The sequence below is a fragment of the Corallococcus interemptor genome (assembly GCF_003668875.1).
GTDB lineage: Bacteria > Myxococcota > Myxococcia > Myxococcales > Myxococcaceae > Corallococcus > Corallococcus interemptor.
The window spans coordinates 1-57,671 of record NZ_RAWM01000047.1; the positions used below are offsets into that span (position 1 = coordinate 1).

42 protein-coding genes (1 of these 42 running past the window's edge) are annotated in these 57,671 nt (G+C 69.7%); 13 read left to right on the plus strand and 29 right to left on the minus strand.

Features of this window, described 5'->3' with window-relative positions:
• Positions 1–189: 189 nt before the first annotated feature.
• The 4 genes from D7X96_RS18705 to ettA all read right to left on the minus strand — a co-directional run bounded on the left by D7X96_RS18705 (position 190) and on the right by ettA (position 4,190).
• On the minus strand, positions 190–459 hold the full coding sequence (locus tag D7X96_RS18705; protein ID WP_158626601.1) for a DUF3349 domain-containing protein: 270 nt from the start codon (positions 457–459) through the stop codon (positions 190–192).
• Positions 460–523: 64 nt separating this feature from the next.
• Positions 524–1,222 carry a hypothetical protein gene (locus tag D7X96_RS18710; protein WP_244219641.1) on the minus strand — a complete coding sequence of 233 codons (699 nt, stop codon included), beginning with the start codon at positions 1,220–1,222 and terminating at the stop codon, positions 524–526.
• A gap of 58 nt (positions 1,223–1,280) precedes the next feature.
• The gene (locus D7X96_RS18715) at positions 1,281–2,438 is read right to left on the minus strand and encodes an AAA family ATPase (RefSeq protein ID WP_121770349.1); all 1,158 of its coding nucleotides are present in this window, start codon (positions 2,436–2,438) and stop codon (positions 1,281–1,283) included.
• A 72-nt stretch (positions 2,439–2,510) separates the two neighbouring features.
• Entirely contained in the window at positions 2,511–4,190 is a 1,680-nt protein-coding gene (gene ettA / locus D7X96_RS18720) for an energy-dependent translational throttle protein EttA (RefSeq protein ID WP_120550586.1), read from the minus strand.
• A gap of 192 nt (positions 4,191–4,382) precedes the next feature.
• Here ettA and D7X96_RS18725 point away from each other — a divergent pair, with 192 nt between their 5' ends.
• The 3 genes from D7X96_RS18725 to D7X96_RS18735 all read left to right on the plus strand — a co-directional run bounded on the left by D7X96_RS18725 (position 4,383) and on the right by D7X96_RS18735 (position 7,859).
• A complete protein-coding gene (locus D7X96_RS18725; protein ID WP_120550585.1) occupies positions 4,383–5,324 on the plus strand; it encodes an ABC transporter ATP-binding protein in 942 nt (313 codons plus the stop codon).
• A 26-nt stretch (positions 5,325–5,350) separates the two neighbouring features.
• Positions 5,351–6,112, plus strand: a complete 762-nt coding sequence (locus D7X96_RS18730) for an ABC transporter permease (protein ID WP_014393340.1) — start codon at positions 5,351–5,353, stop codon at positions 6,110–6,112.
• 130 nt (positions 6,113–6,242) lie between these two features.
• Positions 6,243–7,859, plus strand: a complete 1,617-nt coding sequence (locus D7X96_RS18735; protein WP_121770350.1) for a serine/threonine protein kinase — start codon at positions 6,243–6,245, stop codon at positions 7,857–7,859.
• A 7-nt stretch (positions 7,860–7,866) separates the two neighbouring features.
• Here D7X96_RS18735 and D7X96_RS18740 read toward each other — a convergent pair whose 3' ends face one another.
• The 4 genes from D7X96_RS18740 to treZ all read right to left on the minus strand — a co-directional run bounded on the left by D7X96_RS18740 (position 7,867) and on the right by treZ (position 13,155).
• Positions 7,867–8,286 carry a VOC family protein gene (locus tag D7X96_RS18740; RefSeq protein ID WP_121770351.1) on the minus strand — a complete coding sequence of 140 codons (420 nt, stop codon included), beginning with the start codon at positions 8,284–8,286 and terminating at the stop codon, positions 7,867–7,869.
• Positions 8,287–8,350: 64 nt separating this feature from the next.
• On the minus strand, positions 8,351–9,781 hold the full coding sequence (locus D7X96_RS18745; protein WP_120550582.1) for a M20 family metallopeptidase: 1,431 nt from the start codon (positions 9,779–9,781) through the stop codon (positions 8,351–8,353).
• 129 nt (positions 9,782–9,910) lie between these two features.
• Positions 9,911–11,158 carry a discoidin domain-containing protein gene (locus D7X96_RS18750; protein ID WP_120550581.1) on the minus strand — a complete coding sequence of 416 codons (1,248 nt, stop codon included), beginning with the start codon at positions 11,156–11,158 and terminating at the stop codon, positions 9,911–9,913.
• Between the two features lie 149 nt (positions 11,159–11,307).
• A complete protein-coding gene (gene treZ, locus D7X96_RS18755) occupies positions 11,308–13,155 on the minus strand; it encodes a malto-oligosyltrehalose trehalohydrolase (protein WP_121770352.1) in 1,848 nt (615 codons plus the stop codon).
• Between the two features lie 224 nt (positions 13,156–13,379).
• Here treZ and D7X96_RS18760 point away from each other — a divergent pair, with 224 nt between their 5' ends.
• Together D7X96_RS18760 and D7X96_RS18765 are read left to right on the plus strand one after the other, a co-directional pair.
• Complete coding sequence (locus D7X96_RS18760; protein ID WP_208647338.1) at positions 13,380–14,531, plus strand: AAA family ATPase; 1,152 nt, start codon at positions 13,380–13,382, stop codon at positions 14,529–14,531.
• Positions 14,532–14,652: 121 nt separating this feature from the next.
• Positions 14,653–15,030 (plus strand): DUF5335 family protein, encoded by a 378-nt coding sequence (locus D7X96_RS18765; protein WP_120550578.1) that lies wholly within the window; start codon positions 14,653–14,655, stop codon positions 15,028–15,030.
• A gap of 86 nt (positions 15,031–15,116) precedes the next feature.
• Here D7X96_RS18765 and D7X96_RS18770 read toward each other — a convergent pair whose 3' ends face one another.
• From D7X96_RS18770 to D7X96_RS18800, 7 genes are all read right to left on the minus strand, one after another.
• Positions 15,117–15,932 (minus strand): matrixin family metalloprotease, encoded by an 816-nt coding sequence (locus D7X96_RS18770; RefSeq protein WP_120550577.1) that lies wholly within the window; start codon positions 15,930–15,932, stop codon positions 15,117–15,119.
• Positions 15,933–16,221: 289 nt separating this feature from the next.
• Entirely contained in the window at positions 16,222–17,616 is a 1,395-nt protein-coding gene (locus D7X96_RS18775) for an MBL fold metallo-hydrolase (protein WP_121770353.1), read from the minus strand.
• Positions 17,617–17,833: 217 nt separating this feature from the next.
• Entirely contained in the window at positions 17,834–22,567 is a 4,734-nt protein-coding gene (locus tag D7X96_RS40990; protein WP_244219642.1) for a DNA topoisomerase 3, read from the minus strand.
• A 256-nt stretch (positions 22,568–22,823) separates the two neighbouring features.
• The gene (locus tag D7X96_RS18785) at positions 22,824–24,182 is read right to left on the minus strand and encodes an NAD(P)/FAD-dependent oxidoreductase (protein ID WP_244219643.1); all 1,359 of its coding nucleotides are present in this window, start codon (positions 24,180–24,182) and stop codon (positions 22,824–22,826) included.
• A gap of 113 nt (positions 24,183–24,295) precedes the next feature.
• Positions 24,296–25,459, minus strand: coding sequence for an NAD-dependent epimerase/dehydratase family protein (locus tag D7X96_RS18790; protein ID WP_121770355.1), 1,164 nt, complete (start codon positions 25,457–25,459; stop codon positions 24,296–24,298).
• Positions 25,456–26,748, minus strand: a complete 1,293-nt coding sequence (locus tag D7X96_RS18795) for an NTP/NDP exchange transporter (RefSeq protein WP_120550159.1) — start codon at positions 26,746–26,748, stop codon at positions 25,456–25,458. Before D7X96_RS18795 ends, D7X96_RS18790 begins: the two co-directional genes overlap by 4 nt.
• A gap of 68 nt (positions 26,749–26,816) precedes the next feature.
• Positions 26,817–28,112, minus strand: a complete 1,296-nt coding sequence (locus D7X96_RS18800; RefSeq protein WP_121770356.1) for a pyridoxal phosphate-dependent aminotransferase — start codon at positions 28,110–28,112, stop codon at positions 26,817–26,819.
• A 162-nt stretch (positions 28,113–28,274) separates the two neighbouring features.
• Here D7X96_RS18800 and D7X96_RS18805 point away from each other — a divergent pair, with 162 nt between their 5' ends.
• Entirely contained in the window at positions 28,275–28,928 is a 654-nt protein-coding gene (locus D7X96_RS18805; RefSeq protein ID WP_167510858.1) for an AMIN-like domain-containing (lipo)protein, read from the plus strand.
• Between the two features lie 16 nt (positions 28,929–28,944).
• On the opposite strand, the gene D7X96_RS18810 is transcribed toward D7X96_RS18805, so the two are convergent.
• Together D7X96_RS18810 and D7X96_RS18815 are read right to left on the minus strand one after the other, a co-directional pair.
• A complete protein-coding gene (locus D7X96_RS18810) occupies positions 28,945–29,355 on the minus strand; it encodes a hypothetical protein (RefSeq protein ID WP_120550156.1) in 411 nt (136 codons plus the stop codon).
• A 72-nt stretch (positions 29,356–29,427) separates the two neighbouring features.
• On the minus strand, positions 29,428–30,297 hold the full coding sequence (locus D7X96_RS18815) for a helix-turn-helix domain-containing protein (protein ID WP_158626308.1): 870 nt from the start codon (positions 30,295–30,297) through the stop codon (positions 29,428–29,430).
• 49 nt (positions 30,298–30,346) lie between these two features.
• Between D7X96_RS18815 and D7X96_RS18820 the strand changes: the two genes are divergently transcribed.
• Positions 30,347–31,462, plus strand: coding sequence for a putative glycolipid-binding domain-containing protein (locus D7X96_RS18820; protein WP_120550154.1), 1,116 nt, complete (start codon positions 30,347–30,349; stop codon positions 31,460–31,462).
• 69 nt (positions 31,463–31,531) lie between these two features.
• On the opposite strand, the gene D7X96_RS18825 is transcribed toward D7X96_RS18820, so the two are convergent.
• The 9 genes from D7X96_RS18825 to D7X96_RS18865 form a co-directional block, all read right to left on the minus strand.
• Complete coding sequence (locus D7X96_RS18825) at positions 31,532–33,487, minus strand: 4-alpha-glucanotransferase (protein WP_208647339.1); 1,956 nt, start codon at positions 33,485–33,487, stop codon at positions 31,532–31,534.
• A 72-nt stretch (positions 33,488–33,559) separates the two neighbouring features.
• The gene (locus D7X96_RS18830; protein ID WP_121770358.1) at positions 33,560–36,745 is read right to left on the minus strand and encodes an efflux RND transporter permease subunit; all 3,186 of its coding nucleotides are present in this window, start codon (positions 36,743–36,745) and stop codon (positions 33,560–33,562) included.
• A 46-nt stretch (positions 36,746–36,791) separates the two neighbouring features.
• The gene (locus D7X96_RS18835) at positions 36,792–38,051 is read right to left on the minus strand and encodes an efflux RND transporter periplasmic adaptor subunit (protein ID WP_199746845.1); all 1,260 of its coding nucleotides are present in this window, start codon (positions 38,049–38,051) and stop codon (positions 36,792–36,794) included.
• Positions 38,052–38,308: 257 nt separating this feature from the next.
• Positions 38,309–40,141 carry a hypothetical protein gene (locus D7X96_RS18840; protein WP_147468346.1) on the minus strand — a complete coding sequence of 611 codons (1,833 nt, stop codon included), beginning with the start codon at positions 40,139–40,141 and terminating at the stop codon, positions 38,309–38,311.
• A gap of 215 nt (positions 40,142–40,356) precedes the next feature.
• Positions 40,357–41,325 carry an ADYC domain-containing protein gene (locus D7X96_RS18845; RefSeq protein WP_121770360.1) on the minus strand — a complete coding sequence of 323 codons (969 nt, stop codon included), beginning with the start codon at positions 41,323–41,325 and terminating at the stop codon, positions 40,357–40,359.
• A 187-nt stretch (positions 41,326–41,512) separates the two neighbouring features.
• Positions 41,513–45,328: a bifunctional serine/threonine-protein kinase/formylglycine-generating enzyme family protein gene (locus D7X96_RS18850; RefSeq protein ID WP_121770361.1), complete on the minus strand. Its 3,816-nt coding sequence runs from the start codon at positions 45,326–45,328 to the stop codon at positions 41,513–41,515.
• A gap of 120 nt (positions 45,329–45,448) precedes the next feature.
• A complete protein-coding gene (locus tag D7X96_RS18855; protein WP_014393311.1) occupies positions 45,449–45,919 on the minus strand; it encodes a response regulator in 471 nt (156 codons plus the stop codon).
• 205 nt (positions 45,920–46,124) lie between these two features.
• Positions 46,125–47,939, minus strand: a complete 1,815-nt coding sequence (locus D7X96_RS18860) for an Ig-like domain-containing protein (RefSeq protein WP_120550149.1) — start codon at positions 47,937–47,939, stop codon at positions 46,125–46,127.
• 277 nt (positions 47,940–48,216) lie between these two features.
• Complete coding sequence (locus D7X96_RS18865) at positions 48,217–49,854, minus strand: carboxypeptidase-like regulatory domain-containing protein (RefSeq protein ID WP_121770363.1); 1,638 nt, start codon at positions 49,852–49,854, stop codon at positions 48,217–48,219.
• Positions 49,855–50,006: 152 nt separating this feature from the next.
• Here D7X96_RS18865 and D7X96_RS18870 point away from each other — a divergent pair, with 152 nt between their 5' ends.
• The 3 genes from D7X96_RS18870 (at position 50,007) to D7X96_RS18880 (ending at position 53,842) form a co-directional block, all read left to right on the plus strand.
• Complete coding sequence (locus tag D7X96_RS18870) at positions 50,007–50,450, plus strand: HIT family protein (RefSeq protein ID WP_121770364.1); 444 nt, start codon at positions 50,007–50,009, stop codon at positions 50,448–50,450.
• 72 nt (positions 50,451–50,522) lie between these two features.
• Complete coding sequence (locus D7X96_RS18875) at positions 50,523–53,390, plus strand: TonB-dependent receptor domain-containing protein (RefSeq protein WP_233609545.1); 2,868 nt, start codon at positions 50,523–50,525, stop codon at positions 53,388–53,390.
• 14 nt (positions 53,391–53,404) lie between these two features.
• The gene (locus D7X96_RS18880; RefSeq protein ID WP_121722205.1) at positions 53,405–53,842 is read left to right on the plus strand and encodes a GNAT family N-acetyltransferase; all 438 of its coding nucleotides are present in this window, start codon (positions 53,405–53,407) and stop codon (positions 53,840–53,842) included.
• Between the two features lie 3 nt (positions 53,843–53,845).
• On the opposite strand, the gene D7X96_RS18885 is transcribed toward D7X96_RS18880, so the two are convergent.
• A complete protein-coding gene (locus tag D7X96_RS18885) occupies positions 53,846–55,057 on the minus strand; it encodes an MFS transporter (protein WP_121770365.1) in 1,212 nt (403 codons plus the stop codon).
• Between the two features lie 87 nt (positions 55,058–55,144).
• Between D7X96_RS18885 and D7X96_RS18890 the strand changes: the two genes are divergently transcribed.
• Positions 55,145–55,606, plus strand: a complete 462-nt coding sequence (locus tag D7X96_RS18890; protein WP_120550162.1) for an FKBP-type peptidyl-prolyl cis-trans isomerase — start codon at positions 55,145–55,147, stop codon at positions 55,604–55,606.
• A gap of 31 nt (positions 55,607–55,637) precedes the next feature.
• Here the strand turns inward: D7X96_RS18890 and D7X96_RS18895 are convergent, their stop codons facing one another.
• Positions 55,638–55,862, minus strand: a complete 225-nt coding sequence (locus D7X96_RS18895; RefSeq protein WP_120550144.1) for a hypothetical protein — start codon at positions 55,860–55,862, stop codon at positions 55,638–55,640.
• 91 nt (positions 55,863–55,953) lie between these two features.
• Between D7X96_RS18895 and nudC the strand changes: the two genes are divergently transcribed.
• Both nudC and D7X96_RS18905 read left to right on the plus strand, forming a co-directional pair.
• Positions 55,954–56,784 carry an NAD(+) diphosphatase gene (gene nudC, locus D7X96_RS18900; protein WP_121770366.1) on the plus strand — a complete coding sequence of 277 codons (831 nt, stop codon included), beginning with the start codon at positions 55,954–55,956 and terminating at the stop codon, positions 56,782–56,784.
• 50 nt (positions 56,785–56,834) lie between these two features.
• A complete protein-coding gene (locus tag D7X96_RS18905; protein WP_120550142.1) occupies positions 56,835–57,527 on the plus strand; it encodes a radical SAM protein in 693 nt (230 codons plus the stop codon).
• Positions 57,528–57,635: 108 nt separating this feature from the next.
• On the opposite strand, the gene D7X96_RS18910 is transcribed toward D7X96_RS18905, so the two are convergent.
• On the minus strand, positions 57,636–57,671 hold the final stretch of the coding sequence (locus D7X96_RS18910; RefSeq protein ID WP_120550141.1) for a hypothetical protein. Its footprint extends 246 nt past the window's final position; only the last 36 of its 282 coding nucleotides appear in the window; its start codon lies off the right edge, out of view; it ends in the stop codon at positions 57,636–57,638.

The following is a 57,671-nucleotide window of genomic DNA, read 5'->3' on the forward strand; positions in this document are numbered from 1 at the left end:
CACCATCCGCTTCACCATCTGCGACTTGAATGCATCCGTGTACGCCACTGCGTCCTGCCTGCTCTCGCCCCCAGGCGTGGTCATCCCGGCCACTCAGCCGAGGCGACAACTTCCCTGACACAGGGGGCCACCCTCTTCAGGCTTCAAGAGTCTGACCACGGCACGAATGAGTAGACGCTCTTGCATGGCTCATTCTTCCTTGATCCACTCCTCAAGACCCGCAGTAACAAGCCGGGCTTGAACTGCGGCCACTGCATCCGGAGGCGCGGGTTTGGAGCCGCCCCCGACACCCCAGATGTCATTCATGACGAGCGGATAATCCTGCCCTATCAAGTGACCCACGACCTTCGCGAGCGCCCTATCTGACATATGTGGATACAGCACGGTCAGCAGGGCAAGGTAGTCCGCCTCTATTACGCCGTCAGGGAAGGCCCTTTTGATCAGAGCCACAGTGCTCATGAGGCTGGGGTGAAGATCCATGGCGTTCCGTTCAGCTGGACAGCAGTGGAGGAGACCTTGAAGTCTACTTCCCACCGCGCAGGGAACCGTCCATCACAGGGACCAGTCGGTCGCTGACTTCGGACAGGAACTGAGTCAGTCCGACGCGTTCACCGCGCTGCCTCAGTGTCTCCAACGGAGTGTCACGCAGGCACTCACGCTCGCGCTCACGCGTCGGATCCTCGCGTATGAGTTCTTTCAGAGCCCTCTTGGCATCGTTCTTCGCGCCGTGCTCACTTGCAGTCAGTCGGTGAGCGTCACGCACCGGATGGAAGGAGAGTCGCCGCTCAAGTTTCTCAAGAGCTTCTTCTTCCCCTTCGCGAGCATCGAACCCAACCAGCACCCAGCATTCACGCTTGGGCTCCGCCACGCCGATAATGACTTCGAATGGCCAAGCATTGTCGGCGCGAGCCTGCTCCAGTCCCTTGCGCCGAACAGAGTGCTTGTCGGTATCACGAACGAGAAGGACCGCGTCGGGTTGCCTATCCAGGGCAGCAAACAGCAGCAGGGCCTTGCGAGCGGAAAGTGCATCGGGCGCTCCCGGCTCACCAGCGAAGTGACCAAACACAGCATGTTTGAAGCCCGCACGGACAGCCTCGTCCCCCACATCATCCCAACGAAGGAACGAAGTCGTGGGTTCTAGCCCGCGCCATTGACGCTGCATGTCCAGCATCTCAGTTTCGAGCCAGTCGATTTCTTGGACAAGGACTCGGTCTGCGAGCAAGCAGGCTGCATCCTGGTCAGCCGGGGCCTCGCAGACGACGCCAAATTCGTAAGCAGGCTCACTCATGCGGCGCGGACGCAGGCACCTTGGCAATCCAGCTCTCGCCCACAGTGCTCCAGAACTCGCCGGGGCTCATCAGGCCCTTCCACTTCTCGAACTCAGGATGTGCGGTGAGCTTCTCGCAGCGGGCGAACCCGTTCTCCGCCAGGAAGGTCATCCGGATCTCTTCCGGCTTTAGGTAGTTCAGGATGAAGGGCGAGTGGCTGGTCGCCACGATCTGCAGCTCGGGATCGTTTTTCTGTATGGCGCGCAAGACTTCAATGAGCTTCCCCTGTGCCACAGGATGGAGCGACAACTCAATATCGTCAAGCAACACCAATCGAGGCTTCTTGGCTCCCAACAAAACAGTCAAAAGCCCAAGAACCATCAAGGTTCCTTCACCTGCGGAGTCTGCTGGCACTCCTTTGGCACCCTGCATATCCAAGACAACCCGATTTCCCCAAAGCAACCGCTCTTCGGAAATCTGAGTCTTATGCTCGTCGAGGGCAATCGTCCGTTGCGTAGAATGTTCCACCGCAGCACGTTCAATTCGAATTCTTCGAACCGACGGAACGATTTTTTTAAGCGACAACTCTATCTCTAGAAACAATTCCTCCTGGCTTAGCTTCAGGTATGCCAGAGCCGAAGCCAAACCTGACCCATCACTAGAAACTTCGGGTATTGCGCTTTCACTGTATGACGACTCCGCCAGCTTTGCCGTCTCAAAACGCAAGACAGCAGTCGCCCGCAGCTCCATCTTCAGCTTCTCATAAAAGCGCAATTCCTCTTGTCGGCGCGAAGCAGCTGAAAGCACGACTGGCTTTGAGAATGAGAAGGTCTTTCCTGCCCACTCTCCAGAAACAGGGTGCACTACCCCACGCTCATTCAATGCATTGCCCCGAAGGTGTATTCTTCCCGGTGCTCGTCCCCATTGGCCGTGGAAAATCAACTCAATGGGCTGATCAGAACCGAACGAGCGGAGATTCGACGCAATTACGGGAACTCGAGGTGAGTTTTTTGCAAGAGCTGGTGCTCCATTAGTGGAGAGCATGCGCAGCCCCTCCAGCAGCGTCGTCTTGCCCGAAGCATTCGGCCCCACCAGCACGGTGAACGGCTCCAGCTCCAAGTCCAGTGAACGGTACGCCTTGAAGTTGCGGAACTGCACCTTCTCGATCACGCGTGCACCCTCCTCCCGACGACACCTCCGCCCCGGAATCACTCACAGGGCGGAGTCCAGCACACCGCAATCTCAGCTCTTCGTCAGCGGGCGGTAGCGGATGCGGTGCGGCTCCAGCGCGTCCGGGCCCAGGCGCTTCTTCTTGTCCGCTTCGTAGTCTTCGAAGTTGCCCTCGAAGAAGAACGCCTTGCTGTCGCCTTCGAACGCCAGGATGTGCGTGGCGATGCGGTCCAGGAACCAGCGGTCGTGGCTGATGACCACCGCGCAGCCCGCGAAGCTCAAGAGCGCGTCCTCCAGGCTCCGCAGCGTCTCCACGTCCAGGTCGTTCGTGGGCTCGTCCAGGAGCAGCAGGTTGCCGCCCTCCTTCAGCATCTTCGCCAGGTGCACCCGGTTGCGCTCGCCGCCGGAGAGGTCCTTCACCCGCTTCTGCTGGTCCTGCCCCTTGAACGCGAAGCCCGCCAGGTACGCGCGGCTGGGCATCTGGCCCGCTCGGCCCAGGTCCAGGTGATCCAGGCCGCCACTCACCTCCTGGAACACCGTGTTGTCACCGTTCAGCGCGTCGCGGCTCTGGTCCACGTAGGCCATCTTCACGGTCTCGCCCACGCGCAGCTCGCCCGCGTCCGGCTTCTCCGCGCCCGTCAGCATCCGGAACAGCGTCGTCTTGCCCGCGCCGTTCGGACCAATCACGCCCACGATGCCACCCGGCGGCAGCTTGAAGTTCAGGTCGTCGATGAGCAGGCGGTCGCCGTACGCCTTTCGCAGCCCCTTCGCCTCCACCACCAGACCGCCCAGCTTCTCGCCCGGCGGAATCACCACCTCGCCCGTCGGCTCGCGCTTCTCCTGCGACTGGTTGAGCAGGTCCTCGTACGCCGCGATGCGCGCCTTGCTCTTCGCCTGACGCGCCTTCGGAGACGCACGCACCCACTCCAGCTCGCGCTTGAGCGTCTTCTGACGGTGGCTCTCCGACTTCTCCTCCAGCTCCAGCCGCTTCTGCTTCTGGTCCAGCCAGCTGGAGTAGTTCCCCTTCCAGGGCACCCCCTCGCCGCGGTCCAGCTCCAGAATCCACTCGGCCACGTTGTCCAGGAAGTACCGGTCGTGCGTGATGCACACGATGGTCCCCGTGTAGGCCTTCAGCGCCTGCTCCAGCCACGCCACGCTCTCCGCGTCCAGGTGGTTGGTGGGCTCGTCCAACAGCAGCAGGTCCGGCTTCTCCAGGAGGATGCGGCAGAGCGCCACGCGGCGCTTCTCACCGCCGGACAGCTTCGTCACGTCCGCGTCGCCCGGGGGCAGGCGCAGGGCGTCCATCGCCATCTCCAGCGTGCGGTCCAGCTCCCAGCCGTTGTTCGCGTCGATGAAGTCCTGCAGCTTCGCCTGCTCGGCGAGCAGCTTCTCCATGGCCGCGTCGTCCATGGGCTCCGCGAACTTCGCGCTCACTTCATTGAAGCGGTCCAGCGCCTGGCGGATCTCCTTCAGGCCCAGCTCCACGTTCCCCTTCACGTCCAGCTTCGTTTCGAGCTGCGGCTCCTGCGCCAGGTAGCCCACCTTCACCGTGGGGTCCGGCTTCGCGATGCCGAAGAACTCCGTGTCCACGCCCGCCATGATTCGCAGCAGCGTGGACTTGCCGGAGCCGTTGGGGCCAATCACGCCAATCTTCGCGCCCGGGAAGAAGGACAGGTAGATGCCCTTGAGGATGTCCTTGCCGTTCTTGACCTTGCGCAGGTCCTGCATCGTGAAGATGAAATTCTGGGCCATGGCGGAAGGCCTCCTGAGGATTCGCCAAAAAGTCGTGAGCGGGGCCAGCGGATAGCAGGGAGCCCCATCCGGCTCAAGGCACCTGCACAGGGCCCCGTGTCCGGTTGGACGGGGCGCGTCACACGTCCAGGAGCGAAAACGGCTGCTCGCTGACCTGCGAACCCGATTCGAAGGTGTTAGAGGAAGCGCCCCATGTCAGAGCCGACGCCCCCCGCCCTGGAGCTGAAGGGCCTCTCCAAGGCCTACGGAAAGTTCACCGCCCTCCACGCCGTGGACCTCACCATCCGCCCCGGTGAAATCTTCGCCCTCCTGGGCCCCAACGGCGCCGGCAAGACGACCCTCATCGGCAGTGTGTGCGGCCTGGTGAAGAAGTCCGCTGGCACCATGAAGGTCTTCGGCAAGGACCTGGACCAGGACCCCACCGGGCCCCGCTACCAGGTGGGCCTCGTGCCACAGGAGATCAACTTCGACCCGTTCTTCTCCGTCGCGGAGTCCCTGCGCATCCAGCAGGGCTACTACGGCCAGCCCCGCGACGACGCGCGCATTGATGAAGTGCTCACCGCGCTCAACCTCCAGGCCAAGAAGGACTCGCTCACGCGCGCCCTGTCCGGCGGCATGAAGCGCCGGCTGCTCATCGCCAAGGCGCTGGTGCACAAGCCGAAGCTGGTGTTCCTGGACGAGCCCACCGCGGGCGTGGACGTGGAGCTGCGCCGCGACCTGTGGACGTACGTGAAGAAGATCGCCAGCGAGGGCACCACCATCGTCCTCACCACGCACTATCTGGAAGAGGCCGAGGAGCTGGCGGACCGCGTGGGCATCATCAACGAAGGCCGCCTCCTCATGACCGAGGACAAGGCCGCGCTCCTGCGCCGCTTCGGGGAGAAGCGCCTGGTCGTCACGTTCTCCCAACCGCAGGCCGCCATGCCCGCCGCGGGAACGCGCTTCGCCGCGAGCCTGTCCGCCGACGGCCGCACCCTCACGTACGTGGAGCGCGACAACTGCGCGCCCTCCGGTGAACTGCTGCGCTCGCTCTACGCGGATGGGCTGCCCATCGCGGAGGTGGAGACGCGCCGGTCCCGCCTGGAAGACGTGCTCATCGAAATCCTCCGTGGCCGCCCCTCGCAGGCCGCCTGAAACCCAGCCCCTTCGAAAAACACCCCATGAACGTCCTCGGGATGCAGACGCTGTTCGCGAAGGAGGTCCGGCGCTTCATGCGCGTGCCGGGCCAGACCGTCCTTTCGCCCCTCATCAGCACCACGCTGTACTTCATCGTCTTCGGCTATTCGATTTCCGGCCGCATCCACGAGGTGGAGGGCCACCCGTACCTGCACTTCATCGTGCCGGGCCTCGTGTTCCTGGGCATCGCGAACAACGCGTTCCTCAACAGCTCCTCGTCGCTGTTCATCACCAAGATTCAGGGCACGGTGGTGGACCTGCTGGTGGCGCCGCTGGGGCCCGGTGAGCTGATGGTGGGCTTCATCGGCGGCGCCATGGTGCGCGGCCTGGTGGTGGGCCTGCTCACGTGGATTGTGGCGGCGGTGTTCTCCGGCTTCAGCCTGGAGCACCCGCTGGCGACGCTCTACTTCCTCTTGCTGTCCAGCTACGTGTTCAGCGTGCTGGGCATGCTCGCCGCCGTGTGGGCGGAGAAGTTCGAGCAGATCAACTTCTTCCCCACCTTCGTGATGCTGCCGCTCACGTTCCTGGGCGGCGTCTTCTACTCGGTGCGGGAGCTGCCCTCGCCGTGGAACCACATCAGCCTCTTCAACCCCATGGTCTACATGGTGGAGGGGCTGCGCTACGGCATGCTGGGCAGCAGCCTGTTTTCACCGCTGGTGGGTGGGGCCATCCTCGCCGTCACGGCGGCGGTCGCGACGGGCGTCACGTACGCGGTGCTTCGCTCCGGGTACAAGATGAAGGCCTAGACGCCAGAAGCCCGCCTGCCGCCTTCACGGGTAGGAAGGCGGGCCCCTCCCTGGTGGACAGGTGCTCTGTCTTTTTGGAAGTCGGCTGTTTCCCGCCCGCTGAGAAAGCGCGGTATCCTCTCGGACACCCATGGCGGTGGTCTTCGGGAAATACGAGCTGCTTCGAAAAATCGCGTCGGGCGGAATGGGACAGGTGTTCCTCGCTCGGGAGCACGGGACGGGCTTCGAGCGCCTGGTCGTCCTCAAGCTCATCTTGCCGCACCTCGCCGAGGACGAAGAGTTCCTGGAGATGTTCCTGGACGAGGCGCGGCTGGTGGCGCGGCTGTCGCACCCGAACCTCATCACCATCCTGGACCTCACGGAGATTGAGGGCCGGCACTGCCTGGCCATGGAGTACGTGCAGGGCGAGGACGTGCGCCGGTTGGACCGCTTCGCGCGCCAGCAGGAGCGCCCGCTGCCGGTGGGCCTGGTGGTCCGCATCATCGCGGACGCGGCGGCGGGCCTGTCCTACGCGCACGGTGCGAGGGACGGGCACGGCCAGCCGCTGAAGCTGGTGCACCGCGACGTGTCTCCGCAGAACGTGCTCGTCGGGTTCGACGGCGGCGTGAAGGTCATCGACTTCGGCGTGGCGAAGGCGGCCACCAGCGGTCAGCAGACGGCGACGGGCGTGCTCAAGGGCAAGTACCCGTACATGTCCCCGGAGCAGGCCAACGGCATGGCGGTGGACGGCCGGAGCGACCAGTTCGCGCTCGGCGTCGTGATGTGGGAGATGCTGACCGGCAAGCGCCTCTTCAAGGGCGACACGGACCTGATGACGCTGCGGCTGGTGCGCGACTGCCAGGTGCCTCCGCCGTCACAGTTGAACCCCAAGCTGCCTCCGGGTCTGGATGAGATTGTCCTCAAGGCCCTGGCCCCCACGCCGGAGGGCCGCTACGCGGACTGCGCGGCGTTCCGGCTGGCGCTGGAGGACTGGGCGCTCAACCTGCGGCTGCCGTCCAGCAGCGCGCACCTGGCCGCGTACCTGCGGGAGCTGTACGCGGACCGCATCGCCACGGAGGCGGATCCGGCGAAGCTGGATCAGCTGGCCGAGGACGTGGACCTGGACTCGCAGTCCAACTCCTCGCGCGACGGGATGCCCACGTCGGGTGCGCGGGGGCAGAGCTCGTCCCGCGCGTCGAAGCTGGTGGGCCCCCCGTCCCGTCCGCCCACGCGCGTGGAGCCTGAGAAGACGCGCAACACCGCGGCCCTGATGCCGGAGCCTCCGAAGCGGCGCGCGGCCTGGCTGCCCTTCGTGGTGGGCGGCGTGGCGCTGGTGGTGGGTGGCGCGGCGGTGGTGCTGGTGCGCGGCGGCCCGGAGACGGCGACGCCGCCCCCGGTCGTCGTGGCCACGCGGCCTCCGGAAGAGGTGCAGGGCCGCGCGCCGGAGACGCCCCCGCGTCCCGCGCCGCCGGAGGACACCGCGCCGCAGCCGGTGCGCCTGATGGTGACGAGCGAGCCGCCCGGCGCCACGGTGCAGGTGGCGGGCGAGGAGCGCGGCACCACGCCGGTGGCCCTGCCGCTGGTGCCCGGCGAGCCGTCGGTGGCGGTGACGCTCGCGCTCAACGGCTACGAGCCGGTGACGCGGCAGCTGTCCGCGGCGGACGCGCCCTCCGTGGCCGTGGCGCTCCAGAAGCGGGCGGCGCGTCCGGCGCCCCAGCCGAAGAAGCCGCCCGCCGGGTCGTCGCTGGGCATCAAGACGGGGCGCTGAAGGCGCGTCAGGTGCGCTTCGCGCGCGACTCGGCGGACACCACGACGACGTAGCCGTCCGGGTCCTTGGCCCAGAACTCCCAGCGGCGCGAGTTGGGGTTCACGTGCGGCTCCTCCACCCACTCCGCCTTCAGCGCGCGCGCCGCCTCCACGCACCCGTCGAAGTCCGTGGTCTCGAACCACAGCAGCACGCCGTGCCCCTTTGGCGCCGAGTCCGGCCCCATCAGGTTCGCGTGCTCGTCCAGGTCCCACGCGTGGAGCTGGAGCACGAGCTCGCCGTTGTTCAGCAGCATCTCGTACTCGGGACCGCCGTGCCCGCTCTCGCAGCCGAGCACCGCCTGGTACCACCGGCTGCTCGCTTCGACGTCGCGCACCGCGATGAGGGGCTGCGCGCGGACGTGGCCCGTGCGGCGGGGCTTGCTCGGCATGGCGTGCTCCAGAAGGTCATCGAAGGACGGGGCATTCGCGGCCCCGTCCTCCGGTGCTGCATGGCTACCGCTTGAAGTGCTCCGCGACGACGCTCGCCACGGCGGCGGTCAGCTTCTTGCCCGTGGGGATGTGCAGGAACTCATTGGGCCCGTGCGCGTTGCTGCCCGGCCCCAGCAGGCCCGTGATGAGGAACTGCGCCTCCGGGAAGCGCTCGCCCAGCATGCCCATGAACGGGATGGTGCCGCCCTCGCCCATCGCCATCGCCGGCTTGCCGAAGCAGGACTTGGACGCGGACTCCACCGCCTTGGACAGCCAGCCCGCCAGCGGCGGCGCGTCCCAGCCCACCGACGCCTTGTCCCCGTCGAACGACACCTTCGCGCCGTACGGCGGGTCCTTCTCCAGCGTCTCCTTCAGCGCCTTCGCGGCCGCCTTGGGGTCCACGCGCGGCGGGATGCGCATGGACAGCTTCCACGTCGTGAAGGGGCGCAGCACGTTGCCCGCGCTCGCCAGCCCCGGCACGCCGTCCACGCCCGTCAGCGCCAGCGCCGGACGCCAGGTGCGGTTGAGCACCAGCTCCGTGCCGTCCGTCGTCACCGGGCGCGCGCCCTCCACCCAGGGGAACTTCGTGTGCAGGTCCTCGCCCAGGGTCTGCGCGGCGGCCTTCGCCTGCTGACGGCGGCCCTCCGGAATCTCCGTGTGCAGCTCCTTCACCTTGATGTGGCCCGTGGACTCGTCCTCCACGCGCGACAAGAGCTGCCGCATGATGCGCATGGAAGACGCCACCACGCCCGTCGCGTCGCCGGAGTGCACGCCCTCCGTGAGGATGTCCACGCGCAGGTTGCCGGCCACCATGCCGCGCAGGCTGGTGGTCATCCACAGCTGCTCGTAGTTCGCGCAGCCCGAGTCCAGGCACACCACCAGCGACGGCTTGCCGATGCGCGGCGCCAGCGCCTCGATGTACGCGGGCAGGTCGTAGCTGCCGCTCTCCTCGCACGCCTCGATGACGATGGCGCAGCGGGCGTGCGGCACGTTCTGCTCCTTGAGCAGCCGCAGCGCGGACAGCGACGCGAACGCGGAGTAGCCGTCATCCGCGCCGCCGCGGCCGAAGAGCTTGTCGCCCTCGCGCTTGGGCGTCCACGGCGTCAGGTCCTCGCGCCAGCCGGTCATCTCCGGCTGCTTGTCCAGGTGGCCGTACAAGAGCACGGTGTCGTCACCGCGCGTGCCCGGCACCTCCATGTAGATGACCGGCGTGCGGTCCTTGCCGTCCGCCGTCTTCAGCCGCACCACCTCCACCGTCAGCCCGGGCAGGTGCTGGGCCTGCGCGCGGCACCAGTCCGCGATGAGCTGGACGGCCTGCTCCATGTGGCCGGACTTCACCCAGTCCGGGTCGAAGGCAGGCGACTTGTTGGGGATGCGGATGTAGCGCTCCAGCGCCGGGAGGATTTCCTGCTCCCAGATGCGCTCGGACGAGGCGAGGGCTTGGTCGACGTTCATGGCGGCGCCATGCTGCCCAGCCCGGCGCCCCCTGTCGATGGAAAGCCCCGTGCCGGGCCTCCCCGCCCGCCCGGCGCGCGGCCTGCCGTCCTGCGTCAGACCGCGCGCGAGCCCGTCTTCACGCGGGGTTCAGGGCTGGATTTCGCGGACACTCAGCCACTTGAAGTCCACGTCCGTCGCGTTGTCCCAGCGGAACACGGCGATGGGGCCGCCCCAGGTAATCGGCGCGGCCGGCACCGCGCCGCCGCAGTGCTGCGCATCGCCGCCCCACCTGCCCGCGTCGGTGGTGTCGTAGGCCTTCTTCCACGTCACCCGGTCCGCGTTCTCGTTGACGTAGAGCTCCAGCTTCACGGCCGTCTGGCCGCTGACGGTGACGTTGCGCATGACGGCCTTGAAGCCCACCCAGCGGCCCTTGAGCGCGGAGGTGGCGGTGACGTAGGGCGTCTGCTCGTAGGAGACGTGCCAGGTCTCCTTCTCCCAGCGGGCGCGGCCGTCGTAGTGCAGGCCGGCCTTGTAGCTGCTGCCCTCGCAGCCGGAGTGGTCGCCGTTGTGCTTCCCGCCGCGCGCGTACCACGCGAAGTTGTCCTTCACGTCCGCCACCGCGTTGACCTTCACGAAGCCGGTCATCTCGATGTTCTTCCAGTCGTTGGGCGCCTGCATGTAGCCGCGGCTGGCGAGCACGTCCCGGTCGTAGGTGGGAATCTTCCGGTCGTCGTAGCCCGTGGACGTGAAGACGCTCATCCGCACCTGCTTGTCCTTCATCTTCCAGGAGCCGTCGCTGTTGCGGGTAATCGTGTCCTGCGGGTCGAAGCGCGCGTCCGCGAGCGCGTTGTCCGCCAGCGTCCACGCCTCGCCCCCGGACTTCGAGGGGTAGAGCATGGTGACGCCGAAGCGGTCCTTGCCGGCCGTGGGCGTGGCGGCGGAGGTGATGGCGGCCCACTCCGCGATGCTGGCCCAGGTGTTGACGGAGTTGCCGTTGACGGTGACGCGCACGTAGCGGGCGTTGCGCGCGGTGAAGCCGTAGCGCTCGAGGTTCGCGGTGGTGCCGGACGACGTCGTGGACACGGCGGTGGACCAGGTGGTGCCGTCCGTGGACGTGGTCAGGACGAACGTGTTGGTCCGCTCGTCGCCCCGGTGCCAGGCGATGTCCACCGCGGACAGCGACCTCACGCTGCCCAGGTCGCCCCGGAGCCACTGCCCCACGCCGTCGCTGGACCAGCGCGTGGTGAGGTTGCCGTCGATGGTGGCGGACGGCGGGTTGCCGTCGTTCCCGCTGGCGGTGACGGCGGTGAAGCCCGACGCGGCGAGCGCCGGTGCGGCGGACCCGAGCAGCAGGAGCGCGCTCGCGAGGGTGAGCGATGGATGGGATTGGGACACAGGTGCTTCCTCCTGGCGGCCGAGTACCGGCCCACCCCCGAGGGCATTCCTTGTCCGGGCGTGTTTCACGGACTGAAACAGCGGCGGCCCGCTCCCCTGCTTCCAGGAGACGGGCCGCGCGTGAAACCGTGTCTGCCTTTGCGTGCGGGCTACTCGCGCAGCTTCACCACCGCCGCGGACGGGCCATCCAGGTGCAGGACGTTACCGGTGAGCGGAGACGCCGCCACGGTGCCGCCATAGCGCGGGTTCTCACTCCACATGACGATGCCCGCGCTCGCGCGCGGGTTCAGCGTGTGCATCAGCGAGCCCTTCAGGTTCACGACGATGAGCAGCGTGTCCCCTTCCGCCCGGCGCTCCAGCACGAACGCGTCCGGCCCCAGCGCTCGCGCGTCGTGCGTGCCCTGACGGCTGGTGAGCACGGGCTCCGTGGCGCGCAGGCGCAGCAGCTCCTTGTAGAGCGTGTGCACGCCCGCGGCCTCCGCGTTGTCCAGCTCGCCCCAGTCCAGCGTGGAGCGCGTGAAGGTGTCGCGGGCCTGCGGGTCCGGCACCTCCTCGCCCTTGAAGCGGGAGAAGCCGGCGAACTCCTTGCGGCGCCCTTCCGTGACGAGCTTGCCCAGCTCCGCGTTGTGGTCCGTGAAGTAGAGGAACGGCGTGCGCGCGTTCCACTCCTGGCCCATGAAGAGCAACGGCGTGAAGGGCGACATCAGCAGCAGCGTGCTCATGGCGCGGTAGGCGGCCGGAGACACGTCCTCCGACAGGCGGTTGCCGAAGGGCCGGTTGCCCACCTGGTCATGGTTCTGGATGCAGTGCACGAAGTGCCACGGCCCCAGCCCCTTCGGGTCCGTGCCTCGCGCGTGGCCCAGGTTCCTGGACTTCTGGCCCGTGTAGAACCAGCCCTGGCGCAGCGTCGCGGCCAGGTCCTCCGCGCTGCCCGTGTAGTCCTGGTAGTAGCCCTCGTGGTCCCCCGCGAAGGCGCGCCGCAGCTGGTGATGCAGGTCATCCGCCCAGACGCCGTCCAGGCCGTAGCCGCCTTCGGACGCGGGCGTGACGAGCTTGCGCTCGTTGCGCTCGTCCTCGGCGATGACGACGACGCGGCGGCCGGAAGCGGAGGCGGCGTGGGCGCGCTCGACGATTTCCGCGAGCAGGTGCGGCTGGCCGTCGTCCACGATGGCGTGCGCCGCGTCCAGGCGCAGGCCGTCCGCGTGGTAGTCGCGGATCCACATCTCCACGTTGGAGAGCACCAGCGAGCGCACGAAGCGGCTGCCCTCGCTGTCGTAGTTCACCGCGTCGCCCCAGGGCGTGTGGTGCTTGCCGGTGAAGTAGTGCGGCGAGTACGCGCGCAGGTAGTTCCCGTCCGGACCGAAGTGGTTGTAGACGGCGTCGATGAGCACCGCGATGCCGTGCGCGTGCGCCGCGTCGATGAGCCTGCGCAGGCCCCTGGGCCCACCGTACGTGGCCTGCGGCGCGAAGAGGTCCACGCCGTCGTAGCCCCAGTTGCGCGCGCCCGGGAAGCTGGCCACCGGCAACAGCTCCAGCGTGTTGACGCCCAATTCGCGCAGGTGGGCCAGCTTCGGGATGAAGGCCTCGAAGGTGCCCTCCGGCGTGGCGGTGCCCACGTGCACCTCGTAGATGACCAGCGCCTGCGGATCCGGCCCCTTCCAGTGCGAGTCCGTCCAGCCATGGTCGGAGCCCACCACTTCGGACGGGCCGTGCACGCCCTGGGGCTGCGAGCGGGACCACGGATCCGGGAACGGGTCGCCGCCGTCCACGCTGAGCTTGTAGCGCGTGCCCTCCGCCAGGTCCGGCAGCGCGCCGCCGAAGCAGCCATCCGCTTCCGGCGTGAGCGGCACCTTGCGCAGGACGCGGTCCTCCGCGTCGTAGAGGACGACGTCCACGCCCTTGTGGCCGGGCGCCCAGACGCGCCAGCGCACCGAGGAACCCTCTGCCCACGCACCCAGCCGGGGCGCTTGAGACCGTGCTTCAGTCGATTGAGCCATGTCGGGTCCCTGTTAATGCGCGCGCGCCGAGCCTGGGAGCACCCCTTGCCCCCAAGGCCCACCGCTGTTCACGGGCCGACCTCTCGGGGGCTATGAGTGCGGACCGGCGGACGGAGGGGCGCACGCCCTCCGCTCCAGGGGATGGCAGGGGGATGGCTTGTGGCGCCCGGGCCCGTCCCGGATGATGGGCAGCGCCGAGCCCGCCCCTCCTGGAGCCCACCGCGATGTCTCCCCGTTCCGGCGTCGAAATGCCCTCCGCCTTCCCCGAAGGCCCGCCCGTCCAGGAGCGCGTGGCCGCGCTGGAGGTGCTGTCGCCCCAGGAGATTGACGCGCGCCTGGGAGACCTGGGCTACCGGGGCCAGTCCGAGGCCCGCCGCGCGGCCTCCGTGCTGGCCTACCGGCACCTGCGCCGCATCCGCCGGCTGTATCTGGAAGGGCTGGAGCCCGAACCCGGCACCCGCGAGAACGCCCTCTTCCTGGGCCCCACCGGCTCCGGCAAGACGTTCCTCGTGGAGCTGATGTTCCGCGAAATCCTGGGCGTGCCCACCGTGCTCGCGGACGCCACCCAGTTCTCCGAAACGGGCTACGTGGGCGACGACGTCAGCACCCTGCTCTCCCGCCTGTACGAGGCCGCCGAGCGCGACGCGGCCTGGGCCGCCTGCGGCGTCATCTGCATGGACGAGTTCGACAAGCTCGCCACCAGCCGCTCCGACAGCCGCTTCTCCGGCCAGCAGACCACCAAGGACGTGAGCGGCTTCGGCGTGCAGCGAAGCCTGCTGCACCTGCTCTCCGCGGCGCAGGCCACGTTCCCGCCGGACTTCGGCTTCACCAGCCGCATCCGCGCCGAGTCCCTGGACATGGGCTGCATCACCTTCATCGCCTGCGGTGCGTTCAGCGGCTTCCGGGGCACGGCGGAGACCATGGCCCACGTGGAGCGCGTGGGCTTTGGCCGCGAGCCCGGCAAGGGCGGCCAGAAGGACCTGGAGTCCATCGCCACGCGCATCACGGAAGAGCACCTGGAGAACACCACCGCGTTCGCGCGCTACGGCTTCATCCCGGAGCTGATTGGCCGCTTCAACCGGCTGGTGTCCTTCAGCCCGCTGGACGCGGCCACGCTGGGGGACATCCTCCAGGACAACGTGCTGCGCACCTGGGAGCGCGAGTTCGCCCACGAAGGACTCCAGCTCACCGTGGAGCCCGCCGTGCGTGAGTGGATTGTCGCGCGCGCCCTCAAGCGCGAGACGGGCGCCCGCGGCCTGCGCACCGCCCTGGCCCCCGTGCTGGAACAGGCCGCGTACGAGCACTTCGGCCATGGGAAGGCCGCCACGGTACGCCTGGTGCTGAAGGACGACGCCGTGCATGCCGTGCGCGACTGAGAGCAGCCGACGTACCGGGGCCCGGTCCGCGGGGCCCCCGGAGCATCGTTCAGCCGGGCCCGTCCTTCACCCGCGAGTCAGACGCCTTACGGTTGAGGCACACAACGCGCGGAGGCGGCCCATGGCACACATCAACCAGCAGATTCCCCGGGAGGAGTGGGCAAGCTACCTCTCCGGCATCAGCAGGCAGGACGCCACCCGGTGGGTGCGCGTGGAGTCCATCGACGCGGAGACCGGCGACCAGCCCCTGGCGGACCGCCTGCCCCTGGTGGACATCACCCTGGAGACCAAGGGCAGCGACTCCGGCGCGGTGCAGATCATCGTGGGCCGCGAGAACGAGCGCATCACCCACCGCATCCTCGAACCGGACCACCTCTACGCGGAGCTGGACTCGCAGACGGGGGAGCTGGAGTGCCTGGAGATTGGCGAGCGCGGCGGCAAGACGCTCGTCTTCTTCGAGCGCCCCTCGGAGGCCGAGGAGATCTCCGCCCGCTTCTGAAAAACGGCGCGGGGCCGACGGGCGCGTCGAAGAAGACGCTCCCACCGGCCCCAGGCCCTTCAAGCAAGCCGTGACGGCTCAGCTCATCACGGGTACAGCGCGCGGGCGCCCTGCTTGTCCAGGGTGGTCAGCACGAGGTCGCCCGTCTGGGTGCCGTTGCACTGCGGGTAGTGCATGACCGAGGCGCGGTCGTAGGTGGAGGTCAGCGCACGCCACTGGCTGTCCTCGTAGCAGCCGCTCGCGGTGGAGCGGGTGTGCTCGTGACGGAAGCCCAGCGTGTGGCCCAGCTCGTGACGCAGGATGCCCGTCAGCGTCCAGGGCGACAGGTTGCCGAAGGCGCTGCTGTCCACCAGGACGTTGCGGCCGGAGCGGCTGGAGTTGGGGAAGAACGCGCGCGCCACGTAGGACTGGCCCGACACCGGACGGATGTCGAACAGCACGCCCGACTGGGACGCGGTGCAGGACGCGTCGTACTGGGACAGGTAGGTGAAGTTGACGTTCGCCGTGGCCTCCCAGGCCGCCGTCGCGCTCGCCATCGCGTTCACCATCTTCGTCTTGTTGGTGCCGAAGTTGTTGCTGATGCAGTACGTGAGGTTCAGCTTCTGGGTGCTGCTCCACTTGATGTCGCCGCCGATGTAGTACACGGCCAGGCCGTCCTGCTGCTGGCCCAGCTGCGCCTCGACGACGTTGCGGAAGTAGGCCTCCAGCTCCTCCTCGGACTCCAGCGCCTCGTCACCGTTGACGATGTACTTTCCGCCCTCCCACGGCTCACGGTAGGCGCTCGCCTTGAACTCCTCCCACGTGGGCTTGACCTCGCGCTCCTGCGCGGACTCGGGACCACCGCACGCGCCGAGCAGCATCGAGACACCGGCCAGCATCGCAACAGAGCGGAACTTGAGCATTGGGGGACTCTTCCTGGGTGCTTCGAGGGATGCGCTACCACCGCCTGGCCTTCCCGCCAGCCGCGGCCGCGCGCCGGGGCAGTGAGCAACTGCCGGGCCAACGCCCCCTCCCAGGAGAAAAACGGGAAACGCGAGGATAGCTGGAGCAGCTTCGCACCAGCCCCGCCCCCGTCAACCGTCACTTAACGTGACGTTTACAATCCCAACCCCCCTGAATGATTTATGTTTTCCCGGGGGCCTCCCGCTGTCCGAGGAATGGACAGCGGGGTGTCCTGACTTCAGTCAGTTTCTAGAGGATGGCGCGGCGCATCTTCCAGTAGGTCTCCTTGGCCATGCGGAAGGTGTTGGAGCCCGGGGGCAGGAGGGTGCGCAGCAGCTCCGCGGACTGAAGCTGGAGGGGGCGCACGCAGTGGGCATCCAGCTGGTGGCGCAGGTAGCCCACCATGTCGCGGCTCTTGTACTCGTTGAAGTAGTTGCGCAGCTCCGCCGCCGTGCGGGCCTTGCCGTTGTCCGCGTACTTGGCCACGTAGGGGCTGAAGTCCGGATAGAGGCTGCCCTTGCCGAAGCCGCCGTGCACGGTGGTCTTCATGAAGTTGCCGATGAGCAGGTCGTCGAACACCTGGTACTTCACGGCGGTCATCAGCGAGTTGCGGGGCGCCTCGAAGGTGATGCCCTTGTGGAAGCGGCGCTTGTTGAGCTCGATGACGTGCTCCTGGCCGCCCACGCGGAAGCGCAGGAAGTCCATCACCGTGCCCAGGTGCTCGACGGCGCGGAAGTACTGCTCCAGCTGCTTCACCTCGTCCGCCTCCAGGCGCTCGCTCCAGTCATCCCCGAAGTCCTTCGGGTCCACCGGCTTGATGGCGCGCTCCTTCGGGTTGATGGAGACAGAGGCGTCGTTGGTGAAGTCGCGGCGCAGGAAGGCCGGGAGCATCTCGCAGGTGGTGGAGGTGAAGCCCCGCGCGTAGTCCGGCAGCGTGGTGGTGTACTCGGAGCACCAGACGCTGTCCGCGCGCTGGTACTTGTGCATGGAGCTGAAGGGGACGAAGTAGCGCACGCCGTACGTCTCCGCCATGCGCGCGATGGTCTGTCCCACGGGCGTCTTCGCCGCGGCGTACGGGAGGATGCGGCGCCCGTCTTCCGTGAAGAAGTTCATCATGTCCGCGTCGCCGTAGCCGGACAGGGCCAGCAGGTACGTCTCGCTGTACTCCTTGATGACCCGGCGCACGAAGCGGCCCTGGCCGCGGTCGCCCGCGTCGTTGAGGTTGACGATGAGCCGGCCGCCCACCTCCACCAGCAGCACCGCGTCCTGGTTCACGTCCGGGATGCACAGCACGCGGATGCGCGGGGACAGGCGCGTCCACTCGCGGTCCTGGAGCACCTGGACCTTGAAGCCCGCCTCGCGCAGGTCGTCGCGGATCCGGCCGCCCACGTGGTTGGGGACCAGCAGCGTGCGTGAGCGCAGCTTCTCCAGCGACGCCATGCTCAGGTGATCCGGGTGGCCGTGGGACAGCCACACGTAGGGGCAATCCAGGATGGCCTGGCGCTGCTCGTCCGGAATCTCATGGGACAGCGTCCAGCTGCCGAAGTAGGCGTCCCCGTCCGTCCAGGGGTCGGTCACCAGCACCGGACCGTTGTCGTGACAGATGAGTGTGGCGTTGCCAATCGTCTCGAAGCCCAGCTCCATTGCGCGCCCCCTTGACCCCTCACGCCGCTCCCAATGCGCGTGTGGACGAGAAGGTGGCACCCGGACTTTTGCCTACAAGCTTGGGAAACAAGCTTCCATGCCTGGCCGGTCGCTGTCCGCGCCTGCGGCCCAGGAAAGGGCTTTCCCTTGTCAGGCGGTTCGAGGCGGACGGCAGGCAGCGGATCCGCGCGCCCCTGTCCACCGGGCGACACGCGGATCAGCGCCGGGACACGAGCGAGAGGATTTGCGGGCCGTAGCGCTCCGCGAGGGTGGGGCCCACGCCATGGATGGACATCAGCTCCGCGCCGCTGGACGGCCGGGCGCTGGCGATGGCGTCCAGCACACGGTCGGTGAGGATGCGGAAGGCTGGCACCTTGCGCTTGCGGGCCTCGGTGAGGCGCCACTCCTTGAGGGTGGCCACCAGGGCGGGAGACGCCGGGGCCGGCTCGAAGTCCGGCGGCGCGGGGCGGGACGCGTTCCAGGAGGCCTTGGCCCCACGGCCAGGTGACACCTCCGACGGGGCGCGCGCCTTCCAGCCGCCGCGGGCGGGCGCTTCCGAGGGGAAGGGCTCCTGGCTGAAGTCCGCGTCGCCGGAGGCACTGCCGCGGCGCCCCTGGGCGCGTCCCCGGGGCGAGGCGCTCTTGCGCGCGGTGCGCTTCGCGCCACCGGCGGCCGTGCGTCCCTTGCGCTTCTTGGTGGCCACCTCGCGCGCCTGGGGGAGCACCACCTGTCCGGGGGCGATGACGCGGGCACGGCGGCCGGTGTCCGTGAGGGACAGCCGCTGGAACTGGATGACCTGGCCGTCCTTGTCGAAGGAATCCGAGTCCAGGCGCACCAGCCCCGCGCGCACCAGGCCGCCCACGAGCCGTTCGAAGTCGCGGCGGTGGAGCTGTTCGCCAAAGAGCTCCCGGTGGAGCCGTCCGGTGGCCTGACCGTCGCGCGCGTGCAGGGCCTCCAGGATGCGGCCCAGGGAGTGGAACTCCATCGCGGAGGGCTCCTCGAAGCGGACGACCTCGCAGGACTCGGGGGCGCAGACGTCGCACAGGCCGCAGGCGGCGCCGGAGTCCTGCACGTCGCCGAAGTGCGCGACCAGGTGGCGCATGCGGCAGTCGTGCGCTTCCGCGTACCGGCCCATCTGCTCCAGGTGCAGCTGCTTGCGCTCGCGCTGCGCGATGTACGCCACGGCCCAGCCCGCGCGGCCGCGCCGCACGTCCTCGTCCGGGGTCATCTCCACGCCGCCGTGGATCCACAGCTGTTCGAGCGCCTTGTCGAAGATTTCGGGGTCGCCTCGCACGCGGGCCTGGATGGAGGCCTTGGGCTCCAGTTCGTTGGACGTGGCCTGGTAGATGCGCTCCAGGACGGAGGGGTCCGGGTAGTCGCGGCGGTGGAAGAACTCGTGGGTGCGCCGGTCCACGAAGGCGTGGAGCAGCACCGCGCGCGAGTCCTTGCCGTCACGGCCCGCGCGCCCCAGCTCCTGGTAGTAGCCCTCCAGGCTGGCCGGCAGCGCGGCGTGGATGACGGTGCGCACGTCCGGCTTGTCGATGCCCATGCCGAACGCCGTCGTGGCGACGATGACCTCCAGGTGGCCCTTGAGGAACGCGGCCTGGATGCGGTCGCGCTCCTGGGGCTGGAGGCCGGCGTGGTACGGCGCGGTGTGGAAGTCGTGCGCGAGCAGGTCCGCGTACTGCTCCGCGTGCTTGCGCGTGGACGCGTAGACGATGGCGGGCCGGTGCGCCGGGTTCTTGAGCAGGGACAGGATGGCGTCGCCGCGAGCGCCCGGGTTCAGCTCGCGCACCTCGATGGCGATGTTGGTGCGGCGGAAGCCGTGGATGAAGGTGTGCGCGGCGCCGCCCCGCGAGCCGCGCAGGCCCAGCTGCTGGACGATGTCCTTCTGCACGTCCGGCGTGGCGGTGGCGGTGAGCGCCACCACGGGAGCGGGGCGCAAGAGCGGCAGGCGCGAGCCCAGCAGCCGGTAGTCCGGACGGAAGTCATGGCCCCACTGCGAGATGCAGTGCGCCTCGTCGATGGCGATGAGCGAGGGCGTGCGGCGGGCCAGCAGCTCCACGAAGCCGGGGACGCCCAGGCGCTCCGGGGCGATGAAGAGGAAGTCCAGGCGGCCTTCGAGGTATTCGGCGCAGACCTGCCGGGAGGTGGCCCGGTCGCGGCCGGAGTGGATGCGGTCCGCGGCGAAGCCCAGCGACTGGAGCCGCAGCACCTGGTCCTCCATCAGCGCGATGAGCGGGCTGACGACGACGGTGGTGCCCGCGCGAGCCAGGCCCGGCAGCTGATAGCAGAGCGACTTGCCCGCGCCCGTGGGCATCACCAGCAGCAGGTCCTCGCCGGACGTGGCCGCGCGGCAGACCTCTTCCTGGTACGGACGGAAGTCGTTGAAGCCGAAGGCCTCCTTGAGCAGGCCGCGCAGCTTGTCCGGCGGCGTGGGAGCACGGTGCACGCGCTCCGGCCGGGCGCTGCCCATGTTCACGGACTGGGGCTGACGTTTGGCGCGGCCGAAGCCCTCGGAGGAGGCCTGCACGAAGGCGGTGCGCACCTCCGCGGAGGGGATGTTGGGAGGACGCTCCTGCACGCGCGGCGACAGGGCCTGTGCCGTGTTGCCGGAGGCCGCTCCCGTCCATCCGCCTGCGTCTCCGTGAGCGGGAGCGCCTGGCGCGAACCGTGCGGCACCGTGGACGGAAGGGCCCGCACCGTGGCCGAAGGCGCCACTCGCGCGGGAGCCATCTCCCGCCATGCTCGCGGTGTTGGCGCGGGCCGCGGACTGGACGGTGGCGGTCGCGGCCTCGCGGGTCCGGAACAGCGCCTCATTGGGCGCCTGCGAGGGATGCGGCCTCGCGGATTCGAAGCGGTTGGCCGCGGCTTCATTCCGGAGCGCGGGACTGCCCGCCACCGGCAGCGGCGGCAGCGACGTGGGCGCCTGGCCCACGACCTCCCGCACATACGCCTCGATACCGCTCATGAACGCATCCAGCGCGCCCTGCCCGCGCTCGATGCGCTGGAGCCACGCTTCCCACTGCCCCGTCATCACCGGGGACTTCACGTCCGGGTGCACCACCCCGATGAGGTGGATGCCCTTCTCCGTGGCCACCAGGCGCTTGCCCTCGCGGGTCAGGTACTCGCGCTCGAGCAGCAGCTCGATGGTCGCGGCGCGGGTGGCGGGCGTGCCCAGCCCCGTGTCGCGCATCGCGTCCACCAGCTCCTTCTCATCCAGCGTGCGCCCGGCGGACTCCATCGCCGTCAGCAGCGTGGCCTCCGTGAAGCGCGGAGGCGGACGCGTGCGCTTCTTCACCGCCTCCACGTCCTCCACCGTCTGCGCCTGTCCACGCGCGAGCCCCGCGGGCAGGTCCTGCGGCTCGTCGTCCGGCTCGTCCTCCTTGTCCTTGTCCGCGCCCTTCTTGCCCTCGGGCTTGAGGCGCGGCGCCTTCTGCCCGCCCCCCACGTCCAGGACCTTCCAGCCCACCTTCTCCACCTGCGTGCCCGCGCTGTGGAAGCGGTCCACCACGGGCCCTGTGTCCCCCTTGGATGTCACCGCGGTGATGACCGTGGTCACCTTCCAGACGTGGTCCTCGTGCCACGCCTGGAGCAGGCGCCGGCACACCAGGTCGTAGAGGCGCTGCTCGTCCGGAGACAGCCGCACGCCGGACGCCGGCATGGGCGTGGGGATGATGGCGTGGTGGTCCGTCACCTTCGAGTCATCCACGTAGCGCTTGCCCAGCGGGCGCTCGCCCGTGCCCGGCGCCAGGTCCTCGTGGTACGGGGCCTGGATGGCGCGCACCACCTCCGGCAGCGTGTCCGCCACGGTCGCCGACAGGTGCCGGCTCGCGGTGCGCGGGTAGCTCAGGAGCTTGTGCTTCTCATAGAGCGCCTGCGCGACCTCCAACGTGCGCTGCGCGCTGAAGCCGTACAGCCGGTTCGCGTGGCGCTGCAGCTCCGTCAGGTCGTAGAGCAGCGGCGGCGGCATCCGCTTCGTTTCGGCATCCAGCGACTCCACCACCGCGCTGCCGCTCCGCACGCGGTCGATGACCCGGCCCGCCTCCACGCCGTCCGCGTCCAGCCGGCGTGCCTCGCGCACGGACTCGAAGCCCGGAGGAATCACCGGCTTGCCGTCCGGCCCCGAGCGGAACCACGTGCCCTGGTAGCGCGCTCCCACGGGAGCGCCCTTGCCGCGCGGTGAGAAGGTGGCCACGACCTCCAGGTAGTCCCGGGGCACGAAGTCGCGGATGGCCAACTCGCGCTCCACCACCATGGCCAGCGTGGGCGTCTGCACGCGCCCCACGGACAGCATGCTGCCGTAGGTGCCGCTGGCCAGCGTGTAGAGGCGCGACAGGTTCATGCCCACGAGCCAGTCCGCGCGGCTGCGCCCCATGGCGGCGTCCGCCAGCGGCGCGTACTCCTTGCCGTCCTTGAGGTGCTGGAAGCCGTCGCGGATGGCTCGCTCGGTGAGCGAGGACACCCACAGCCGGCGCACCGGCTTGCGGCACCCGGCGGCGGCGTAGATGTAGCGGAAGATGAGCTCGCCCTCGCGGCCCGCGTCCGTGGCGCACACCACGCCGGACACCTCCGGCGCGTTCATCACGCGGCGGACGACCTCGAACTGACCTTTGGTGGAATCCGACACCACCAGCGGCCAGTCCGCCGGCAGCATGGGCAGCTGCGAGCGGTGCCACTTCTTCCATTCCGGGCGAATCTCATGGGGCTGGGCCAGGCCCACCAGGTGGCCAATGGCCCACGTGACGACGTAGCCGTTGCCGCGAAGGAAGCCCTCGCCGCGCTCGGTGGCGCCGAGCACCCGGGCGATGTCGCGCGCCACGGCGGGCTTCTCCGCCACCACCGCGAGGACGGAGCCCCGCCCACCGCGAGCCGTCCCACCGTCCATGCTCGCGTCCCGCGACACCGACCTGTCCCATCCGGGCGACTCGCCCATCTCATCCCACCTCATGACCTGTCCCCTCCCCGCCCCTGGCCGCCCACCCGCGGGGTCGGGCTCCCCACCGTGCGCGTCCCTACCCTTCCCTATCGCGAGAGGCTGACATGGCCAGGCCCCCCCTGTCCCGCTCCGTCACGCCCGCCTCCCCACCAGGGGGCCGTGGCCACGAACAACAAAGAGCGATGGGTCCGATCAAAACGGAAATCGCCCCGGCGCCAAAGGGCACCGGGGCGACTTGAGGACAGCACGTCCCAGGTCTTCTGGAGGCTCAGTGCGCCGAAGCGGGCTGGGACGGCGGCAGCTCCGGACGCGCGGGAGGAGGCAGGGCGGGTGCCTGGCGGGGTGCCCTCAGGGCGGGCATGCGCTTGGACACGTTGTTCGTGATGAGCCGCATGTTCCGGCCGCCCTGGGTGAAGAACGTGTAGCCCCAGTTGAGCATCACGAAGAGGCGGTTGCGGAAGCCGATGAGGTAGGCGATGTGCACTCCCGCCCAGACACACCACGCGGGCAGCCCCTTCATGCGCCACTTGTCGTAGAGCACGCCCACCGCGTAGCCGCGGCCAATCACCGCGAAGCTGCCCTTGTCATGATAGCGGAAGGGCCGCAGCGGCTTGTTCGCCAGGCGGTCACGGAGGGTCTTCGCCACGTGCCGCCCCATCTGCATCGCCGCCGGCGCGATGCCCGGCACGGGCTTGCCGTCCTGCGTCGCCGCCGCCACGTCGCCAATCACATACACGTCGTCCAAGCCCGGCGCCGTCAACTGCGGCGTTACCTGCACGCGGCCCGCGCGGTCCAGCGGCACCTCCAGCGAGCGCACCAGCGGAGACGCCGCCACGCCCGCGCCCCACAGCACCGTGCGCGTGGCGATGTGCTCGTCCCCGAACGTGACACCCGCCTCGTCGATGGCCGTCACCAGCGCGCCGGTGCGCACCTCGACGTGCAGCTTCTCCAGGTCGCGCCTCGCCGCCTCCGACAGCTCCTCCGGGTACGCGCTCAGCACGCGCGGCAGACCCTCCAGCAGGACCACCCGCGCCTGGCGCGTGTCGATGTTCCGGAAGTCCTTGGGCAGCGAGTGCCGCGTCATGTACGCGAGCGCCCCCGCCAGCTCCACGCCCGTGGGCCCCGCGCCGATGATGACGAAGGTCATCCACTCGCGCTGGCGCACCGGGTCCGGCTCGCGCTCCGCCGCCTCGAAGGCCGTGAGGATGCGCTCGCGGATGCGGACCGCGTCCTCCAGCGTCTTCAGGCCCGGCGCCACCTGCGCCCACTCCGGGTGCTTGAAGTACGAGTGCGTCGCGCCCGTGGCCACCACCAGCGAGTCGTAGGCAATCTCCCCGCCCTCCACGACGAGCACCTTGCGGCGCGCGTCCACCGACTTCGCCTCCGCCAGCAGCACCTCCGTGTTGCGCGAGTGCAGCACGCTGCGGATGGGCGCGGAGATGTCCGCGGTGTTCAGCACCGACGTCGCCACCTGGTAGAGCAGCGGCTGGAAGAGGTGGTGGTTGTAGCGGTCCACCACCGTCACCCGCACGTTGTCCGCCTTGCCCAGCGCCTTCGCGGCCTCGAGCCCGCCAAAGCCCGCCCCCACGATGACCACGTGATGCCTGCTGTCCTGATCGCGTTCCATGGCGGGAAGGTGCGGACGCATGACGCGCCCGGCCAGCGCTTGCCTTCCCCCGCCTGCCCGAGGGTCCCCCCGGACGCCCGGCTACCCCACGGGCAGGCCTCGTTGGGCTGGCCTCAGCCCGCCTTCGCGGTGCCCTTCGCCTGGTGCCAGGCCGCGAGCACCTCCTTCTCCCTCTCAGGAGACAGGCCCGAGCGCAGCTGGGCCTGCCGGTCCGCCGGCAGCCCGTGGAACCAGGTCAGCGTGTCGCGCACGGTGTCCGCGAGCGGCCGGGTGACGAGCCCCGCCTGCGTGGCGCGCGCGATGCTCACCGCGCCAATGCCGCTCTCCGGCCCGGTGCGCGGCACCCACGCGGGCATGTCCGCGAAGGCCGTCACCTTCTGCGCATCCAGGAAGGCCGTGTCCACCCAGGTGAAGCGCGCGTCGCTCCCGGTGGCCTTCTGGATGTCCTCCAGCATGCCCTTCATGTTCATGGGCTTCAGCGGGCCGGTGACGTTGAAGATGCCCGCGGTGCGGCGCTCCACGTTGCGGATGATGAACGCGGCCAGGTCGCGCGCGTCGATGATCTGCACCGGGTCCTCGCCGTCGCCGGGGGCCAGCACCTCGCCGCCCTTCGCCACGCGCAGCGGCCAGTAGGTGAAGCGGTCGGAGCCGTCATCCGGGCCCACGATGAGGCCGGGGCGGACGTTGAGCGTGCGGCCGGGCAGCGCGGCCTCGGCGGCCTTCTCACAGAGCGCCTTGAGCGGGCCGTAGCTCGTCTCGCCCACCTCCTCCGTCGTCTCGTCCGGAATCGTGCCCACGGCGTCGGACTCGTTGAGGTCCTTCTTCGTCATGTCCTTGTAGACGGACACGCTGGAGACGAAGACGTACTGGCCCACGTTGGGCGCCAGCAGCTCCGCGGACGCCTTCACGATGCGCGGCACGTAGCCGGACGTGTCGATGACCGCGTCCCACTTGCGGCCCTGCAGCGCCTTCAGGCCCTCGCCCTTGTTGGGGTCGCGGTCGCCCTGCAGCTTCTCCACGTCCGGGAAGAGGCCGGGGTTGGACTTGCCGCGGTTGAAGAGCGTGAGCGTGTGGCCGCGCGCCTGCGCCACCTGCACCAGCGCGGGGCCCAGGAACCGGGTGCCGCCCAGGATGAGGATGTTCAGCGGCTTGCCCGGGGCCTCCCCCTTGTCATCACCGGTGGCGGGGCCCGCCTTGGGAGACGATGCACAGCCCAGCACCTGGACCGCGCTCAACGCGGCCGCCGCTTGAATCACGCCTCTTCGGGTCAGCTTCATGCCGTGGTTCCTCCAGGAAGGGTCGTCTGCGTCTGCGGAATGCTTTCAGCGGCGCGCGTGCGCTGCTGGCGCGCCAGGTACAGGGCCACCGCCAGCCACAGCGCGGCCACGGGCACGGCCGCCAAGGACAGGCCCGTCATGCCCAGGCCCAATGCCGTCAAGCCGCCCTGCAGCCACGCGCTCAGCGTGTCGCTGCCGCGGTACACCACCGTGTCGATGAAGCTCTTGGACTTGTAGCGGGCCTCGCGGTCCACCGTGGTGAACAGGATTTCGCGCGACGGGCGCTCCAGCGCGTAGTGGCTCGCGCCCCGCAGCGACTTGACGGCGATGAGCACCGCCAGCACCGGCGCGAACGCCAGCACGCCAAAGCCCACCAGCGTGAGCACCGGCGCCACCGCCATGGCCACGCCCAATCCCAGACGGGAGATGACCCGCCCGGTGACGAGCGTCTGGATGGCCAGCGTCAGCACCTGCACCCAGAAGTCGATGTCCGCGAACGCCGCCGTGCGCGCCGCCGCGTCCTTCGCCAGCGACGCGACCAACTGCACCTCCTGGTAGTACAGGAACGTGGAGGTCGCCGCGTACAGCAGCACTTGCAGGCCCAGCGCGAGCAGGAACGGCGACGTCACCAGCAGCCGCAGGCCCGCGAGCATCCCGCCGCCCACCGGCCCCTCGCGCGTCGCGGGCTGGTGCTGCACGTCCCTGGCCCAGTGGCCCAGGCGGCCCACGCACTGCGCGCTCACCTCCAGCATCACCGCGGACACGAGGATGAGGTTCACCGGCCCCACCGGCTCGGCGAGTCTGCCCACCAGGAACGGGCCGACAATCATGCCCGTGGTGCCGCCCGCGGCGATGAAGCCGAAGAGCCGCTTGCCCTGGTCGCTGGCGAACACGTCCGCCATGAAGCTCCAGAAGATGGAGACGACGAACAGGTTGTAGACGCTCAGCCAGACGTAGAAGGCGCGCGCCACGGTCTCCTTCGCCACGCCCCACTTGAGCAGCGCGAAGAAGGCCAGCAGGTTCAAGAGGAAGAAGCGGTAGACGCGCGGCACCACCACGCGCCGGGGGTAGCGCGCCACCAGCGCGGAGAAGGCCGGCACCGCCAGCAGCATCACCACGAAGGTGACGGTGAAGAGCCAGGGCAGGTGCTTCACGTCGCCCGCGGTGCCCATCTCGTTGCGGATGGGCCGCAGGATGGCGTAGCCGCACATCAGCGTGAAGAAGTAGACGAACGCCCCGAGGACCGCCCCCACCTCCTCGTCACGGACGTCCACGAAGCGCTTGAGCATGATGGCGGCGCCCTCAACGCCACGGCTGGCAGGCTATTCCCTGCCTGCCAGCCTGTGGAGGAAAGTGGCTACCGGGCCGCGAGGATTTCCCGCACGGTGGCCTCCACGCGGGGCAGCGCCTCTTCGATTTCGGCCACGGAGGTGGCGCCCACGGAGAGGCGGAACCAGCCGGTGTCCTCGGCCAGGCCGAACGCCTGGAAGGGCACCACGGCGAAGCGGGCCTTCTCCAGCAGGCGCTTGCGGATGGCGTCGTTGGTGGCGAGCCCGTCCTTGCCCACCACGTCGAAGCGCACCGTGAGGTAGATGGCGCCCTGCGGCGCGATGGCCTCCACCGGCAGGCCCGCGTCCTTCATGCGCTGGAAGCCCTTGTAGAGGGCCTCCAGGCGCACGTCGACGCGCTGGCGCATCGTCGTCAGGAAGGACTCGGTGGCCTGGGTGTCGTCCAGGTAGCGCGCGGTGGCCAGCTGTTCAGCCTTGGGGGCCCAGGCGCCCACGTGGCCCAGCACGTCGCGCATGCGGGAGATAATGGTGGGCGCGCCCACGCCCCAGCCCACGCGCACGCCGGTGGCGGCGAAGGCCTTGCTGATGCCGTCCACGAACACGGTGTACGGCGCCATCTCCGGCACCAGCGCCACGGGCGTGACGTGCTTCTTGCCGAAGCTCAGCACCCAGTAGATGTGGTCGTACATCAGGATGAGGGGCTTCTGGCCGCGCCCCTCGCGCGCGCGGTTCTCCTCCACGATGCGCTGGCAGATGGCGCGCAGGGCCTCCGGGTCGATCATCGTGCCGGTGGGGTTGAGCGGGCTGCACAGGCACAACAGGCGCGCGGTGGACAGGTGCGGCTCCAGCTGCGCCAGCGTGGGCATGAAGCCCGCTGCCGCGTCCGTCGTGACGACCACGCTCTTCGCGCCCAGCATGTGGGCGTAGTGGTTGTTGTTCCACGACGGGACCGGGTAGATGACGACGTCCCCCGGGTCGAGCACCGCGCGGAAGATGGCGTAGATGACCGGCCGCGCGCCGCCCGCGATGGTGATGCCCTCCAGCGGGTACTTCAGCCCCAGGGAGCGCTCGTAGAAGCGCTGCACGGCCTGGCGCAGGTCCAGCACGCCGTCGGACGGCGGGTAGTTCGTCTCACCGGCCTGGAGCGCGGCGCCAATCTGGTCGCGCAGGCCGTCCGGGATGGGGAACTCCTTCGGGCTGAAGTCCCCCACGGTGAGGTTGCACACCTTGTTGCCCTTGGCCACGAGCTCGCGGATCTCCGCCGCGATGCGGAGGATTTCGCTGCCCACGAGCCCACGCGCCATGGTGCTCACGGTGGTGTCGTCGCGAGAGGGACGCGGGAGGGAGGTCAGGTCGAGGGCCATGGTGCGGATCTCTCCAGTGCACGAAGGGGGGCCAGGGGACTGTGGCCGGGCGGACGCTATACGCAACGGCGCGGGTAAGGCGCATCTTCCATGGTCCCGGACCGCTGGGTGTGCAAGGACACGGGGAGTCCCCGGGTGACGGGGTTTGATGGGAGGAACCGGATGCGCCTGCGACAAGGGATGTACGCGCTGGGAATGGCGTTGGGACTGCTGGGCCAGGGCTGCCAGAAGCAGGAGCCCCAGACCGTCCCCATGGACGTGCCGGCCGTGGCCCCGCCGCCCAGCACCGTGCCGCGCGAGGGCCCGGCGGCCACCGCCCCCGTGGTCCATCAGGTGCTGGACGTGAAGCCGGATGCGGGTGGGAACCCCGGGCTCGTGGACGCGGCGTGGAACACCGCGACGGTCCAGAAGCCTCGCAACGAGCCCCCGTCCATCACGCTGCGCTCGGTGCGCACCGGGACGCACGCGGACTACGACCGGACGGTGTTCGAGTTCGAGGGGCCGCGCCTGCCGGGCTACCAGCTGGGATACGTGAAGGCGCCGGTGCAGCAGTGCGGCTCCGGTGACGACGTGAAGATGCCGGGCGAGGCCGTGCTGGAGGTGCGCTTCACGCTGGCTCGGGCCCATGACGACCAGGGGCAGGCCACGGTGGCGCAGCGCTCGCTCAAGCCCGCGCTGCCGTCCGTGCTGGCGCTGGAGCGCGTGTGCGACTTCGAGGGCGAGGTGACGTGGGTGCTGGGCACTGCCCGCCGCGCCCCGTTCCGCGTGCTGGAGCTGTCCAACCCCACGCGCCTCGTGCTGGACGTCCAGCACTGAGGCGCGAGGGAAGCGGCTACGACTTCTTCGGCGGCTGGAGGCGCTTCTTCGCGATGAGCTCGCGCGCCTCCTTCTCCGAGTCCGCGAAGTCCACGTCCACCGTCCACTTGCCGGTGAAGTAGAGCGCGAGCATCAGCGCCTTGGCGCCCGCGCGCTGGAGCGGGCCGGTGCCCAGGTAGACGTGGCCGCGGAACCACTCGGCCTTCGCCTGCGCCACCAGCAGCTCGCGCGATTCCTTCTCGATGCTGGAGGTGGACACGTCGGAGATGACGAAGATGGGTCCGTTCTTCGCCGCCTCCTGGCAGATCTCCAGCACCTTCTTCGAATCCTCCAGCTTCGAGGGCCCGTTGAACTTCAGCACCAACAGGTCCGGCTCCTCGAAGTACGCGCGATGCGCCCCGAACTCCCACTCACGATGTTTCGCCACGCGGTCGTGCCTCGTCCTGATCAAGAATTGCGCAGACCCGATAGCACCGCGAACGGGGATTTCCAAGGAGACTCAGGAGACCCGCTCTGTCCTCACTGACCCGGGTCGAGCACGCGCGCGCCAGGCGGAAGGGGTGACGCCGAAGCGGGTGCGGAAGCGGCGCACGAACTCGGACAGGTCTCCGAAGCCGCATGCGAAGGCGACGTCCGCGATGCGCTGCGTCCCGTCCGTCCGCAGGTGCTCGGCGGCGAGTGTCAGGCGGCGGCCCAGGATGTAGCTGTAGGGACTCTCTCCCACCACCTTGCGGAAGGTGCGCAGCAGGTGGTGGCGGCCCATGCCCAGCTCGCTGGCGAGCGCGCCCAGGGACAGGGGCTCCACGAGCCGGGCCTCCAGCCAGCGCACGGCGTCCGCCATGCGGCGCTCTTCCGTGGCGGTGACGGGGCGGGCGCTGCCTTCATGGATGCCGCTCAGCGCGGCACCCGCCATCCGCAGCGCCAGCTCCTCCGCGCCGCGCGAGCCTGGCTGCTCCGCCAGCGCCTGCACGTCCGCGATGAGCGGTGCGAGCCGCTGGAGGGGAGGCAACCGATGCGTGGGGAAGTCCGTCCGAGTCACCCCGGACAGGTCCCGGGCCACCTCTTCCATGAGCGCGGGCTCGAACGAGAAGGCGACGCAGCGGTCGCCCACGCCGTGCTCATGGCCACAGCAGAAGGACGCCTGCCGTTCCCCGAGCAGCACCGAGCCGGGCGTCAGCAGCACGCGTCCGTTCCGGGAGCGATAGGTGAAGCTGCCGGAGAGCACGGCGGAGACGGACACCGCGGCGTGCTGTTCCTCGAAAATGGGGTCCTTCGGGCCGGAGCGGCAGAGGATCTCCCGCACGCGCCACCCGTCCCCGGAAGCGAGCAGGCGCGCCGAGGTCAGGTCCACTTTCCCCAAGCCGGCCACGGTGCACACCTTCCATCCTGCCCGCATGTCCAAACGGGGTGACGGCATCATGGCGACGGAGGCAACGACAGTCACGCGGGAGCTCATCTGGCGGCGCGTGATGGATGAACTGAGCTTCGAGCATGCACGCATGCGGCGCGGCCCGGAGGGCGTGGAGCTCTCCGGACTGATTCTCGTCGTGGAGGAGGGAGCACCGCTGCGGGCGGAGTACGCCATCGTCTGCGATGGTGCATGGCGCACGCGCCGGGTGCGCGTGACGCAGGCGTGGCGCGGCGAGCACCGGACGCTCACGCTGGAGCATGACGGGGAAGGCCTCTGGCGGAAGAACGGGCAGGTCGCGGAGGAACTGAAGGGCTGCACGGACGTGGACCTGGGCCTGACTCCCGCCACCAACGCGCTGCCCATCCAGCGGCTGCGGCTCCAGGAAGGCAGCAGCGTGGAGCTCCGCGCGGCCTGGGTGAAGTTTCCCGCGCTGGAGGTCGTGCCCGCGAGACAGGGCTACACGCGCGTGGGCCCCGCGCGCTACCGCTACGAGAGCCTGGAGAGCGGCTTCAACGCGATGCTGGACGTGGACGCGGACGGGCTGCCCATCGACTACGCCGGCATCTGGCGCAGGGTCGCGGACGGCCCCGCCGCACCGGGGTCCGTGACCCAGGCGTTCGTGGAGGCCCTGGTGAGCCCGGGCCCGTCGAGCGAACTGGGCGACGCGGCGGCCACCTTCGGGTGGTTGGTGGGCGGCTGGGCCGGGACCATCCAGGACCATGACGCGGACGGAAGCGTCCGTGAGAGTCAGGGCGAGTGGTGGTTCCACTGGGTGCTGGACGGACGGGCCCTGCAGGACGTGTTCATCGTGCCTTCGAGGCACGCGCCTCCGCAGTCAGGTCCCGGGGCGAACCAGCGCTACGGCACCACGGTGCGCACGTTCGACCGGGCCGCGGACAAGTGGCAGATCACCTGGGTCAGTCCCACGGGCGGCGCCATCAACCGGCTCGCGGGAGGACGCGACGGGGACCGGCTCGTCCTGCTGGGCGAGCACCACGGGAAGCCCATCCGCTGGAGCTTCTCCGACGTCGGACCGGACCGCTTCACCTGGCGCGGCGAGGTGCAGGAAGCCGACGGTCACTGGAAGCTCCAGTCGCGCTTCGACATGCGGCGCATCGCCTGAGCCTCCAGCCACGAGCGTTCAAAACCTGTCCGACTGTCGGACAGGTTTTTCGGCACGCTGCACCGGAGGTCATTCACTTCGCAGCCGGGCAGCGGCGGCGTCCAGCCGGGTCAGCAGGTCCGCGTGGCGGGTTCGTGACTCGGATCCGCCCGCGCGCAGCGCCATGGCGAGCACCTGGGGCAGGTTGAGCGCGGCCCCCGAGCGCAGCCGCTGCTGGTAGTGCGCGGCCCAGTCCGTGGGGATGCGCAGCGACCAGTTGCGCGCGTCCACGGTGCCCGGCGCGTTGTACGTGTCCGGCATGCCCAGCAGGTCCGCGAAGAACACCATCACGCTGCGCGCCCGGCTGGCGAACAGGTCCGCGAACTTCGCCTGCGCGAGCAGCCCCGGGTCCTCCGCCAGCTCCCGTGCGAACGCCTCGCGTCCCTCCACTTCGGGATGCAGGCGCTCGGCGAGGTAATCCGCCTGGGCGCGCAGGCCGTGCTTCCACTGCCACTCGGACACGAGCCGCCAGAGCGACTTCGTGTCGTGGTTGCCCACCATCACCCAGTCCTCGGGGGCCACGTTCTCGCTGCGGTACACGTCCGCCGGGTTCTTCAGGTCCGCTTTCTGCGTGACGCGGAAGCGGCCCAGGCCATCGCGCGCCATCACCCGTGACAGCTCGTACGGCAGCGTGCTCAGCACTTCACACAGCACGTCCTCGCGGGCCCGGCCGTGCGCGCGCGCCGTGCGCACCACGGAGTCGAAGAGGATGGCGTACCGGACCACCTGCGCCTCCGTGAGTCCCCTCACCCAGCCATCCGCGTGGCGCGGCACGGACCGGTCCAACTGCTCCGGCGCCACGATGGAGTACCGCGCCAGCTCCGGGTGGTCCGGCAGGTCCGGCGAGGAGAACAGCCGCGCCCCACCCTGCACCGCCCGCAGCGGATCCACCGAGCCCGCGCGGTACACCCACGGGCACACCAGCCCGTGCGGATGGTCGATGCGCAGCCCGTCGTACTCGGACAGCATCTTGCCCAGCCGCGCGTCCAGGTAGCGCAGCACGGGCCCGGGACCGGAGCCGTCCGGCGCGACGTACTGCTCGGGGTCCAGCACCGGGTAGTTCCACGGCTGGCCCTCCGGGTTGGTGCGGCTGGGAGGCGCGCCCATGAGGTACGCCCCCAGGAACAGCCCCTGCCGCGCCCACGTGTCCCGGGGCGAGAAGCCAATCTGCAGGTCCCCGTACAACTTGAGGCCCCAGGCCCCCGCGCGCTCGCGAAGCAGCCCGTGCTGCTCGTGCACGAGGAACTGGCGGAAGGCGTACTGCTCCACCGCGTCGGCTTCGGAGAGGAGCAGCTCGCGGATGCGCGCCTCCGCCTGCATGACCTCACCGGCACGCGGCGCGAACAGGCGCCCGTCCAACGAATCCGCCCAACCTCGCCAGTCATCCGGCGTGTGATGCCGGGCGGCGAGCACATCGAAGAGCGCATCCCGCTCCAGCCACTCGCGGTGCTCCAGGCGGAAGTCCGCGAAGCGGCGGATGAGCGCGAGGATGGACGCGGGAGCATCCACGCGGTCCCGCTCACGCCGGAAGGTGTCCCACGCCTCCTGGAGCGCAAGCGTCTGGCCCCGGCACGCGGCGGAGTAGCGGGCCTCCGGTCCCTTGTCCCCGGGCATTTCGGAGACGAGCCGCGCCAGGGTGTCCGTGGACAGCAGCGCGCCCCACGGCCCGTGCGGATCCGTGAGCGGCGCGAGCGCCACGTTCAGCGTGTTGCGTGAGAACAGCGTGCCGTCATACGGCGACGGGTTGTGCGCGGTGGTCTGCCCCTGCGGCCCCAGCTGGATGCCGGTGAAGCCCAGGTCCCGAGCGAAGGCGAGGAAGCGAGCGGCCCCCTCGGAGTACGGCGAGCCCCGCCCCAGGTCCTCTCCGGGGAGCCCGGGGAAGCTGGGGTCATGGATGCTCAGGACCCAGCGGGTGACCCCCAGCGCCTCCAGGGCTTCGGTGATGAGCGAGCGGTGCGAATCGGGCAGCGGTGACAGGAGCTCCACACTCCCGACCCTATGGCCCCGAGCCCCATGCGCCAACCGTTCCTTGAGGGTGACGCGAGCATCCGGTCCGCGTCAGTCCTGCCGGGCCTGCGGCTGGGGCCGGGGCTCGCCGCCACCGTGCGACGCGCCGTGTGTCTGCCCGTTGCCCTTGAACACCCGGCGCAGCTTGCCGCCCATCCACGCTCGGGCATCCGACAGGATTTCGTACACCGTCGGAATCACCAGCAGCGTGAGCAGCGTGGACGTGATGACGCCGCCAATCACCGCGCGGCCCAGCGGCGCGCGGAAGTCACCGCCCTCGCCGTGTCCCAGCGCCACCGGCACCATGCCCGCGATGAGCGCGAAGGTCGTCATGATGATGGGCCGCAAGCGGATGCGCCCTGCTTCAATCAGCGCCTCGCGCAACGGCATGCCCTTCTCGTGCTGCCACTTGGCGAAGTCGATGAGCAGGATGGCGTTCTTCGCCACGATGCCCATCAGCAGGATGACGCCGATGAGGCTCATGATGTTCAGCGTGTCCCCTGTCACCACCAATGCCAGCACCACGCCAATCAGCGACAGCGGCAGTGACACCAGGATGGCCAGCGGATCCAGGAACGAACCGAACTGGATGACGAGGATGAGGTACATCAGCATCACCGCCACGCCCAGCGCCAGGAACACCCGGCCGAACACCTCCTGCTGATCCGCGGACTCGCCGCCGGTGGACAGCTCGTAGCCCGGCGGCAGCTTCACCGCCTTGAGCCGCGTCTGGATGTCGTTCGTCACCTCCGACAGCGACCGCCCCGCCACGTTCGCCTGCACGTTGATGACCTTCTCGCGGTTGAGGTGGTCAATCTGCGCCGGGCCCACGGTCTGCTTCACGGACGCCACCTGTCCCAGCGGCACCGTCACCGGCGTGCCCGTGGGGCTCATGCCCACCACCAGGGGCAGCTGCGCCAGCTGGGACGGGTTCTCCCGGAACTGCGGCGCCAGGCGCACCATCACGTCGCGCGTCTCGCCAATGGGGTCCACCCAGTCACCGGAGTCCAGGCCCGCGAAGGCCGGCCGCAGGGACTGCGCCACCTGCCCCACCGTCACGTTGAGCTGGCCCGCGACGCCGCGGTTGAGCTCCACCTCCAGCTCCGGCTTCTCACCGCGCGTGGACAGCCCCACGTCCACCGCGCCCGGCACCTGCTTCACCTCCTTCATCACCTGCTGCGCCAGCTGGTTGAGCCCCTTGGACTCCGGCCCGCGCAGCTCCAGCTGGATGGACTTGATGGCCCCGCCAAAGCCGCTGGTGAACACGGACGTGTTCGCGCCGCCCACCGCGAGCAGCTCCTGGCGCAGCGTCTTGCCCAGCACCTCCTGGCTCGCCTTGCGCTCTGCCTTCGGCTTGAGCCGCACGTACACCAGCGCCTGGTCCACGCCCGGCGAGCGCAAGGGCAGCGGCACGCCAATGGTCGTGTACGTGTACGCGACCTCCGGGTGCTGCCGCGTGATGCGGGACACCTCCTCCACCTTGCGCCGCGTGTAGTCCAGGCTGGAGCCCGCGGGTGTCTCCACCAGCATCTCAATCTCCGCGCGGTCGCTCACCGGCACGAAGCCCGCGCCGCCGAAGAGGCCCTGCAGCGCCACCGCGCCCACCAGCGAGCCCACCGCCAGCAGCACCATCGCGAGCCGGTGGTCCAGCGCCCAGGCGATGACGCCCTTGTAGCGGTCCGCCTGCCGGTCGAACCAGTGGTTGAAGCGCTCCAGCCCGCGCGAGATGAAGTTGCGCCGCTCGCCCTTCTCCACCTGCGGGTCGGGCCAGTACGCGCTGAGCATGGGGTCCAGCGAGAAGCTCACGAACAGCGACACCAGCACCGAGCACGCGATGGTGAGCGCGAACGGCTTGAACCACTGCCCGGCCACGCCGTACATGAACGCCACCGGGACGAACACCGCCACGATGGAGAACGTCGTCGCCGCCACCGCGAGGCCAATCTCGCTGGTGCCCTCACGAGACGCCGTGTAGTGGTCCTTCCCCATCTCCACGTGCCGCACGATGTTCTCGCGCACCACGATGGCGTCGTCGATGAGGATGCCAATGGCCAGCGTCAGGCCCAAGAGCGACATCGTGTTGAGCGTGAAGCCGAACGCCCACACGCTCACGAACGACGCCAGCACGGACACCGGCAGCGCCAGGCCGGTGATGACCGTGGAGCGCCACGAGTTGAGGAACAGGAACACCACCAGCACCGTGAGCAGCGCGCCCTCAATCAGCGCCTGCTGCACGTTGACCACCGAGTTCTCCACGCGCGTGCCCGCGTCGCGGACAATCTCCAGCTTCGCGTTGGCGGGCAGCCGCTGCTGGAGCATCTTCACCCGCTCGCGCACGCCGTCCGCGACCTCCGTGGTGCTGTAGCCCTTGGTCTTGATGACCTCGATGCCCACCGCCTGCGCGCCGTTGTAGAGCGACAGGGTGCGAGGCTCCTCCGTGCCCGCGAACACGTCCGCCACTTCACCCAGCCGCAGCGCGCGGCCGTTGCGCTCCGCGATGGGCACCTGCGCGAAGTCCTCCGGCGTCTCCAGGCGGCCCTTGAGCCGGATGGTCTTCTCCTGCAGCTCCGTGTTGAGCCGGCCCACCGGCGCCGCCAGGTTCTGCGCCTGGAGCGCGGCCACCACCTGCGCCACCGACAGGCCCGCCGCCTGGAGCGCCGCGGGCCGCACCTGCACCGTCATCTCGCGGTCCACGCCGCCCACCACCGTGGCCTGCGCCACGCCGGGCACCGAGCGCAAATCCCCCACCACCATGGGGTCCGCGATGAGCGTCAGCGCGGGCACGTCCAGCGCGTCCGACGTCAGCACCAGCGACACGATGGGCTGATCCGCCGGGTCGAAGCGCGTGAGGATGGGCTCCTCCATCTCCTGCGGCAGGTCCGCGCGCTTGCTGGAGATGGCGTCGCGGATGTCCTGGGACGCCTCCTGGATGTCCTTCTCGAAGTCGAAGAAGACCGTGAAGTTCGCCAGGCTGTCCGTGGAGCTGGACGTGGTCTTCTTCCCGTCCACGCCGGAGATGGCGAAGATGGCGTCCTCGATGGGCTCCACGATTTCGCGCTCCACCGTGTCGGGTGATGCGCCCGGGTACGCGATGGTGACGTTGATGACCGGCTGCTGAACGTCCGGGAACTCGTCCGTCTCCAGGTTGATGAGCGCGACGATGCCGAACACGACGAGCGCCACCATCGCCGTGATGGTGATGATGGGGCGCTTGATGGCGAAGTCGGAGATGAACACGGACGACTCCTGCGGTGCTGCTTCAAGAAGTGGAGACGCCTCGCGGCTACTTCGCGGGAGCCTGTGCGGGAGGCGTGGCCGTCCCCGCCGCCGCCGGAGCCTTCACCGGAGCCTGGGGCCCACTGCCGCCCACGCCCTGCTGGGCCTCCGGAGGTGAGACGGACCGGGGCTGCTTCTTCGGCGCTTGCGGCGCGGCGGTGAGCTTCACGGGCGTGCCGGCCGTCAGGTCGCGCGCGGAGCCGAGCAGCACCACGTCCCCGGCCTTCAGCCCCGACCTCACCTCCACCGCCTGCGCCACGTCGTCGCGCAGGCCCAGTGTCACCGCCACCTGCTCCACCTTGCCGTTGGAGACGCGCTGCACGGTGGGCGGCTCCTGGCGCGTGTCCAGCGCGTCCACCGGCACGGCCAGCGCCTCCTTCGCCTGGGACGCCACGCGCCCCTCCGCGAAGAGTCCGGCCAGCAGCGCCTGTTCGGTGTTGGGGATGTTCACGTAGATGCGCACCTGGCCCGTGGCGGGGTCCACCGCCGGGTTGATGCGCTCCACCTGCCCCTTGAAGGCGCGGTCCGCGAAGCCGTTCACGCGGAAGTCCACGGACGTGCCCACCTGCACCTGGCCCAGCTGCGCCGCGGGCACGGAGGCCTCCAGCCGCAGCGTGGCGGGGTCCACCACCGTGAAGAGCGGCGCGCCCGGCTGGACGATGTCGCCCGCGTGCACCTGCCGCTCGCTCACCACGCCCGCGAAGGGCGCCGTCACCTTCGTGCGCCCCAGCTGGTCCTGCGCCAGCTTCAGCCGAGCCTGCGCGTCCGCCAGCTGTCCCTCCGCCTGCGTCCGGGCCAGCTGCGCGCGCTCGAAGTCGCGGCGGGTGATGACGCCCTGCCGGACGAGGATTTGATTGCGCCGCTCATCCGCCCGCGCCACCTGCAAGGCATTGCGCGCCACGCGCACGGTGGAGCTGGCCGCCTGCACCTGCTCGCGCAGCGTGCCCTCGTCCACGCGCGCCAGCAGCTCGCCCTCCTTCACCGCCTGCCCCTGGTCCGCGTGCACGTCCAGGATGCTGCCCCCCACCTCCGCGCGGACGCTGGCCAGCCGCTGCGCCTGGAGCGACCCGGAGATGACGGGGCCGCTCTCCAGCTTCATCGGCTCCACGCGCACCACGTTCTCCGGCCCCAGCGACACGACGGTGGGCTCGGTGGGAGCGACCTCCTCGGAGCGCTGTCCGCAGGCACCCGCCAGCCAGACGGCCGTCAACACGGCCCCCAGCCGCCGTCCCGCGCGGCGGCCCGTTGTCCTCTTGGTGCGTGCCACGGCCTGCCTCCCCGGCTCTCCAAGGCGGACGGCCTCGGAAGCTCAACCCGGGGTGGTCCCCAGGGCCGGGTAAACGTGGTGCTGGCCCCCCGGCCGGGGAAGTCGTGCCACCACCGGCCGTGAACCTGGAGAACACACCCGGCCCGTCCCCCAGGCAGGCGGGAAGGCAGGCGGACGGCGGCTGGAACGACGACGGCCTCCGTCCCCGCGGGAGGGAACGGAGGCCGCGCGTGCTCCACACCGTGGGGAGGCTCTAGCTAGTGGACGCTCGGCGCAGCGGTCACGAACGCCGAGGTGAGGCAGCTCTGGTTCGCCATCTGGTCCAGGAACGTCTGGCGCGCCAGCACCTCGTTGAAGGTGCGCACGGGCGTGCCGTCCGCGCGGTCCGGCACGGTGAGCGCGCCGGAGAGGAACGGCGACAGCGCGCCGGTCCAGCTCACGTGGGTGAAGTTCGTGCCCAGCTCGTCACCATGGCAGCCGTCGCAGGTGTTGAGCGAGAAGACGTGCCGCGCCTGGCGGTTGGGGATGATGGACGCCGGCTGGCTCCAGAACGGCGGGATGGCCGTGGGGTTCGTCACCACGGCGCGGCCCGCGCGGAAGGTGCCGCTGGTCAGCAGCGGGACGGAGTACGTGCCCGCGACGATGGCCGGCGCGGTGGCGTTCACGTAGGCCGGGAACAGCGTCGTCTGCCGGATGCGGTCCGGCGTCTGCGCCACGGTGTGGCTGCTGAGCATCGACGGCACCGGCGGCGGCGTGGTGGAGAACGAGTTCGGGTTGATGGTGCTGTTCCAGAGGCGGAACTCCCGCAGCTCCCACGGGCTGGCCAGCCACTCGTCGTTGGTGCGCACCTGGTTGATGGAGCTGCGGTTGGGCTTGCGCGGGGACAGGTCGCGCTTGGCGAACTGCTCCGTCAGGGCCTCCAGCGCCGCGTTGTACGTCGCGCTGCCCAGCGCCATCCCGGACAGGGCCTGCCACTGCTGCGCATAGGCCTTGATGTCCGTGCAGCCGTTCTTGTCCACCCCGTACTCCAGGATGACCAGGAAGGGCACCGTGTAGCAGCTGCTCCCTACGCCCGTGGTGGCCGCGAAGATGAAGCGGCCCTCACCCGCGCTGCCGGAGCCGTAGGCCGGGTTGCTGCCCGCCAGGTCCAGCCGGTTCACGATGGCGATGAGCTTGAACGGCGACCTCGCCAGGTTCAGCTCACCGGAGGCCAGCTTCGGCCACGGGCCGATGAGGTTCGCCGCGATGGACGTGCGCGGCGGGTTCACGAAGCCGTTGATGGTGCGCGGCTGCTCCCACTGCCGCAGCCACTCGCGCACGAAGGTGGTGGGGGCCACGCCCGTGAAGGGCTGGTTGGCCATCTCCGTCATCAGGTAGTTGAACGTCCACTTGCCGTTCGGGTTGCCCGCGCCGGTGCACGGGTCATACGTGCGCGTCACGTCGTTCACGACGGCGGGCGCGCGGATGATGAGCGAGCGCGCGGGGTCCACCAGCGACGCCAGGCCAATGGGCTGGATGGGCACGGGCTGGCCCACCGGGAACTGCGTGCTCAGCGCCGTCACCGGCACGGTGCGCACCAGTTGGCGGTTCTCGAACACGGCCGTGGTCAGCTGCGTCTGCGACTGGGACTGCGCCTGCGCGATGCGCTGCTGCTGGGCCTGGAGCGCCACGAAGTCGAACGTGCCGGAGGCCGTGAAGAGCAGGTCCCCCGCCACCGCGTCGCCATTCTGGCCGTCGTCGCGGAACGTCAGCTGCTGCGTGCCTTCCGCCATCGTCAGCGTGCCGCCGCGGAACGCCTCGTTCTCCGCGCGGTTGTCCTTGAGCCTCAGCTGGAACACCGTCGCCGTGGACTTGCTGGCCGCGCCCTGCGGAATCGCGAACAGGGACTCCACCACCGGGCGCGCCGCGTCCCCTTCCAGGGCCTGCAGGGCCGTGCCGAGCGCCGCCTCCACCTGGGGCGCGGAGGGCGCGGGGGATTCGGACGGCTCCGGGGCGGGCTGACCACAGCCCACCGCCAGCGACGAGGCCAGGAGCGCGAACGGCAGACGCTTCCGGGAGTGCTTCCACAGCAATGACAGCTCAGGCTTCATGGGGTGTGCTCCACTCACGACGGGGTTACCGCGACGACAGCCTCGCGATGGGGCACCCTCCCCTTCCCTGAACGCGGAAAACGCCCCACCCCCTCCGGTCCTTGCGACGCGGAGGCGAATGGAGCGTTCTCATACCACGGAACACTGACTTTTATCGACTTCCAGACTTTGTAACCTAATCCGTTACAAGCCTGGGATTGCTGTAACCTGTCAGGCTACAGGCCGCTGGCGCCGTAGGGCGACTCGCTGATGAGGCGGGTGCCGGACTGGAAGTGGCTGGTGCTGCCGCAGTCCGGGATGGGGCTGACGCCCTGGCACGTGACGGGCACGTGGGCGCGGGTCTCCGAGGTGAAGCAGCGCGCGCCGGTCTCGTTCCACTCGGCCTCCACGCTCCAGGACTCGGTGTCCGTCTGCACGCCCACGCCGTCGTAGAGGTTGACCCACTGGCCGTCGGTGGTGTGCGAATTGCCGTCGCCGCAGAAGTCCGCGCGCACCATGCGGGTGCAGGCCTGGTGGTGGCCCGCGAGGCTCTCGCCGTTGGCGGCGGTGGCCCAGGGCTTGTAACCAAAGTGCATGCACTTCGCGATGGCGGCGCCCTCGCAGGCGAAGGTGAAGGCGGTGGCGTCTTCAATCTTCTCGCCGCCACCGGCCACGCCCTGGAGGTAGTTCCAGCGGCCGGCCACGGCGATGGCGGAGACCGGAGCGCCGTTGGAGTCCTGGCACACGGAGCGCCAGCTGCCGTCGGAGCCCTGGTAGGAGACCTGGTAGGACCACAGGTCGCTGTCGGCGCCGCTGCCCTGGGTGATGTCGTCCACGCGCAGGTGCAGGGTGCTGCCGTCACCCATCTTCCCGACGAAGCGCGCCCCGGTGAAGCCCAGGCCCGACACGGGGGTGGAGCCGTCCAGGCCGGCGAAGGCCGAGCCCTCCAGGTGCACGTTGCTCAGCGGCCTGCCGAAGGCGGAGTGGGCGCCCGCGTACGCCACGGACACCAGCATGCCGCCCAGTTCGCTGTTGTTGAGGTTGCGGCCATTGAGGTTGCGGCCGTTGAGGTTGCGGCCGTTGGGAGAGACGACCTCCGCCACTTGCGTGCGCAGGGAGGGAGCCTCGGGCTCCGACGATTCCATGCCACAGCCCACCGCCACGACGGCGAAACACGCCGCGACCACTCGCTGCAACGTCCTCATCTGGATGCCCCTTCCCTGCCCCGACCCCGACCCGCACCGTTCTCTCAGGGAACAAGGTCAGTCCGGGGGACAGGAGCGGCAACCGCGCGACACCCGTCCGGGCACTTGCAGCGTCCAGTGGCGTCCAGTTGGGAGCGACCCCGGGGTGAGGTCAGCGGTTCCCGGGGCTTTGAGTGTCCGGTGGTGCTCAGCCGCCGGACACGGGCGCGTCCGCGCAGACGCGCAGGCCCACCGTGACGTCACGCAGCGAGGCCTCCGGCAGCTCCCGGTTGGAGGAGCGCGCGCTCGTCACGTTGAAGGTGAAGCTGCCCCCTCGGGCCACCGGGCGGCCGGGCTCCAGCCACGAGCGCGTCCATTCCCAGACGTTGCCCGCCATGTCATCCGCGCCGAAGGGGCTGCGGGACGCGGGGTGGCTGCCCACTGCGTCCGGGCCGAAGCCGCCCGGGTCCTTGCCGTAGGTGACGTCCACGTTGGCCTCGTCCGGGCCCAGCCGGTTGCCGTGGGGGTACTCGCGGCCGTCCACGCCGCGAGCGGCGCGCTCCCACTCCAGCTCCGAGCACAGCCGCGCCCCTGGCACCCGCCCGGACGTGGACAGCCACGTCACGTAGGCCTCCGCGTCCGCGAAGTTGATGCCGCTCACGGGGAACTGGCGCCAGTCCTGCGCCGTGCGCTGCGAGCGCCGCGCATACCGCACGGGCTCGCCCGTCCGCGCCGTGTAGCGCACGCCGCCGGGCTGGAAGCGCAGCCGCCAGCCGTTGCCCTCCGGCTCCAGCGACAGGCCTCCGGCGTAGCCACCCGTGCCCACGCGGGGCTGGCGCGAGGCGCGCTCGTCGGGGGGCAGGGCCGCCAGGTACTCGAGCCAGTCCGCGTACGTCGTCTCGTGGCGGGCGATGAGGAAGCCCTGCACGGGCACCGTGTGCAGCGGGGTGGCGTTGAAGAAGTCGCGCACGCTGGACTCGGCGGCGCTGCCGAAGCGCACGTCGCCCGGGGGCACGTACACGAACCCTGGCGGCAGCGAGCCCGTGCGCACCAGCGGCAGGACGACGCGCCGGGACTCCCCGCGCGTCAGGAGCAGCGGCTGCACCGACTCCTCGTGGCCCGGGGCGCGCACGGTGAGCTGGTACGTCCCCGGAGGCACGGTGAGGCCGGTCCACGGGAGCGCGCCCGGGGAAGGCAGGGGCTCGCCCACGACCTCCGGCGTGCCGGGCTCGCGCGTCACGGGGCGCAGCTCCGCGGAGGCGCCGGGAGCGTCCACCTGGAGGGACAGCTGCGCGGGCGAGTTCCAGCGCGTCCAGCGCACGCCGTCGGGGTCGTAGAGGCGCAGGCGCTGGAGCAGCGCGGGCAGCACGGGCTCGCGCTCGCTTTCGGCCCACAGGGCGCGCTCGTAGAGGAAGTCCGCCAGCGCGTCGCGCACGTCGGTGCGCGTGGGGGCCAGCGCCAGCGCTCGCTCCAGCCGGTCCGCCACGGCGTCGAAGTGGTGGGCCAGCTGAGCGGCATGTCCCGCGGCCTTGGCCCAGCCCCGGTCGCCGTCCGCCTTGTGGCCGGTGTCGTAGAGCCCGAAGGCCTCCGCGCGCTCGGCCTGGAGCGCGTCGCGTTCGCGGCGCACGGCCTCCAGCTCCGACCCGGCCAAGGCCAGCTCCAAGCGCACGCGCGCGTCGAGCACGCGGCGCTCGCGCCACTGGAGGCCCGCGTACACGAGCGCCAGCGACACGAGGAAGCCCAGCGCCAGGCCCACCTTCATGCGGCGGCTGCGCACGCCCGTGCGGCGCGAGGCGTGGAGGAAGGACTGCTCGCGCTGGGTGAGCTCGGAGGGCTCCAGGAGCGCCGTCTCCGCCAGTTGGCGAGGGCCCCACAGCGACTCGCGCGCGTGGCCCAGGCGCTCCCACTGCGCGGCGGCGGCCTCCAGCCGGGCCTGCACCTCGCGGCGCTCGCCCGCCTCCACCAGCCAGCGCGCCAGCGTGGCCCATCCGGTGAGGAGCGCTTCGTGGGCCAGCTCGTACGCGGTGCCGCCCTCCCCTTCGCGAGCCACGAGCAGGCGCGCGCGCACCAGGGCCTCCAGCGCGGCGCGGTAGCGGGGGTCGTCGCCCACGAGCTCGCGGTCCGTCTTGCGCGCGCGCGTGCCGTCCGCCGTCACCAGGCGCAGCATCACCCCGCGCGCAGCCGAGCGCTGGTCGGGCAACAGGCGCGCCACCGCGGCGTCCGCATGCCGGGCGAGCGCGCCCGTCACCCCGCCCAGCGAATCCAGCGCCGCCTGGGTCATCACGCCCCGGGACTCGTCGCGCGCGTCCCACAGCTCCGCCAGCGCGAACTGGAGCAGCGGCAGGCCGCCATCGGACGCGGCCGTGGAGGCCACGAGCGCGTCCACCACGGCCTCGGACTCGAAGCGCACGCCCTTCACGCGGGCGGGGCCGACGATGGCCTCGCGCGTCTCCTCCGAGGTGAGCGCGCGCAGCAGGTACAGCGCGTGCGGCACCTCCGGCCCCAGGCCGGGCACGGCGGTGAGGCGGGTGAGGAAGTCGCTGCGGCCGGTGGCGAGCAGCCTCAGGCCCCCGGCGGCCTCCGTGAGCGACCCCAGCGCGGCGCCCGCGAGCGCGGCCTCCTCCGGCGGGGACAGCGTCACCAGCTCCTCCAGCTGGTCCATGTAGACGAGCAGCCCGCCCTGCGTGCCCAGCTTCGCGCGCAGCCTGCGGCCGAGCGACGTGGGGTCCTGGCGCAGCGTCTCCGCGAGCGGCTCCTCGTCCACCTCCAGCACCGGCGCGAGCGCCGCGGCCAGCGCGGACACGGGCCTGCGCCCGGGGACGAGCCGCGTGGTGCGCCAGCGCCGGCCGTCCTCCAGCGCGCCGTCCGCCACTGCGGGGAGGATGCCCGCCAGGCACAGGGACGACTTGCCCACGCCCGAGTCGCCCGTCATCAGCAGGAAGGCCTCCGCCTTGAGCCGCTCCAGCACGGCGCGCTGCTCGCGGCGGCGGCCGAAGAAGAGGGCGCGGTGCTCGGCCTCGAAGGCGCGGAGGCCGCGGTAGGGATTGCCCTCCGGAATGACGGCCGGCAATTCCTCGCGCGTCAGCGCCTCCAGCGCGTCGAGCAGCTGCGCGGCGGACGCGTGGCGCTGGGCCGGGTCGCGCTTGAGGCACTTGTCGATGGCGGCCGCGAAGCCGGGGTCCACCGACGGGGCCACCTCCAGCAGGGGGCGCACGTCGCGGGTGCGCACGGCCTCGGACAGCTCGCGCCAGGGCACGTCGCGGAAGGGGCCCTTGCCCGCGCACAGCTCGTAGAGCACGACGCCCAGCGAGTACACGTCGCTGCGCGCGGTGAGCTCCTCGCCGGCCCAGGCCTCCGGGGACATGTAGTAGGGCGTGCCCACCAGCGCGCCGCGCGGCAGGGACGGCAGGAAGACGCCGTCCAGCGAGCGGGCGCCCAGGGCCGGGCTGGACTCCGGGTCCCAGTCCGCGGGCAGCTCCGGCGGCGGCAGGGGCGCGCGCGGCGGGGTGGGCTCACTGGACTCAGCGCGGTCGAGCAGCTTGGCCAGTCCGAAGTCGAGCAGCTTCACCTCGCCGCTCTCCGTGAGGACGGCGTTGCCGGGCTTGATGTCGCGGTGGAGCACGCCCCGGCGGTGCGCGGCGCCCAGCCCCCGGGCCAGGTCCCGGCCAATGCCCAGCGCGCGCTCCCAGGGCACGGGCCGGGCCAGCCGGTCCAGGCTGACGCCCCGGATGAATTCGGAGATGAGGTACGGCTGGTCCTCCAGCTGCCCCACCCGGTACAGGGTGACGACGTTGGGGTGCTGGATGCGGGCGGCGGCGCGGGCCTCCACGAGGAAGCGCGCCAGCGCGTTGGAGCCCAGCGCCGGGATGAACTTCACCGCGACCGGACGCTCCAGCAGCGTGTCGTGCGCCAGGTACACCCGGCCCGTGCGCCCCCGTCCGAGCGGCCGCACGATGCGGTACTCGTCGAACTCCTCGGGAGGAGTCCACGCGTCGGGAGGTGGGGACGAGGCGGGAGAGCCCACCAGGATTGCCTACGTTTCCCGCGTCCGTGGGTCAACCGGGGGGCCGGCGGGAGCCTGCCCCGGCGCAGGGTGCCGCACCCGAGTGTCCACCCCTGGACACCGCGGGCAGGCAGCCTTGGGTTACTCCTGACCCGAGCGGGGCTTCGCCTTGCTGGGTTTGAGCATGTTGCGGATCTTGTTCTCCAGGTCCTGGGGCAGGCAGGGCTTGGCGACGAACTCGTCCGCGCCCACGGACAGGGCGTGCTCGGCGTTGCCGGCGAGCACGTGGCCGGTGAGGGCCATCACGGGGATGTCGCGGGTGCGGGTGTCCTGCTTGATGCGCCGCGTCGCCTCCCAGCCATCCATGACGGGGAGGGACAGGTCCATGAGGATGATGTCCGGCTCCCCCTCCTGGGCCTTCTCCACGGCTTCGAGGCCGTTCTTCGCGGTGTCCACCTCAAACCCGCAGAACTCCAGGTATTCGGCGTACATCTCGCGTGCGTCGTCGAAGTCGTCGACGACGAGGACGCGCTGCTTGGCGGAGTTCACGGGAGCGGGCCCGCCGCTCGCGGTTGGCTCACCCTCTGGAGATGTCAGGACCGCGTTCTTCATGGAGCAGAGGCCTCGCATGCAGGGGAGGGGCGGATCGAATCTAAACACGTCCACCCAAAAGCGCCCGTTCTCGCCAGATTTCCCTGGACGGCTCCCAGGGTAGGTCCGTTGTCCGCTGTGCGACAGGGACACAGCGGATGACAGTGTAGGTGGCTGGAGGGACTGGGAGTGGGGGTTCCGACAGGAGCCCCGGCCGTCAGCGGGTTCAGTCGTTGGGGCGGAAGACGTGGAGCTTGGACTGGGTGGGGTCCCGCTCTTCGGCCTCAATCCACGCGAGGAAGATGCGCCCGTTCTTGTCCAGGGCGAGCTGGGACTTCTTCACCGTCGTGGCCCCCGGGTTGGCGCTCAGCGGACCGCCAACCTGTTCCCAGTGGTCCGCGTCCCAACGATGGAGGTAACCGCTGTGGATGAAAGGAGCGTCCTTGCTCTCGGGTTCCCGCGAGAGCAACAGCAGCCGACCTTGCTGATCAACCTTGAGCGCCTCTGCGTAGACATCTGTCTTGCCTGGAGCGCCGCCATACGGCGTCGCAAACTGCGACCACCTTCCATCCGGCCCGCGCCTCGAGATGGAAACCGCGTGCGTTTCATCATTCGTGGGAACAGCCATATACAGACTGCCATCCGATGCCCCCGTCAATGCCATCAATGGCCGGGGCGCCATATCAGACAACACAATCCCGGACGTCACATAGTTTCCAGTTCCGACCCAGGTCCCTGCCCAGTGTTGCCATCCGCCACTCGGCCACCCTTGGCTCCAAACGGCGAAGAGTTCGTACAAACCAAATTCGATGCGAACGGACGCAATATTCCCAAGCCCGGAAAGCTGCTCACGCCCCATTGGCCCCCACCCCCCGCCCTGAAAAGTAAACACACTAATCCCTGAGTTGGAGGAGCCCAGTTCCTTGAATGCGAGCACTGGAGCACTCCGTTCCACTCGCAGGCTCAAGTCGCTGAGTGCCGCCTGAGCCAACTGCGGAGAGATCGGCGCCCCCCAAGTCAACCACTCTGTTCCGTTCCATCGCCGGACATGGACTTCGCGGCTTCCATCTTTCCTTGGCTGGATCCATGCGACCTGCGGAATATCCAGTGCATCAACGCCCAGAGCACATTCAGTCGCATTCAGGCTATCCGGCTCCGGCCTGAGCGGGCTCCCAAGCGCCTCCCACGACAGCCCGTTCCAGCGCCGGACATGGGCCCCCAGGGTCTCGTCTTCCACCCACGCCACGATTGGGTTCCCAGCCTTATCAAGCTGGAATGAAAAGTCCCTGACATGCGCCCCCATCTGAGCTGAGAGGGACTGGCTCATCGAAATGAAGGATGGGACGAACCAGGAGAGTCCCTGGGTGGGGAGTTCCAGTGGATTTCCCACCGCGTCCGTCACAGTGCCTGAAAGCACCAACTCAACGGTGGCATCAAGTGGGAGCGGGTTCACCGGCCGCAACGTCAAGCCCTTCCCGTCTTGGGACAGAACCACGTCCACAGGGAACGTGGACTCGCCGTTCCGCAATGCGAAAGACTGGCCAACCACTGTCGCAGCAACAACCGGCTCCGACAGGGTGAGCTCAATCGTTGGCTTCACCCTCATCTGTACCGAGCCGTTTTCTGGCGACACCGTCATGAGTCGAGGGCCTGTCCGATCGATCGTAATCCTTCGCGGCGCACTCACGACCTCGCGCCCGCATCGGCGTGCGCGCACCGTCAACTCATGCATCCCTTCGCCGGTCGAACTCGTATCCCAATCAAGCGCGTAGGGCTCTGACAGGACGCTGACGGGTGACCCGTCGACGAGCAATTCAACAGTTGATGGCGCAGGCCCTGTGAGCTCGACCTGAACATTCAATCGGTCGCGTGTGGCGCTTCCATCGTTGGGGGACATCCAGCGAAGCAGGATAGACGCATCGCCTTCTACACCTGCGCAGGCAGACTCCTTGATTTCCGGAACCTCGATACACCCGGTTCCAAGTAGCGCTATCGCCCACAGCAGGGATCTGAGGTTTTTCATGTTCATGCAGTCCAGCAAGCCAGGTTCCAGGCAACGCACACGCGCAGACCCGCTGAATTCCTAGGACTTCATCGCAGCCCGTCCTGCGAGCAAGTCCAGAGCAGGGACTCGGATCTCACTCATGGACTGTGTCCATCATCACAAATGACAGGGCCCCGAACGAGAGACCTCGCAGCCCCAGAAACGCGGACGCCCTCGCGAGGTATCACTCGCGAGGGCGCTCGATTCAGCCATCAAGTGAAGTCAGGGCCTCACAGGGCACTGACCCGCTCAATTGTTCCAGGTCATGCGCCTACTAGGGATTCGGATTCCTCGGCTGAATGACCATTCCCGTGCCATTGACATCCTCATTCAGGGGCTGGCCCCAAATGGTTTCGTAGGCATCAGTGGCCCCCTGCTGAATCAGCTTGCTGAACTCGACCTTGAACTTCAGGCTGCTGATCTGCTGCTGGCTGAAGAAATTCGCGCCGCTATAGGTGAAGGAATAGCGGGTGCTGTAGGTCGAGGGGATGATGCCGAAGACAGGCTTCTCGGCGGGGGTACTGACCACGTAAGGAGCCACAGGTTCAGCTGAGGAGAGAAGGAACCCTGATGCATTTCCGACCTCACCCTGGACGTTGCCGAGGCCGCCGTTACCATCAAGGTCCTCGTTGAAGAAGACCTGCACAGTCGAGCCAAGCAGTGCCTTGATAGGCGCCGAGAACGTCACATAGACGGTCTCACCGCTGTTGAGCTGAGTGGAGGCCGGCGCAATCGAGGAGGTCTCCTGATAGCGGACGTCCGTGATGGATACCGACCGCGGAGCAGTCTGGTCACCGCCGAAGAAGAAGCCCGTCTGGCTGATGTTGGTGCCACCCTCAGCGGACACCGCACGGACGAAGATGTTGTACTCCTTCCCCTCCTGCACGATGCCGCTGGCCGGGTTGATGGTTACCGAGTAGCCACCCACGTTCACCGAGGCCGTCACCGGCAGGGACTCCTTCGCGTACTCGTCCGTCAGGCGCACGAGCAGCGAGCCCGGCTGCACCGGCTGGTTGAAGTACACGTAGATGGGCTCGCCCGGACGCACCATGTTCCGGAGCGGATCAGTCTCACCCCTCAGGCTGCCCACGTTGCCACCCATGATGGACAGGTTCCCCGTGCCCGACGGCTTCGAGTAGGCCAGCTGCGCGAGGTACGTGGACTGGGTCGTCACGATGCTGCTGCCCGAGTAGCTCTGGGAATAGCCGCCCGTGTCCACGACGCCGTCGCCGTTGCTGTCCATCGGCGCAATCCACAGGTTGTACGTGCCGTTCAGGCGCGCCAGCTCGATGCCCGCGGGGATGCCGTTGAAGGTCATCACGCCGTTGGCGTCCGCCGTGGCCTCCACGTAGACCTTGCTCACCACGGAGTTGGCCTGGTCGTAGTTGCTCAGGATGACCGAGCCGGCCTTGTCCACTTCCAGCACGCCCTTCGCGCCCACCGCCGGGCGGCCCTGCGGCGTCACCACGGTCACGCTCAGCGAGCCGTTCAGCTGCGTCAGCGTCACCGGGCCGAAGCTCGCGTTGCCGTTGTTGATGGGGACCGTGCCCGCGGAGGACGGGACCGTGGACGTCGCGCGCAGCGTCGAGTAGCCGCTCTTGCTGAACGTCAGCAGCACCTGCGCGCCCGCCGGCACGTCCGTCATCACGAAGTTGCCGCTGGCGTCCGTCGTCGCCGACTTGCCCGTCGGCTGGCTGCCAATCGTCATCGCGACCTGCACGTCCGCGATCGGCTGCAGCGTCGTGCTCAGCACCTGGCCCGACACCGTGCCCTTCGGCGTGGAAGGCACCACCACCGACACGTTGTTCGGATCACGGATGCCGTCCGCGACACCATCGTTGTCCGCGTCAGTCGGGTCACCGCACCCCCAAACCATCAGCGGCAACACGGCCATCAGCACTTGCTTCTTCATCGTCCCCACCTTGAATTTATGACGGAATTTTCACGCCCCAGCTGCTCCCAAAAGGGCGGAAATCGGACACTCCTCGACCCGGGCCCACGCAGTCAAGGTGGGGTGAATTCTACCCAAGGGCGTCCAAGCGCCCCGAATCAGGATGACTCGCCATGTCAGACGTCAACGACCCCTGTCTGGGCTGCGCCATCGTTCACGGAGAGGTCCACCCACCGGGTGGCGTGCTCGCGCGGGCACCCGGACTCGTCCTCCACGGGGTGGCCTCCCCCAGCCCCGTGCCCGGCTGGGTGGTGCTCACCAGCGATCAGCACGTGCGCGGCTGGTATGACCTGGACGAAACGGCCTCCAGGGAGCTGGGCCCGTTCGCCGCGCGGGTGATGCGCGCCCAGCGCGAGGTGCTGGGCGCCGAGCACGTCTACGCCTTCGCCATCGGCGACGTGCTCCGCCACTTCCACCTGCACCTCGTCCCCCGCTTCGCGGACACCCCATCCCACCTCCGGGGTCGGGGCGCCTTCGACGCGGCCCCGGCGGAGCACCTTGCGCCCGAAGCACTGGAAGCCGCGGCCCGGCGGCTGGCGGCGGCGCTCGCCCGCTGACCCGCGCCCGGCGTGCAGGCGCCGGGTGTCGTGGACCTGACACCGTATCGGGGCGAGAATGCACGCGTCCTCATGCGTGCGTTCCCCCTCGGCCCCTGGCTGCTGTCTCTCTGGCTCCTCACCGCCGGTCCTGCCTTCGCGGACAACAACGCGGACGAAGCGGACATCGCCTTCGAGCTGGGCAACGACGCGTACTCCCGCGGCAACTACACGGAGGCGCTGCGCTCGTACTTCACCAGCTACCGGCTGGTCCCCAACCGCAACGTGCTCTTCAACATCGCGCGCTGCTTCGAGGCCCTGGGCAAGTTCAACGAGGCGTACCGCTACTACAACGACCTCACCAGCGAGGACCTGCCGGCCGAGGACGCTTCCGAGGTCTCCCGCTCGCTGGAGCGGCTGCGCCCCAAGGTCGCCCTGGTGCGCGTCACCACCAACCCCCGGGGCGCGGACGTCTTCGTGGACCGCACGGACCTGGGCAGCCGGGGACGCTCGCCGCAGACGCTCGCGCTGTCGCCGGGCCGCCACAAGGTGCTGGTCCAGAAGTCCGGCTACCGCCCCACCGAGGCCACCGTCACCCTCGTCCGGGGACGGGAGGTGCCGGTGGACCTGGACCTGGGCCTCATCACCGGCATGGTGGAAGTCACCGGCTCCCCCGAGGGCGCGGAGATACGGGACAACCCCACCGGCCCCGTGCTGGGCCGCATCCCCGCGAAGCTTCGCCTGTCCCCGGGCCAGCGCGTGCTGCACGTGCGCGCGGCGGGACATGCGCCCGGCCAGTACGTCATCGATGTGCCCGCCGAAGGCACCCTGCCGCTCGCTGTCACGCTGAACGCCCAGACGGCGCCCAGCGGCCGCGTCGTCGTCACCGCCAACCACGACGGCGCCACCGTGCGCGTGGACGGCCGGCCCGCGGGCTTCACCCCCACCGTCGTCACCCTGCCGCAGGGCGAGCACGTCCTGGAGGTGGAGAGCCGCGACGTGCGCCCCGTGCGCCAGAAGGTCACCGTCGTCCCCGACCAGGAGGTGAAGGTCCACGCCACCCTGCGCTACGAGCCGCCTCCGGTGCGCGCCGCGTCCAAGCGCCTGCTGGCCGTGGACGAGGCCCCCGCCTCCACCACCGTGCTCACGCCGGAGGAGCTGCGCGCGTTCGGCTGGCGCACCCTGGCGGAGGCGCTGGCGGGCGTGCGCGGCTTCTTCCTCACCGACGACCGGACGTACACGTACCTGGGCGTGCGCGGCTTCTCCCCGCCGGGCGACCTCAACACGCGCATCCTCATCCTCTGGGACGGCCACGCGATGAACGACGTGTGGGCCGGCCAGGGCTACGCGGCGCACGACCTCAGCGTGGACCTGGAGGAGGTGGAGCGCATCGAGGTCGTGCGCGGCCCGGGCAGCGCGCTGTACGGCACGGGCGCGTTCTTCGGCGTCATCAACGTGGTGCCGCGTGAGTCGCTGGGCCTGGACCGGCGGCTGGAGGTCACCGGCGCGGTGGGCGCGCTGGGCTCCACGCTCGTGCACGCCACCACGTCGTGGGAGGACCCCACGCGCTCCATCCTCTTCAGCCTGGCGGGCATGAAGTCCCACGGCGCGGACACCACCCGCCTGGGCGACCCGGGCCCCATCGTCACCGGCCTGGATGGCGAGAAGGCCGGCACCGGTTCGCTGCGCGCGCGCGTGGGCAACCTGTCCCTGGTGGCGCAGCTGCACGGGCGCAGCAAGGACGTGCCCACCGCGCCGTACGGCACCGTGGTGGGCGCGCAGGGCACGCGCGTGCAGGACGTGCGCGGCTTCGCCGAGGCGAAGTACGAGCGCCCCCTCTCCGAGCGCTTCGTGCTGTCCGTGCGCGGCGCGCTGGACCTGAGCCGCTACAAGGGCCACTGGAACTACGACGGCGGTGACAGCTCGGCGACGAACACCGACTCCGGCGCGGCGGACTGGCTCACCGGCGAGGCGCGCCTGCTGTCGGTCCTGTCCGACGCGAACCGCCTCACCGTGGGCGTGGAGGGCCAGGCCCAGCTGCGCGTGGACCAGAAGAGCGTGGGCCCCGCGGTGGCCGCGCCGCTGGACACGCGCACGCGCTCGCTCGTGTCCGTGTACGCGCTGGACGAGTGGCGCCTGCACCCGCGCCTGAGCCTGTCGCTGGGCCTGCGCGTGGACAAGTACTCGGACCTGGACTCGCTGCCGCTCACGCCGCGGCTGGCGGTCATCGGGCGGCCGTATGAGCAGGGCCTCACCAAGCTCGTCATCGGCCGCGCGTTCCGCGCCCCCAACGTCTACGAGCTGTTCTACCAGGACAACCTCCTCACCCAGCGCCCCGCGGAGCAGCTGAACCCGGAGACCATCACCACCTTCGAGGTGGAGCACTCGCACGACCTGACGCACGAGCTGCGCCTGACGGTCGCCGGCTACCACAACCGCATCTCCCAGCTCATCACGCTCAACACCGAGTCCGCGGCCACGCCCGGCTGCGGCACCACGAGCGCGCCCACCCAGTGCCTCGTCTACGCGAACAACTCCGGCGAGACGCTCGCGTGGGGCGCGGAGGCGGGGCTGCACTGGCAGCCGGGGCGCTGGCTGCTGGTGGACCTGAGCTATTCGTACGTGACGCTGCGCAACGCCTCGCAGGACGTGGTGGAGGCCGCGCCCGCGCACCTGGCCTCCGGGCGTTTCCTGCTGCCCGTGGGCAACGGCGACATGCGCATCGCCACGCAGGCCACCTACCAGAGCGCGCGGGTGCCCGGCGTCGCGGGCGCGGACAGCGGCGAGGCGCTGCTCGTGGGCTTCGGCGTGTCCGGCGACTACGGCCGGCTGCGCTACTTCGCGGGCGTGAACAACCTGCTCGACTCGCGCTACGCCTTCGTCGTGAGCGACGACGTGTCCGCCGGCCCCGTGCCCCAGTACGGCCGCACCTTCAACCTCCAGCTGACCGGCAGCTTCTGACAGACTCCCGCGCCATGACTGACCTCCGCTTCGACTTCATCGACCCGCGCCACCCGCTCTATGAGGGCGAGCTGGAGCTGCGCTTCCGCGTGCTGCGCGAGCCCCTGGGCCATGCCCGCGAGGACGTGAAGTTCCCCTTCGAGGACGACAGCCTCCACCTGGTGGCCCACGCGAACGGCATCGTGCAGGGCTGCGTGCTCTTCCATCCCGAGGACTCGCACGGCGGCCGGCTCTTCCAGATGGCGGTGCTGCCGTCCCTGCAGGGCAAGGGCCTGGGCGCGAAGCTGGTGCGCATGCTGGAAGAGGAGCTGCGCAGGCGCGGCTTCCGCCACGTGCACCTGCATGCGCGCGCCCCCGTCGTCCCCTTCTACGAACGCCTGGGCTACGCGCAGTACGGCGAGCTCTACGAAGAGGTGGGCATCCCCCACCGGAACATGCAGCGCGACATCTGAAGCTCAGGTCGCCGGGGCGTGGGCCGCCGACAGGCGGCGGCTCCCCCAGAGCACCGCCACCAACGCCGTGAGCGACATGGCCGCGCCCACCGCGCACACGCCCGGCCAGCCCGCGCGCGTCCACGCCGCCATGCCCGCCCACGCGCCCGCGGCGCCGCCCACGAAGTAGGTCACCATGTAGAGGGTGTTGAGCCGGCTCCGGGCATCCGGCCGCAGCGAGTACACCCGCGCCTGGTTGGCGATCTGGTTCCCCTGCGCGCCCAGGTCCAGCAGCACCACGCCCAGCGCGATGCCCCACAGCGAGTGCCCCCACAGCCACAGCACGCCGAAGGACGCCAGCAGCACGGCGATGGCCAGCGCGTTGATGCGCCGCCCGGCGCCCCGGTCGGCGAAGCGCCCCACCAGCGGCGCGATGAGCGCGCCCGCCACGCCCACCACGCCGAAGAGGCCCGCCACCTGCGCGTCGTAGTGCCCGGGCAGTGAGCGCAGGTAGAGCGCCAGCGTGGCCCAGAAGGCGCTGAACGCGCCGAAGGTCAGCCCGCCCAACAGCGCGTGCAGCCGCAGCACCGGCTCCGTGCGGGCCAGGTGGATGAGCGACCGCATCAGCTGGGGATAGGGCATGGCGGCCACCGGCGGCGCGGCGGGCAGCGTGAAGCGCAGCACCCCGCCCGTGACGACCATCAGGCCCGCGGCCATGAAGAACATGGTGCGCCAGCCCAGGTGCGTGCCCACGAAGCCCGCCGCCGTGCGCGACAGCAGGATGCCGATGAGCAGCCCGCTCATCACCATGCCCACCACGCGCCCGCGCTCCGAGGGCGCCGCCAGCTGCGCCGCGAACGGGATGATCATCTGCGGCACCACCGTGGTGACGCCAATGGCGAAGCTCGCCGCGACGAGCACGTTCAGGCTGGGGGCGAGCCCCGCCGCCACCAGCGCCACGCCCACGCAGCCACACAAGAGGAGGATGACCTTGCGGCGCTCCAGGCTGTCCCCCAGCGGCACCAGGAACAGCATGCCCACCGCGTAGCCCACCTGCGTCAGCGTGGGCACCAGGCCCAGCGCGCTCCCGTCCGCACCCAGCGTCCGGCCGATGTCTCCCAGCAAGGGCTGGTTGTAATAGAGGTTCGCGACGGTGACGGCGCCGGCCACCGCCATCAACCAGACGAGCGAGGGACGAAGCGAAGCGGAAGGTGCGGGTCCGGAAGGCGTCTGCATGGCGGGCGGCGCAACGGATAAGCCCCCCATGGACGCGCTTCAAGCAGGACTTCCCCACGGGGCCCGCGCACGGCAGGCTTGCGGGCCATGCTTCGTCCCCTTCTGATGTGCGCGATGCTGGCCCTGGCCGGCTGTGGTGATTCCGATTCCTCCTCCGGTGACCCCGCGAAGGTGACCTACGCCGACTCCCTGGGCGTGGACCTGTCCGCGATGAACAAGAGCGAGTCCGGGCTCTATACGCAGGACCTGGTCGTGGGCACCGGCAAGGAGGCCGTCGTCGGCAGCCGCGCGCAGGTGCACTACACGGGCTGGCTGCCGGATGGCTCCGTGTTCGACAGCAGCCTCCCGCGCGGCGAGGCCTTCACGTTCGACCTGGGCGCGGGAAGGGTCATCCAGGGCTGGGACGAGGGCGTCGTCGGCATGCGCGTGGGCGGCAAGCGCAAGCTCGTCATCCCCTCCGACCTGGGCTACGGCTCGCGCGGCTCCCCGCCCGTCATCCCCAGTGACGCCGTGCTCGTCTTCGACGTGGAATTGCTGAACGTCTACTGACGCCTGGCTCCGGTGGACCCCGGCGCTGGACTCAGGCGCCGGGCGTTCCGCCGGACACGGGCGGCGCGGGGGGCGAGCGCTTCTTCGGAATCGTGGAGCGGCCCTTGGGGCCCTTCAGCGCCACGCCCAGCAGCATCGTCGCGGGCAGCATCATGCCCAGCCCCTGCGTGAGGTCCGCCGGCGGATGGGTCACCACGCCCAGCACCATTCCGGCGAAGAGCAGGCCGCACACGATGCGGAGGATGAGGGCGTTCACGTTCGAAGGCTCCCAGGCGGGCAGTGCCCGGTCACGGGCGGCCGGAGCATAGCGCGCGGCGCCCCGCCGCGCCGTCCGTTAAGGTGGCCGGGTGAGCCCCCTCGAACGCTTCCAGCCCGGCCAAGAACCGCCCGCCCGCTCGCGTGACTCCGCGCTCCTGTTCGCCGCGCGCGGCATGGACCTGCTCGTGTCCGAACACGACGGCCGCATCGACCTGCCCCGGGGCTCGGCCCTGCCGGAGGCCGTGGCCAGCGCCCACTTCCTGGGCGTGCTCGGCGAAACGGACTGCTACGCCGCGCCCGTGCCCAAGGACTTCACCCCACCGGAGGGGCTGAAGTTCGTGCCCGCCCGCACGCTCTACAAGCAGGTGGACGAGGCGACGTTCGCCGTGGCGGGCCGCGCGCTCTCCATCGCCGAGTGGGACCTGAACCACCGCTTCTGCGGCAGGTGCGGCACGGCCACGCAGCTGATCCCCGGCGAGCGCGCGCGCCGCTGCCCGGTGGACCACACGCCGTTCTACCCGCGCATCTCGCCGGCGGTCATCGTCCTCATCACCCGGGGCGACGAGATGCTGCTCGCGCGCAACGCGACCTTCCCGGAGCCCTTCTTCAGCACCGTGGCCGGCTTCGTGGACCCCGGCGAGTCGCTGGAGGAGACCGTGCGGCGCGAGGTGAAGGAGGAGGTGGGCGTGGAGCTGAAGAACGTCACCTACTTCGGCAGCCAGCCGTGGCCGTTCGGCCGCTCGCTGATGGTGGGCTTCATGGCCGAGTACTCGGGCGGCGACATCACCGTGGACGGCAAGGAGATCGCCGAGGCGCGCTGGTTCGGCGTGGACGACCTGCCGCGCATCCCGCCCCGCCTGAGCATCGCGCGACACCTCATCGACACCTTCATCGACCAGGTGAAGGCCCGCCGGACTTGACCCCCTCCCCCCAAGGGTGCGCTTGATGCGCCCCCTTCGCACCGCACGCCATGCCTGCCGCACGCCCGCACATCGAGCCCCGCCGCGTCCCCACCGCTGACTCCGTCGTGGTGAAGGAACTCTATCTCTCGCTCCAGGGCGAGTCCTCCCACGCCGGCATGCTGTGCGGCTTCATCCGCCTCACCGGCTGCCACCTGCGCTGCTCGTACTGCGACAGCGAGTTCGCCTTCCACGGCGGCAGCCGGATGAAGATTCCGGAGATCGTCGAGAAGGCGCTGGCCTGGAACACGCCCACCGTGGAGGTGACGGGCGGCGAGCCCCTGCTCCAGCCCGGCGTGTATCCGCTGATGGAGGCGCTGCTGGACGCGGGCCTCAAGGTGCTGCTGGAGACGAGCGGCGCCATCGACGTGCGGCTGGTGCCTCCGGCCGTCCACAAAATCGTGGACATGAAGACGCCGTCGTCCGGCGAGTGCGACCGCAACGACTACCGCAACCTCACGTCCATGAACGCCAACGACGAGCTCAAGATCGTCATCGGCTCACGCGTGGACTACGAGTGGGCGCGCGCGCTCGTGCAGGAGCACCAGCTGGGCAAGAAGCCCTACAGCGTCCTGTTCTCCACCATCTTCGACAAGCTCCACCCGCGCCAGCTGGCGGAGTGGATCATCGAGGACCGGCTGCCGGTGCGCTTCCAGCTCCAGATGCACAAGTACCTCTGGGACCCGAACGAACGCGGCGTGTGACGCGCCGCACAGGAAGCCGCCGCAGCGCGCGCAGAGGGCCACCGCGGCCGCGTCCGGGTGCTGGCCACAGCGGGCGCCGGTGGGGCTGGAGGTCATGCTCCCTCAAGCCTAGAAGCCGGGAGGCGGCGTGCGGGCCATCACCGC

Excerpts from the sequence above, each read along its gene's own strand:
- D7X96_RS18885 (WP_121770365.1), bottom strand. The coding sequence starts at position 55,057 with ATGCAGACGCCTTCCGGACCCGCACCTTCCGCTTCGCTTCGTCCCTCG.
- D7X96_RS18730 (WP_014393340.1), top strand. The coding sequence starts at position 5,351 with ATGAACGTCCTCGGGATGCAGACGCTGTTCGCGAAGGAGGTCCGGCGC.
- D7X96_RS18795 (WP_120550159.1), bottom strand. The coding sequence starts at position 26,748 with ATGCTCAAGCGCTTCGTGGACGTCCGTGACGAGGAGGTGGGGGCGGTC.
- D7X96_RS18905 (WP_120550142.1), top strand. The coding sequence starts at position 56,835 with ATGCCTGCCGCACGCCCGCACATCGAGCCCCGCCGCGTCCCCACCGCT.
- D7X96_RS18760 (WP_208647338.1), top strand. The coding sequence starts at position 13,380 with ATGTCTCCCCGTTCCGGCGTCGAAATGCCCTCCGCCTTCCCCGAAGGC.
- D7X96_RS18880 (WP_121722205.1), top strand. The coding sequence starts at position 53,405 with ATGACTGACCTCCGCTTCGACTTCATCGACCCGCGCCACCCGCTCTAT.
- D7X96_RS18855 (WP_014393311.1), bottom strand. The coding sequence starts at position 45,919 with ATGAAGAACGCGGTCCTGACATCTCCAGAGGGTGAGCCAACCGCGAGC.
- D7X96_RS18705 (WP_158626601.1), bottom strand. The coding sequence starts at position 459 with ATGAGCACTGTGGCTCTGATCAAAAGGGCCTTCCCTGACGGCGTAATA.
- D7X96_RS18770 (WP_120550577.1), bottom strand. The coding sequence starts at position 15,932 with ATGCTCAAGTTCCGCTCTGTTGCGATGCTGGCCGGTGTCTCGATGCTG.
- ettA (WP_120550586.1), bottom strand. The coding sequence starts at position 4,190 with ATGGCCCAGAATTTCATCTTCACGATGCAGGACCTGCGCAAGGTCAAG.
- D7X96_RS18875 (WP_233609545.1), top strand. The coding sequence starts at position 50,523 with ATGCGTGCGTTCCCCCTCGGCCCCTGGCTGCTGTCTCTCTGGCTCCTC.
- D7X96_RS18840 (WP_147468346.1), bottom strand. The coding sequence starts at position 40,141 with ATGAAGCCTGAGCTGTCATTGCTGTGGAAGCACTCCCGGAAGCGTCTG.
- D7X96_RS18725 (WP_120550585.1), top strand. The coding sequence starts at position 4,383 with ATGTCAGAGCCGACGCCCCCCGCCCTGGAGCTGAAGGGCCTCTCCAAG.
- D7X96_RS40990 (WP_244219642.1), bottom strand. The coding sequence starts at position 22,567 with ATGAGGTGGGATGAGATGGGCGAGTCGCCCGGATGGGACAGGTCGGTG.
- D7X96_RS18805 (WP_167510858.1), top strand. The coding sequence starts at position 28,275 with ATGCGCCTGCGACAAGGGATGTACGCGCTGGGAATGGCGTTGGGACTG.
- D7X96_RS18870 (WP_121770364.1), top strand. The coding sequence starts at position 50,007 with ATGTCAGACGTCAACGACCCCTGTCTGGGCTGCGCCATCGTTCACGGA.
- D7X96_RS18890 (WP_120550162.1), top strand. The coding sequence starts at position 55,145 with ATGCTTCGTCCCCTTCTGATGTGCGCGATGCTGGCCCTGGCCGGCTGT.
- D7X96_RS18865 (WP_121770363.1), bottom strand. The coding sequence starts at position 49,854 with ATGAAGAAGCAAGTGCTGATGGCCGTGTTGCCGCTGATGGTTTGGGGG.
- D7X96_RS18740 (WP_121770351.1), bottom strand. The coding sequence starts at position 8,286 with ATGCCGAGCAAGCCCCGCCGCACGGGCCACGTCCGCGCGCAGCCCCTC.
- D7X96_RS18775 (WP_121770353.1), bottom strand. The coding sequence starts at position 17,616 with ATGGAGCTGGGCTTCGAGACGATTGGCAACGCCACACTCATCTGTCAC.
- D7X96_RS18785 (WP_244219643.1), bottom strand. The coding sequence starts at position 24,182 with ATGGAACGCGATCAGGACAGCAGGCATCACGTGGTCATCGTGGGGGCG.
- D7X96_RS18790 (WP_121770355.1), bottom strand. The coding sequence starts at position 25,459 with ATGAAGCTGACCCGAAGAGGCGTGATTCAAGCGGCGGCCGCGTTGAGC.
- D7X96_RS18765 (WP_120550578.1), top strand. The coding sequence starts at position 14,653 with ATGGCACACATCAACCAGCAGATTCCCCGGGAGGAGTGGGCAAGCTAC.
- D7X96_RS18735 (WP_121770350.1), top strand. The coding sequence starts at position 6,243 with ATGGCGGTGGTCTTCGGGAAATACGAGCTGCTTCGAAAAATCGCGTCG.
- D7X96_RS18845 (WP_121770360.1), bottom strand. The coding sequence starts at position 41,325 with ATGAGGACGTTGCAGCGAGTGGTCGCGGCGTGTTTCGCCGTCGTGGCG.
- D7X96_RS18745 (WP_120550582.1), bottom strand. The coding sequence starts at position 9,781 with ATGAACGTCGACCAAGCCCTCGCCTCGTCCGAGCGCATCTGGGAGCAG.
- D7X96_RS18800 (WP_121770356.1), bottom strand. The coding sequence starts at position 28,112 with ATGGCCCTCGACCTGACCTCCCTCCCGCGTCCCTCTCGCGACGACACC.
- treZ (WP_121770352.1), bottom strand. The coding sequence starts at position 13,155 with ATGGCTCAATCGACTGAAGCACGGTCTCAAGCGCCCCGGCTGGGTGCG.
- D7X96_RS18820 (WP_120550154.1), top strand. The coding sequence starts at position 30,347 with ATGGCGACGGAGGCAACGACAGTCACGCGGGAGCTCATCTGGCGGCGC.